The sequence below is a fragment of the Paludisphaera soli genome (genome assembly GCF_011064595.1).
Taxonomy (GTDB): Bacteria; Planctomycetota; Planctomycetia; order Isosphaerales; family Isosphaeraceae; genus Paludisphaera; species Paludisphaera soli.
Window position 1 is genome coordinate 173015 of the sequence record NZ_JAALJI010000011.1, and the last position, 44603, is coordinate 217617.

A 44603-nucleotide genomic window follows, 5' to 3' on the forward strand; every position below is an offset into this window, starting at 1 on the left:
CGAGGGCGATCCAGGAGGCGTCGGGCGAGCGCACCGAGCCGTCGGGCAGCGTGAACCCCGCCGACGAATCGAACACCTTGCCGAGTCCCTTCGCCCGGTTCCAGACGCCCAGTTGGATGATCAGCTCGGCGTTGCGGCCGCTCCCCTCGGACGATGCGGGCGTCATGGCGATGAGGGCTCCGTCGGCGTCGCGCTCCAGTCGCAGGTCGCGGTTCGCGGCGCAGAGGGCGGCGAAGCCGTCGGGGTCGACGAGGAGGCGAGCCCCGGCCGGGACCGTCAGCGTGGTCGCGGCCGGGGCGTCGGCTTCGGCGTCGGCCCCGGGGGGGCGACGCTCCAGGGTCGTGCTGGCCATCGGTCGCCCCTCCGGCTCGGTTCGGCTCAGGCCAGGATGGCCTGGACGGGGTTCTGCTCCAGGACGCCGGTCAGGCGCTGGTCGAGGCCCTGGGACTTGAAGGTGAGGCGGCGGTGGTCGATCCCCATGCAGTGGAGGATCGTGGCGTTCATGTCGTGGATGTGGACCGGGTTCTCGACGACATTGTAGCTGAAGTCGTCGGTCTCGCCGTGGACCACGCCCTTCTTGATGCCGCCGCCGGCCATCCAGATGGGGAAGCACTTGGGGTGGTGGTCGCGGCCGTAGTTGTCGCGGGTGAGCGGGCCCTGGCAGTAGATCGTCCGGCCGAACTCGCCGCCCCAGATGACCAGGGTGTCCTCGAGCAGCCCGCGCTGCTTGAGGTCGGTGATGAGGGCGTAGCAGGCCTGGTCGACGTCCTTGCACTGGGCGGGGAGGTCGCCGGCCATGTTGCCGTGCTGGTCCCATCCCCGGTGGAAAATCTGCACGAACCGGACGTCGCGCTCGGCCAGGCGGCGGGCCAGCAGGGCGGAGCGGGCGAAGCTGCCGGGCTTGTGGACGTCGGGCCCGTACATGTCCAGGACGTGCTGGGGCTCGGACGAGACGTCGGCCATGTCGGGGACGCTGGTCTGCATCCGGAAGGCCATCTCGTACTGGGCGATCCGCGCCTGGGTCTCGGGGTCGGCGAACGACGCGTATTCCTTCTGGTTCAGGCGGTTGATGGCGTCGAGCGAGCGGCGGCGGACGCCCGCGTCCACGCCGCCGGGGTTCGACAGGAACAGCACCGGGTCTCCCGAGGAGCGCAGGGCCACCCCCTGGTACTTGCTGGGGAGGAACCCCGCGCTCCAGAGGCGGTTGTAGATCGCCTGGGCCGAGGTTTTGCTCGACCACGACGGCGTCATCACGACGAACGACGGCAGGTCCTGGTTGAGCGAGCCCAGCCCGTAGCTCAGCCAGGAGCCCAGGCTGGCCCGGCCGGGGAGCTGGTTGCCGGTGCAGATGTAGGTGACGGCCGGGTCGTGGTTGATGGCCTCGGTCCAGGTCGTCTTGATCAGGGCGATCTCGTCGACGATCTTGGCCGTCCACGGCAGCAGCTCGCTGACCCACATGCCGGACTTGCCGTGCTGGGCGAACTTGTACTTGGACGGCGCGACCGGGAACCGGGCCTGGCCGCTGGTCATGGTGGTCAGGCGCTGGCCCTTGCGGATCGATTCGGGCAGGTCCTTGTCGAACTGCTCGTCCATCTTCGGCTTGTAGTCGAAGAGGTCGATCTGCGAGGGGCCGCCGTTCATGTGCAGGTAGATCGCCCGCTTGGCCTTGGGAGCGAAGTGGGGGAGGCCGGGGAGGCCGCCGCCGACGTTCGGCAGGGCGGGCGCGGCCGGGCCGGCGCCCGGCGGGGCGGCGATCCCCTCGCGGGCGAGGAGGTCGGCCAGGGCGGCCGCGCCGAAGCTCATTACGCCGGCTCGGCCGAAGAAGCTGCGGCGGGTCTCGACGGCGGAGTGTTCGCGGATCGGGTCCATCGGGGGCTCCTCGGGGCCGGGCGGTCGGTCGGATCGGGTCGGGTCGGGGCGAGTCGATGCGAGCCGACGTCAGCCCCGGGTGATGACTTCGTCCAGGTTCAGGATGATGTTGCCGATCATGGTCCAGGGGGCCAGGTCGCCGGGGGCGAGCGCCGGGTCGGGCTTGGTCGCGCCGGACTCGATCAGGGCACGGGCCGCCTCGGGCTTGTCGGCGTAGTGGGCCGAGAAGTCCCGGAGCGCGGCGGACAGCTCGGCCAGGTCGTCGGCGTCGGGCGTGCGGGCGGTCGCCAGGCGGAACATGAACGCCAGCCGCTCGTCGGTCGTCGAGCCGCCTTCGCGGAGCGCCCGCTCGGCCAGGGCGCGCGAGGCCTCGACGTACTGGGGCTCGTTCAGGAGCAGCAGGGCCTGGAGCGGGGTGTTGGTGCGCTCGCGGCGGACCTGGCACGACTCGCGCGAGGGGGCGTCGAACGTGGACATCTGCGGCGGCGGCGCGGTCCGCTTCCAGAAGGTGTAGAGGCTCCGGCGCTGGACCTTGTCGGGCCCCTCGTCGGCCTTAAAGATGCCGGTGTCGCTGCCGACGTAGGCGACGGCCTCCCACAGGCCCGACGGCTGGGGCGGCTTGACGCTCGGCCCGCCCATCTTCTCGACGAGCACGCCGGCGGCGAAGAAGGCCTGGTCCCGCAGCGTCTCGGCGTCGAGCCGGAACCGGGGGCCGCGGGCCAGCAGCCGGTTCGCGGGGTCCTTGGCCAGCCCCTCGGGCGTGGACCTCGTGGTCTGGCGGTACGCGGCCGAGGTCACCAGCCGCTTCATCAGCCGCTTGACGTCCCAGCCGTCCTCGCGGAAGTCCACCGCCAGCCAGTCCAGCAGCTCGGGGTGGCTGGGGGGCTCGCCCTGGGCGCCGAAGTCTTCCGAGGTCTTCACCAACCCCGTGCCGAAGACCTGCTGCCAGAACCGGTTGACGGCCACGCGGGCGGTCAGCGGGTGCTCGGGCGCGACCAGCCAGCGGGCCAGGCCCAGGCGGTCGGCCGGCGCGTCGGAGGGGAGGGGGGGGAGGAACGCGGGGACGACCCGCCCGACCTGGTCCTTGGGCTGGTCGTACTCGCCCCGGTTGAGGACGAACGCCGGCTTGGGGTCGCCCTGGCGCTCGCGGAAGATCAGCGTCGTGGAGACGGCCTCCTCCAGCTTCATCTTCTCGGCCTCGACCCTGGCGATGTCGTCGCGGATCGGCCGGGCGGCCTCGCGCGCCTTCGACCAGCCGTCGGCCAGGAAGCGGTCGAGGATCTGCTTGCGCTCGTCCTCGGTGCGCTTCGCGCGGGGCTTCTTCACGATGGCCTTGAGCGGGTCGGGCAGGCCCGCGCCGTCGTCGGCGAGCCGGGCGCGGACCCAGGCGGTGAGGCTGTCGTACTCCTGGCCCGCCTGGGGCGTCCAGGTGCGCAGGCCGCTCTCGTCGAAGTAGGCGACGCCGTCGAAGAGGGTGAAGGCCCAGCCCTCGATCTCGGTCCCGGGGGCGATCTCCAGCTTCGACGCGGGGACTTCCAGGCGGGCCCACTCGCCGTCGACCGGCAGGTCGCCGACGCGGAGCCGCTCGACGGAGCCGTCCTTGCCCCAGTCGATCTGGTTCTCGCCCCAGAAGGCCCGCCGCGACCACTGGCCGCCGACCTTCCACTGGAGCATCACCTCGCGCGGGGGCCGCTTGGGGTCGAGGAAGACGTGGGCGAAGAGCGAGTCCCCCTCGCCGACCTTGAGCTTCGGGCCGGCCGTCTCGATCACCTTCTGCGTCAGGCCCGTGGCCCTGATCCGGAGCGACGCGCCGCCGACCTTGACCGGGCTCTCGCCCGGGTCGACGAAGTCGCCGTCGCCGGTGGCGGTCGCGCCGGCGGGCGGCCCGTCGTCGATCCAGGTGAAGTCGCCCCGGGTGACGACCTCGGGGAGCCCCTCGTCGATCTTGAAGTCGTACGAGGCCGCGAACTTGGCGGACTCGACCTGGGCCTTCTCCTTGAGGGCGGCGATCTGGTCGCCGAGCTTGGCGATCTCCGCCGCCTGCTCGGCCGTCGGCGTCTTCAGGAACGGCTCCCAGCGCGACTTGTTGCCGTCCATCGCCGGGCCGTCGATGTTGTTGAAGAAGGCGAAGAACTGGTAGTACTCTTTCTGCGTGATCGGGTCGTACTTGTGGTCGTGGCAGCGGGCGCAGCCGACGGTCAGGCCGAGGAAGACCTGGCCGTTGGTGTCGACCTGGTCGGTCACGTTGCGGGTGTAGACCTCCTGCTCGATCGAGCCCCCCTCGGCCGTCGAGACGTGGCAGCGGTTGAACCCGGTGGCGACGAGCTGGTCGGGCGTCGGGTTCGGCAGCAGGTCGCCGGCGAGCTGCTCGACGACGAACCGGTCGAACGGCTTGTCGTCGTTGAACGCCCTGACGACCCAGTCGCGATAGGCCCACATCTCGCGGAAGTTGTCCAGGTGGAGGCCGTGGGTGTCGCCATAGCGGGCGGCGTCCAGCCAGTAGCGGGCCATGTGCTCGCCATACCGGGGCGATTCCAGCAGGCGGTCGACGGCCTTCTCGTAGGCGGCGTCGAGCCCCTCGGCGGCGACCGCGGCCAGGAACGCGTCGGCCTCGGCGGGGGTGGGGGGGAGGCCGGTCAGGTCGAGCGTCGCCCGCCGCAGCAGGGTCGCGGGGTCGGCTGGCTCGGAGGGCTTCAGCCCCTCGGCCTCGATCCGCGCCAGCAGGAAGGCGTCGACCGGGCCCCGGGGCCAGGCGGCGTCGGCGGTCTTGGGCGGCTCGGCCTTCTTCGGCGTCTCGAAGGCCCAGTGGCCGCTCCAGGGCGCCCCCTCGGCGATCCAGCGCTTGAGGACGTCCACCTGCTCGGGCGTGAGCGACTTGCCCGACTCCTTCGGCGGCATCAGCAGCCCCTCGTCGTCGGTCTCGATGCGGAAGGCCAGGCCGCTCGCCTCGACGTCCCCGGCCACCACGGCGGCGTCGCCCGATTCGAGCTTGCCGAAGGCGCCCTCGCGGGTGTCCAGCCGCAGGCCCGCCTTGCGCTCCTTCTCGTCGAAGCCGTGGCAGGCGAAGCAGGCGTCGGAGAGGATCGGCCGCACGTCGCGGGCGAAGTCGACCTTGCCCTTCGAAGGCGAAGGGTCGGCCGGACCTTCGGCCCGTGCGAGCGGGGCCGAGACGAGCGTCGCCGCGATCAGCAGCGCCGCCGCGGAGGGGCGGGAACCAAGAGCCATCGAGGGAACCTCCCGAGGGGGGGCGGGATCATTCTTCGGCGGGGCGTCGCATTGTTGAACGACCCTTCAACTTTACCAGGACGGCAAGGCCGCCGGGAAGCGCATTCCGGCCGGGGCGGCCCTCGTCGGCGTCTGTCGCGACGGATACGATGGATACGTCGCCGACGGCGCGGGCGGTCGTCCGGCCCGCGTACGCTTCACCTCGGATCTCGGGGGATCTTCATGCGCAAGATCGGCCCCTTCGTCGTCCTCGGCCTCCTCGCCCTGGCGATCCTGAGCAGCTTCCCGATCATCCGCCGGTCGGGCTCCACCTGCGTCGTCTGCCGCCTCTGGAGGCGTGACGTCAGCCTGGGGCTCACCTGGACCGCGTATCAAGAGACCGAGTGCAGCCGTTACTACGCGGAGCACGTCGAGCCGGTTCACCAACACGTCTGGGGGCGGACGAGCTGCGCGACCCTGGTCAACGTCTTCGGGAGGCCGGTCGGGGTCGCCTGCGGCGATCGCCATCCGATCCTGAGCCTGGACTCGGAGGATCAGATGGCAATCTATCGGCACTTCGAGGACCCGGCCGAGGCGAGGCGGATGTTCCTCGAAACCGGCGGGGAAGGGCCCCGGGACTGGGAGCGTGGCCGGCTGATCGTTTCCGCGATCGCGGACTGGTATGTGGCCGGTCTCCCCGGCGAATGGGAGTCCTGGCGTGACCGATGCCTCGCCCAACACCCCGGCGGAGACGACGAGGCCCTCCACGGCCCGCCCGACCTCCGACGGGCCGACCCGGACCGCCCGCCGGTTCGATAAGGGGGCGGTCGCGTGATCCTCGTTCCAGTCGACCCTTTGCGGAAACCACCACGATGCTCGACGGCCCGCCGGATCTCATCGCGATCGACCACGACGAGTCCACGGCCAGGCACGTCGGCCGCACGGCGGACGGCCGTCAGTTCTTCCTGACCAACCCCTTCGTGCCGACGAACGAGCCAGGCGCGGACGGCGGCGGCGAGTTCGTCGCCCTCTACCTGTTCGACCCGGCGGGGAAGCTCCTCGAAGCCCGGATCGACGCTTTCGGCCCGAGTGCGACCGTGGACGAGGCCGAGTGGCGCCGGGTGTACGAGGAGCGTCTCCGCGAGTTGGGCGACGTCGCCTTGGGGCGGATCGAGGTCGCCCCTTTCGCGATCGAGCGGTTCGGCGTGGAGTTCGGCCTCGTCCCCCGCGAGCCGGAGGAGGACGAGGACGACGTGTGGGCCGTCGAGGCCCAGCCGGGCAACTACATGGCGTTCTTCGAGCCCTGGGATTCGGGCGACTACGACACCTGAGCCGGGCCCTCAGGCGGCCTTCCGCCGCCGTCGGTAGCGACGGGCGACGACGAGCAGCGACGACCAGACGCCGATCGACGACAGCACCAGCGCCGACGGCTCGGGCACGGCCCCGGTCGAGGCGACGACCGAGCCCGAGGCCACCGTGCGGACGCCCGCGGCGGCCTGCCACTCGTACGAGCCGGACGACAGCGCCGTGGTGCCGGTCGTCGCGATCGGCGTCGCGAAGATCAGGCGGAGTTCGGCAGCCCCCTGGGTGAGCTGGAAATAGCTGGCGAGATTGTTCGTGTAGAAGGTCGAGTTCGCCAGCGTGTAGGTCGTCGGCGCGTAGCTGAACCCGTTGACCATCGCGGCCGAGGCCGTCAGGTCGGCCCCCAGCAGGGTCGTCAGGTCGTCGCTCAGGGTGAACGTGCCCGAGAGCGTCCCCGCCGGCAAGCTCCCCAACGCCAGGTTCACGTCCGTCAGGGTGTACACCACGTTTGCCGAAGACCGAGAAGCCGACGCCCCGACGATCAGGCAGGCCAGGGCCGTCATCCGCAAGATGCCTCGCATTCGCTCTCCTCGAAGGAATTCAGGCCGCATGGACGGGCGGGCGACGACCTCGTCCCGTCCCACCCTCTTTCTACGTTCATGCAGGCGTGCGGGGACGCGCGATGGGTCGGGAATCGCCCCGGGCTGACCGTCCGGCCGCGGCGCGTCGCCCTGATGAGACGCGGCGTGGCCGATTCGCCACGGGGCCGCTCGCGATCGCGGTCGGGTCGGCCGGCCCCCGCCCGGAGTGGGCCTTGAACGGCGACGCGCGATCGTGCCACAATGAGCCGAGACGGTGGCGGCCGCCGAGCACCCTCTGCGAACCGCCGCGCCCGCCCGCCTGGACCCTTGGTCGGCCGCCCTCCCTCGACGAGATATCGGCCTGAGACGGGAGTCGCATTCCGATGCACCGATACGCGGCATGGTTCGGCACGGCGGCGACGGCGATGAGCCTCGCGGCGAGGGCCGACGATCGGGTCGACTACAACCGGGACGTCCGGCCGATCTTCTCCAAGAACTGCTTCGCCTGCCACGGGCCCGACGAGGGGGACCGCAAGGCGGATCTCCGGCTCGACCTCCGCGACGAGGCCGTTAAGGCTTCCGAGGAGCGTGACGCCGCCCTCGTCCCCGGCGACCCCGAGTCGAGCACGGCCCTGGAGCGCATCCTCGAAGCGGACGACACCCTCCGCATGCCCCCGCGCAAGGCGGGGCCGAGGCTCGCCGAGGCCGAGGTCGAGACCCTCCGCAAGTGGGTGGAGCAGGGGGCCGAATACGCCGAGCACTGGGCGCTGGTCGCCCCCCAGGCCCGCCTCGCGCCGGCCGTCTCCGACCCGTCGTGGCCGCGATCGCCGCTCGACGCCTTCATCCTGGCCCGGCTGGATCGCGAGGGGATGAAGCCCTCGCCCGAGGCCGACCGCCCCACGCTCCTGCGACGCCTCAGCCTGGACCTGCGCGGCCTGCCGCCGACGATTGACGAGGTCCGCGCGTTCGCCGCCGACGCCGCGCCCGACGCCTACGAGCGGGCCGTCGAGCGCTACCTGGCCGACCCCGCCTTCGGCGAGCGCTGGGCGCGGCCGTGGCTCGACCTGGCCCGCTACGCCGACTCCGCCGGCTACGGCTCGGACCCGCTCCGTACGATCTGGGGCTATCGCGACTGGCTGATCGACGCCCTCAATCGCAACCTGCCCTACGACCGGTTCACGATCGAGCAGATCGCCGGCGACCTCCTCCCGAACGCGACCGACCGCCAGAGGGCCGCGACCGCGTTCCACCGCAACACGATGACCAACACCGAGGGGGGGACCGACGACGAGGAGTTCCGCGTCGCCGCGATCAAGGACCGCGTGGACGTCACGTTCCAGGCCTGGATGGGCCTGACGATGGGCTGCGCCAAGTGCCACTCGCACAAGTACGACCCGATCTCGCACGAGGAGTACTACAGCGCCTTCGCCGTCTTCAACCAGACGGCCGACGCGGACCTCCCGGACGAGTCCCCCGTCATGCCCTGGATCACCCCGGAGGAGGCCGAACGGCTGAAGAAGGTCGACGCCCGCCTCGCCGAGCTGAAGGCCGGGCTCGACGCGATCGTCGGCCCCCCCGCCCCGGCGCTCCGCGACGCGATCGCCGGGGCCGAGAAGGAGAAGGCCGCCGTCCCGACGCTGCCGATCATGGCCGAGCTTCCCCCCGAGAAGCACCGCGTCACGAAGATCCTGCTGAAGGGCAATTTCCTGGACCCGGGCCCCGAGGTGAAGCCGGGCCTCCTCAAGGCGCTCCACGCGCCGCCCGAGGGCCGGCCCGTCGATCGGCTGGCTCTGGCGCAATGGCTCGTGGATCGGAAGAACCCGCTCACGGCCCGCGTGGCGGCGAACCGGACCTGGGCGGTCCTCTTCGGCTCGGGGATCGTCGAGACCGAGGAGGACTTCGGCACCCAGGGCGAGCTTCCCAGCCACCCCGAGCTGCTCGACCGCCTGGCCGTCGACTTCATGGATTCGGGATGGGACGTGAAGGCGATGATCCGCCGGATGGTGACCTCGGCGACCTATCGCCAGTCCTCGAAGGCCGCGCCCGAGATGATCGAGAAGGACCCCAAGAACCGGCTGCTGGCGCGGGCGCCCCGCGTGCGGCTGGACGCCGAATCCGTGCGCGACCAGGCGCTGGCGTTCGCCGGGCTGCTCGGCCGCAAGGTCGGCGGGCCGAGCGTCTTCCCGGTCCAGCCGGACGGGCTCTGGCAGGCCGCGTTCAACGGCCAGCGGACCTGGACGACGAGCCCGGGCGTCGAACGCCACCGCCGGGGACTCTACACCTTCTGGCGCCGCACCGTGCCGTATCCGTCGATGTCCGCCTTCGACGCCCCCAGCCGCGAGATCTGCGCCGTCAAGCGCGTCCGCACCAACACGCCGCTCCAGGCGCTCGTCACCCTGAACGACCCGGTCTACGTCGAGGCGGCGCAGGCGCTGGCCCGGCGGATCGTCCGCGAGGGGGGGAGTTCGCCCGAGGAGCGCGCCCGGTACGGCCTGGAAGTCTGCCTGGGGCGCCCGCCCCGGGACGAGCAGGTGGCGCAGCTCGTCGCCCTGCATGCGGCCCAGCGCGACCGCTACCGGGCCGACCCGTCCGCCGCCTCGGCCATCGCGACCGAACCCCTCGGCCCCTTGCCGGAAGGGATGGACCCGGCCGATCTCGCCGCGTGGACGGCCGTGGCCAACGTGCTCCTGAACCTCGACGCCGTGCTGACCAGGGGGTGACGCCGTGGGCCTCGACGCGAACCTCGACCTGAACCAGATCTTCCGCATGCGGCTCGCCCGCGCGGAGACCCGGCGCCAGTTCCTCAGGCGGTCCCAGACCGGCCTGGGGGCGATCGCGCTGGCGTCCTTGATGGGCCGCGGCGCCCTCGCCGACCCGTCGGCCGCCGCCGACTCCGCCGCGCCGACGATCCCCCGGCGGCCGGCCAGGGCCAAGAGCGTCATCTATCTGCACATGTCGGGCGGCCCGCCGCAGCAGGACCTGTTCGACTACAAGCCGCTCCTGAACAAGCACCACATGGAGCCCTGCCCGGAGGAGCTGCTGAAGGGCCAGCGGTTCGCCTTCATCAAGGGGCGGCCGAAGATGCTGGGCTCCCCCCACAAGTTCGCCAGGCGGGGCCAGAGCGGCCAGTGGATGAGCGACCTGCTGCCGCACACCGCCGGCGTGATCGACGAGGCGGCCGTCGTCCGCTCGATGTTCACCTCCGAGTTCAACCACGCCCCGGCCGAGCTGTTCATGTTCACCGGCTCCCCGCGCAACGGCGGCGCGGCGATGGGCTCGTGGATCACCTACGGGCTGGGCTCGGAGAACCAGGACCTCCCCGGCTTCGTGGTGATGATCAGCGGCGGGACCGACCCCACCGGCGGCAAGGCCCTGTGGAGCACCGGCTTCCTCCCCAGCGTCTTCCAGGGCGTGCAGTGCCGGACCGTGGGCGACCCGGTCCTCTACGTCGGCGACCCCAAGGGGATGACCCGCGAGGACCGCCGCCGCACCCTCGACGCCATCAACAGCCTGAACGAGATGGAGGCCCGGGAGCACGGCGACCCGGAGACCCTGACGCGCATCGCCCAGTACGAGCTGGCCTTCCGCATGCAGGCCAGCGTCCCGGACGTGATGGACGTCTCCCGCGAGCCCGAGGCGATCCGCGAGGAGTACGGCGCCACGCCCGGCGCGGCCTCGTTCGCCAACAACTGCCTGCTCGCCCGCCGCCTGGTCGAGCGCGGGGTGCGCTACGTCCAGCTCTTCGACTGGGGATGGGACTGCCACGGCACCGGCGCCGGCGACGACATCGTGAATCAACTTCCCAAGAAATGCAAGGACGTCGATAAGCCGATCGCCGCCCTGGTGCGCGACCTCAAGCGCCGGGGGATGCTCGACGAGACCATCGTCGTCTGGGGGGGCGAGTTCGGCCGGACCTCGATGAACGAGGCCCGGGGCGGCTCCACGTTCCTGGGCCGCGACCACCACCCCCACTGCTTCACCCTGTGGGCGGCCGGCGGCGGGATCAAGCCCGGCGCGACCGTCGGCGCGACCGACGAGCTGGGCTCCTCGATCGTCGAGGACCCGATGCCCGTGCACGACCTCCAGGCCACGATCCTCCACCTCCTCGGCCTGGACCCGTTCACGTTCCGCTATCCCTACCAGGGCCTCCAGCAGCGCCTGATCGGCGTGGAGGACGGCGTCCGCGTCCGCAAGGAACTGCTGGCCTAGCGCCGACGCCCCACGCGGCGACGCATGCCGACGTCGGGATGATTCGATCGGGCCGGAAACGCCGACGCGGCGCCGGGGGATGGATCCCGCCCGGCGCCGCGTCTTTTTGGTGAAGGACTCGAAGGTGGGAACGATCCCGGAGCGGGCAAGTCTCGGAAGTCTCCTGGGAAGGGATGCGGACTCGTCGTTACTTCTGACCCCACAGGACCGTGCGCAGTCGGATGCCGCCCGCCGCGTCGGCGTCGAACATGCCTTCCTGGAACCACCGCGTCCAGCCCCGAGTCCTGCGAGATTCCCGGCGGACCCCGTAGATCTTGCGACGCTTCTTCGGGCTCATAGTCGCCTCCGTGTGGGGAGATCGGACTTGGCAAAGAGAAGACGAGAAGACAGGAACGATCGACTCCAATCGCAATCCTCGTACCACGCCGCGGCCTGACGCCGGAAATCTCGACGACGCGCCGGGCGGGACCGCCGAGGATGAGGGTCGGCCCCGCCCGGACGGGCGAAAAGGCCGCAAATCGGCGACCGACCGATGTCGCGACGCCACGGCCGGGGCCCTGATGGCGACGGCGCATCGCGCGTGCTACGCTCGATTCCTTGGCAGGATCGCATCCAGCCTGGGCAAAAATTCGCCAGCGGCACCCCATTTCTACAAACGCGGAAGGCGGCCGAGATCATGACTCCGAAGCCTGGCCGGATCCGACCGCGCGTCGTCGCTCGCTCGGCTCGTCCCATTCAAGCGTTCGCGTGGCTGTTGATCCTCCTGGCGGAGCATGCGTGGGCCCAGGCTCCCGACCCGGCCCCGCCCCGGCTCTGGTACGACCGGCCCGCCGCCGAATGGCTGGAGGCCCTGCCGCTGGGCGACGGCTCGCTCGGCGCGATGGCGTACGGCGGCGTGCCGTCCGAGCGCATCCAGCTCAACGACGCCACCCTCTGGTCGGGCGGCCCGAAGGATTGCGACAATCCCGAGGCCCTGAAGGCCCTCCCCGAGCTCCGCCGCCTGATCCGAGACGGCCGCCACGCCGAGGCCGACCGGCTCGCGAAGAAGATGATGGGCCCGTACACGCAGACGTACCTGCCGATGGGCGACCTGACGCTCGACTTCGGCGGGCACGCGGGCGCGCCGACCGATTACCGACGGTCGCTCGACCTGGATTCGGCCGTCGCGTCGACGTCCTACACCGCGGGGGGCGTCGCCTTCACGCGCGAGGCCTTCGTGTCGCATTCCGACCGGGTCCTGGTCGTGCGGCTGACCGCGAGCCGCCCCGGCGCGCTGGCGTTCGGGGCGAGGCTCGGCAGCCGGCTCCGGTTCCGCACCCGGGCCGACGACGGCGCCCTCGTCCTGCGGGGCAGGGCCCCCGCGCACGTCGACCCGATCTACTACGACCGGCCGGACCCCGTCGTCTACTCCGACGACGAAGGCATGGAGTTCGAGGTTCGCCTCCGGGCCGCGTCGGACGGCGACGTCGCCGTCGAGGCCGACGCGCTGAGGGTCTCCGGGGCGACGACCGCGACCCTGGTCCTCGCGGCGGCGACGAGCTACAACGGCTTCGACAGGTCCCCCGCGAAGGCGGGCGTCGACCCGGCGCCGATCGCCGCCGGCCGGGTCGCCCGGGCCGTCGCCAAGCCCTACGACGATCTCCTGCGCGATCATATCCAGGATCATCGGAGTCTTTTCCGACGCGTGGCGATCGATCTCGGCCCGCCCCCGCCCGGCGCGGCGGACGTCCCGACCGACGAACGGGTGCGGCGGTTCGGCGCGAAGGATCCCGGCCTGGTCGCCCTGCACTTCCAGTACGGCCGCTACCTGCTGATCGCGAGCGCCCGCCCCGGCGGCCAGCCGCCCAACCTGCAGGGGCTCTGGAACGACGAGGTCCGCGCCCCCTGGAGCAGCAACTACACCGTCAACATCAACGCCCAGATGAACCACTGGCCGGCCGAGACGACGAACCTGGCCGAGTGCCACGAGCCGCTGTTCGGCCTGATCCGCGAACTGGCCGTCAACGGCGCCAGGACGGCCCGCGTGAACTACGGCTGCGGCGGCTGGGTCTCGCACCACAACGTGGACCTCTGGCGGCAGTCGGCCCCGGTGGGGGACTACGGCCACGGCGACGCGAGCTGGGCCCTCTGGCCGATGTCCGGCCCCTGGCTCTGCCGACATCTCTGGGACCATTACGCGTTCGGCGGCGACGAGGCGTACCTGCGCGAGACGGCCTATCCGTTGATGAAAGGGGCGGCGGAATTCTGCCTGGACTTCCTGACCGACGACGGCCGAGGCCGGCTGGTCACGTCGCCTTCAACGTCGCCGGAGAACCTGTTCGTCTCGCCCGACGGCCGGCCCGCCTCGGTGGGCGAGGCGAGCACGATGGACCTGATGCTGATCCACGACCTGTTCACGCACTGCATCGCCGCGACCAAGGTCCTGGGCGTCGACGCGCCGTTCCGCGAGCGGCTGGAGACGGCCCTGGCGAAGTTGCTCCCGCTCCAGGTCGGCCCCGACGGCCGGCTCCAGGAGTGGTCGAAACCGTTCGCCGAGACGGAGCCGCACCACCGCCACCTGTCGCACCTGTGGGGCCTGTACCCCGGCGACCAGATCACGCGCGCGACGCCCGAACTGCTCGACGCCGCGCGGAAGTCGCTGATCGCCCGCAGCGACGAGGGGACCGGCTGGTCGACCGGCTGGAAGATCAGCCTCTGGGCCCGCCTGGGCGACGGCGACCACGCCTTCCGGCTCATCGAGCGGACCTTGCGGCTCGGCCCCGGCGGCGTCTACACCAACCTGTTCGGCAGCCACCCGCCGTTCCAGATGGACGGCAACTTCGCCTTCCCCGCCGGCGTGGCCGAGATGCTCGTCCAAAGTCACGAGGCCGAGGGCGAGATCCACCTGCTTCCGGCCTTGCCCCCCGCCTGGCCGACCGGCTCCGTCCAGGGCCTCCGGGCGCGGGGCGGCTTCGACGTCGACCTCACCTGGAAGGACGGCCGTCTCGCGTCGGCGACGATCCGCTCCCGCCTCGGCCGCAAGGCCGTCGTCCGCTGCGCCGGCAAGGCGGTCGCGATCGAGACGGAGCCGGGGGGAGCGTATACAATCGAGGCGAGTTTGGGCGTACGGCCCGTCCCCGAAGGATGAGCCGATGTGGAGCCGTTCCCATGACCACGCCCGTCGTCTGGCATGACGTCAGCCCCCACCTCAACTCGCGGCTATCGAGGCTGAGCGTGGAGCAGTACGATCGCCTCATCGAGGCCGGCGCCCTCTTCGATCCCGAGGAGGTCGAGCTGATCGAAGGGTTGCTGGTGACCAAAATGGGCCGGAACCGTCCCCAGGTCCTGGCCGGCAAGCTCGGCCTCGCGGCGCTCCAGAGGATCGTCCCCGAGGGCTGGCACGTCGCGAAGGAGGACCCGATCACGGCGTCCGACTGGAGCAAGCCGGAGCCGGACCTGGCCGTGATCCGGGGCGGCATCGGCGATTACGCCGAGCGGGACGTGACCGCCGCCGACGTCGGCCTGGTCGTCGAGATCGCCGAGTCGAGCCTGGCCGTCGATCGCGAAGTCATGGGCCGGCTGCTGTATGCGGCGGGCGGCATCCCGTGCTACTGGATCGTCAACCTCGTCGACGACCCAATCGAAGTCTACGCCGACCCGGACGCACAAGCGAGCTATCGCATGGGCCTCGAATGCCGGCGTGGCGGGTCGATCGATGTCGTGCTCGACAGCCGCCCGGCGGGACGGGTCGCCGTGGACGTCGCGTTGCCGCCGACGGCCGGTCCCGTGCGATAGGCGTCGGTCGTCAGCCCCATGAACGGCAAGGATGACGGGCGACACGTCCGAGCAAGGGCATGGCCGGTCGGCTCCGGCGATCGAGTTGGTACCCAACGTCGTCGGCCCGGACCCTCGCGTCCGAGGGGCAGGGCTGTTTGGGAAACAAATTTGGGTATGAAGGTGTCTATCAAGTTGAGCGATTGAAATGGTGGCCCCACGGCTTCGCAGGAGACCCGCCATGAAGCAGCCAGCTCGATTTGCAAACTTGCCAGCCGCGTTGCGCCTGTCGGCGATTTCAGCTCTGGCGGCGGTGATCGCGGCAATCGGCTGGAGCCAGCCGGAGGAACGGCTGGGGCGCGGCGATCGATTTGCGATCATGGCGAGGTTCTTCGCCGGCGATGCTGCTATGACAGGCGAAACGTCCTACAGGCTGAACATCGAGGCTGATCAACCGGCTGTCCAGACGATCTTCCCATGGGCGAAGGAGCCTTCGTCGACGATCGTGAGACTCAAGACCGAGGACCTCGACGAGATCCTCGATGCGGTTCGCGAGGCTGAATTCTTCAAGCTCAAGAAAGTGTACGGTAAAGCCTTCGGCTTCGGGTTCGTCCTCAGGGTGCACCTCGCCGGTAAGACTCATGCCGTCGATTTCGATCCCATCAACATGAGACCCGAAGACAAGGCGGATCTCGAACGGTTCATGCGTGTCTGGAAGGTGATCGAGGCCAAGGTCCCGCCGCCCCGTCGCGACGGTGAAAGGCTTCAGGCCGAATAGAAGAAACTCGCCAGGTGGCTTCGAGGGCCCGCCTGTCGCTGGCTGACGAGGACCAGAAACAGGCGAGAGGCCGGTCATCGAAGTGTTCACGGCTTCCGGTCGGCCTGCTCACGGTCGAAGACTTGGAGCGTGTGCCGATCGCCCGCGTCGGCCTTGAACTGCGTAGGACGCGGCTCGTCGGGGTCGGCGGTGCAGAGGGTGAGCGTGTCGCCTTCGAGCTTGTAGAGGCCGCGGACGACCTTGTCGCGGCCGGGGCCGCCGTCGGCGCGGACGTCGATCGTCTTCGGTTCGGCGGCGGGGTCGAGGACGATGGTGGAGCCGGAGAAGCTCTTGCCGTCGCGACGCCAGACGACGCGGTCGCCGTCGACGGTGCGGGTGATGGAGCGGACGATCGCCTCGGGCGTCTCCTTGCCGTCGCGGCGGAAGGAGACGGCCCGCCAGACGCCCTGGTGCCTCGCCAGCTCGGTCTTGAGCTCGGGCGAGGCCTCGGGCGCCTGGGCGATCAGCAGGGCGAGGGCCGGCAGGAGGATGCGGGTCATCATGGCGACGCGCGGATGCCTCAGCCGAAGAGCCGGGTGACGGCCTCGGCCTTGACCAGCTCGCGGGGCTGGTTCAGGTGGTTCATGACCATGGTGGCCGGGTCGATCCCGAAGGCGTGGTAGATGGTCGCCAGCAGCTCGCCGGGGTGGACGGGGTCGGTCAGCGGGGCCGAGCCGGTCTTGTCGGACGAGCCGTGGACGTGGCCGCGGCGGATCCCGGCGCCGGCGAGGACCGCGGTGTAGCAGTACGGCCAGTGGTCGCGGCCGTCGGCGCTGTTGCCGTTGCCGGACGTGCTGACGCCCTTGCGCGGGCTGCGGCCGAACTCGCCGACGGCGACGACGAGGGTCTCGTCGAGCATGCCGCGGCGGTCGAGGTCGGTCAGGAGGCCGGCGAGGCCCTGGTCGAGCATCGGGCCGGACTGGTTCTTCATCCGCTCGGTCAGGCCGGTGTGGTGGTCCCACGAGTGGTTGTCGGAGTTGGCGACCTTGGGCCAGATCACCTCGACGACCTTCGCGCCGGCCTCGACCACGCGGCGGGCCAGCAGGCAGCTCTGGCCGAACGTGGTGCGGCCGTAGAGGTCGCGGGTGGCGTCGTCCTCGGAGGCGAGGTCGAACGCCTCGCGGGCCCGGCCCGAGACGACCAGGCTGAGGGCGCGGTCGTAATACTCGTCGAGCTTGTAGTCGGCCGTGGCCTCGTCGACGGCCTTCATGCCGGCGGAGAGGGCGTCGCGGAGCTTGGCCCGGCGCTGGAGGCGGAGGGCGAAGACCTCGGGGCGGAGCTGGAGGTCGTCGACCTTGATGCGGGACATCTTCTCCATGTCCATGTCGTCGCCGTCGGGGAACAGCGTGTAGGGGTCGAACGCCTTGCCGAGGAAGCCGGCGGTCCCCCCCTTGCCGACGACGTTGCTCTCCTGGAGCGGGCGGGGGAGCATGACGAACGGCAGCATGGGGATCGTCTGCGGCTGCAGGCGGACGATCTGCGAGCCGAAGTTGGGGAAGTCCTTCGGGCTGGGGGGCTCCAGCTGGCCCGACGGGCTGACCTTGTCGGTCGTGTAGCCGGTCATCATCTGGTAGATGGCCGCGGTGTGGTTGAACAGGCCGTTGGGGGTGTAGCTCATCGACCGGACGAACGTGAACTTGTCGGTGATCGCGGCCAGCTTGGGGAGGATCTCGGTGACGTCGATCCCCGGGACCTTGGTGGGGATCCGCTTGAACTCGCTGCGGACGTTGTCCGGCACGCCGTCCTTCGGGTCCCAGAGGTCCAGGTGGCTGGGCCCCCCCTGGAGATAGACCATGATGATGCTCTTGGCGCGGCCCCAGCCGGGGGCCGACTTGGCCCCCACGGCGTCGCCGGCGCGGGCCGTGGCCGCCTGGAGCTGCAGCATGGTGCCGAGGCCGACGCCCAGCAGCCCCGACCCCCCCACGCGCAGGATGTCGCGCCGGGTCGTCCCGAGCTGCGGGTCGCACAAGTCCTTGCCGGGCTGTCCGGGGACGATGATCATCGCGGGGGCTCCTAGATTGGGGATCACGCCGTGACGCTGTCTGCTGACTGGGGATCGGAGCCCCGGCGCCGTCGGCTCGAACGAAAACTCGAAATCGACCTCGCCGGGGGATCGACGCCGACTCAGTGGTTGAACAAGAACTCCGGGCTGTTGATGAGGGCCCAGGCGACGTCCTGCGCCGCGGTGAGGCGGCGGGCGGCGGCCTGCTGGACGCTCATGTCGAGGTCCTTGCGGAGCTGGACGAGCGCGGCCGGCGGGTTCGCGGGCTTGCGGGCGGCCTCGACCTTGGCGACGATCGCGGCCCGCGCCGGGTCGGCGGCCAGGGGGGCCTTCGCGGCGGCCAGGGCGGCCTGGCGGTCGAGCCAGCCCTGGTCCATCGCCCTGTGGTAGCCCATCAGCAGCGCCGTCTGGGCCGGCGTGCGGACGTCGGGGGCCGTGGCCAGCACGGCGCGGAGCGGCTCGGGGAGGCCCAGGCCGACGTCGGCCCGCCGGGCGACCGAGATCCGGAACCGGCCGAGGGTCCAGACGTCCTGGAACCGATGGTGCAGCTTGAAGGTCAGGACGGTCCCGCCGGGGCCGCCGACGGGCTCCTTGGTCTGGAAGGTGGCCCAGTGGAGCAGGCCCGTGCGGGGGGAGACGGCCCACCCGCGCTGGTCGTCGAGGTTGCCGTCGACGGCCTTGGCGACGTCGAACTCGCCCTGGCTGAAGTCGGCGAGGGCGGCGTGCAGGCCGATCGGCTTCGCCTGGTCGGGCGTCGCCTTGGGGGCGGCCGAAAGCTGGAACTCGCTCAGGACGAAGTTGCCGTCGGTCGCGCGGCCGGGGCCGTTGTTGGGCTGCTTGGGGTCGGTCAGGGCTTCGAGCCGGACGGCGACCACGCCTTCCAGGTCGGTCTCGGCCGTGATCGTCACCTCGCCGTTCTTGTTCGGGCCGGAGACGACGATCGAGCCGTCGGCCTCCTTCGTCAAGGTCGCGCCGTTGGAGGCGGCCGTCGCCTTGGCGTCGATGGCGACCCAGGGGTCGACGACCGACGCGGCGTTGGCCTTCTCCCACTCGGCGACCTTGGCGGCGAGCTGCCCCTCGTAGGCCTTCAGGTCGGCCTCGATCGCGGCGGCCTTCTCGGCCCGTTCCTTATCCTTCTGGGCGATCTTGGGAGCCTGGTCGGCGTCGAAGGCGGCCAGCTCGGCCTCGGCGGCGGCCAGGGCCGCGAGCCGCTCGCGCTCGATCCGGGGCCGGTCGGCGGCGAACTCCGCCTCCTTCTTCCCGAGCGTCTCGGCGAGCCGCTTGTGGTCCTCGTCGACCTCCTGGAACGCGGCGCGGGCGGCGGCGACCTCGTCGGGCGTCGCCGGCCGGTTCAGGATGCGGACGAACAGGTCGTCGACGAGCTTCGCGTCGTCGTTCTGGGCGGCCGTGAGCTTCGTCAGGGCGTTCTCCGGGTCGGCCAGGGCGTCGGCCAGGGTCGGCCCGCTGACCAGCGCCATGACGGGGCCGAGCTGCAGGCCGCTGGACCGCTCGCACTCGCAGGCGCTCTCGCGGACGGGGCGGCCGAACGCCGAGAGGAAGCCGCTGGGCAGCTCCACGCCCGAGTCCGGCAGGGCCGAGGCCCGCGTGCCCGGCGGCACCCCCGGGATCCTCGAGATCGAGCCGGTCGCCAGGTTCACCGCGTCGTACAGCACCTCGGCCGGCAGCCGACGCGCGACGGCGTGCGAGAAGTTGGTCTTGTCGTCGGCGTTGAACGGGTTGGCCTCGACCGACAGCTGATACGTCCGCGAGGTGCAGATCTTCCGCAGGATGTTGCGGACCCGGAAGCCCCCCGCCACGAACTCGGCCGTCAGGTGGTCGAGCAGCTCGGGGTTGGTGGGCGGGTTGCCGGCGCGGACGTCGTCGAGCGGCTCGACCAGGCCGACGCCGAACAGGTAGCCCCAGAGCCGGTTGACGTAGCCCCGGGCGAAGTACGGGTTGTCGGCCGAGGTGATCCACGAGGCCAGCTCCGCCCGCCGCGTCGCGCCGTCGCCGGCCGACGGGTGCTCGCACTCGAACGGGAACTTCGGCGGCGTCGGCTGCTTGGTCCGGTCGTGGACGACCTCGGTCTTCGCGGAGTCGGACACCACCTCGTACAGCGGCCGGGGGGTCTCCACGGCGCTGCCGCCGACGGTCTTGCCGCCGGCCGCCGGGTCGGGCTGGAGGTCTACCTGAGCGAAGAAGGCGGCCGTCTGGTAGTACTGGTCCTGGGTCCACTTCTCGAACGGGTGGTCGTGGCACTTGTTGCAGTTGAACCGGACCCCCAGGAAGAGCTGGGTGGTGTTCTCCATCGTCGCCTCGGGATCGCGGAGGATCTTGTAGTACGAGGCGGCGGGGTTGTCCTTGTTCGAGCCGGCCGCGGTCAGGATCTGGCGGGCGAACTCGTCGTACGGGGCGTCGGCGGCCACCTGGGCGCGGATCCAGTCGCGGAAGGCGGCGGCGCCCTCCACACCCAGGAACTTGCGGTTCACCTGGAGCAGGTCGGCCCACTTGTTCGTCCAGTAGTCCACGAACGCCGGCGAGCCGATCAGGCGGTCGACGAGCGCCTCGCGCTTGGCCTTCGACTCGGTCGGGTCGGCGAGGAACGCGCGGACCTCCTCGGCGGTCGGCGGCAGTCCGGTCAGGTCGAGCGAGACCCGGCGCAGGAACTCGGCGTCGGTGCAGAGGTCCGAGGGCTGGATCTTGAGCCGCTCCCACTTGGCGGCGACCAGCTCGTCGATCGGGCCGTAGCTGGGGGGCTGGGCCCAGGCGAAGCCGGTGCGGTCGCCCATGACGGTCAGCGTGGTGGAGGCGTAGGCCCCCTCGTAGCGGACGAGGATCGGGGCCTCGCCGCGGCGGATGGCCGAGACCAGGCCGTGGGCCTTGGTCGCGGCGACCTCGGTGTCGCCGCTCTCCAGGAAGGCCTCGCGGGTGACGTCCCGCGTGACGCCGTCGTGGAAGGTGGCGACGACCCGGATCTGCTGGAGGGCGCCGGGGAGCTGGACGATCGGGTTGGCGGGGAAGACCTCGATCTTCGCGACCTTGGCCGCGTCGCGGTCGAGCTTCGCCCCCCGGGCGATCCAGGAGCGGACGACCTCATAGTAGGCGTCGCCGGGCTTCATCAGCAGCCCGCCCGCGTGGGGGACCACGCCCGTCGGCTTGTCGAGCATCAGGCTGTCCTCGGGCGAGGCCAGGTTGACGCGGCGGCCGGCGTTGTCGTCGGTGAAGGCGGTCACGTCGAACAGCGGGTCATACCCCCGCAGCGACAGCTTGAAGCCGTTCTTGCCCTGGGCCGAGCCGTGGCAGGTCCCCTGGTTGCAGCCCAGGCGGGAGAGGACCGGGTTGACGTCGCGGATGAAGTCCGGGTGCATCGGCGCGCCGAAGCCCTCGACCTTCGCCGCGACCTCGACCGACTTGCCGCCGAGCGTCAGGACGACCTTCGCGGCGCCGTCGGCCCGGGGCTTCGCCAGCCCGCCTCGCGAGATCTCGACGGCGTCGCCCTCGATCTTCACGTCGACCATCCGGGTGGCGTCGACGGTCTCGCCCGAGGCGAGGGTCGCGGTGGCGACGAGCTGGGCGTAGGCGGCGGGGGAGCCGAGGACGACCTCGCGGGGCTCGACCTCCAGGCTCGCGACGACCGCGCCGGCGGCGAGGGTCTCGGTCGCCGCGGGCTCCTCGGGGAGGGCCAGGCCGGCGGTCGCGGCCGCGGCGGCGAGGTTCCCCTCGGCCGAGCCGGCGATCGGGACCGGGGTGAACTCCTTGACGAGCGAGCCGGTCTCCGGGTCGATCAGCCGTACCAGGCCGTCGCCGCCGGCCGCCGCCAGGACCTGGCGGTCGGGGCGGAAATCGACCGCGTAGACGCCGCCGGTCGGGATCTTGAACCGGGAGATCTCCTTCACGCCTTCCTTGTGGTAGGCCGCCACGGCCGCGTTCTCCTCGGCGGAGCGCGAGGTGGCCACCTTGGCCTGGATCTTCTTCAGCTCCTCGGGGTACTCGTCGCCGAACTCGTAGGAATAGACGGCGACCTCGCCGGTCGCGCCGTCGAGGCTGCCGCCGGCGGCGATCCGCAGGCCGTCGGGGCTCACGGCCACCCCCATCACGCGGCCGGCCAGCGAGGGCATCTCGCGCATCAGGTTCGAGTCGTCGCCGATGACGCGGACGGTCTGGCGGAAGATCCGGTAGACCTTGGGCTGGCCGTCGGACCCGCCGACGACGATCTCGTCCCGCTTGGGGTGCCTCGCCAGCGCGCCCAGGCCCCCCTTGAGGGCGCCGGGCGTGATCGAGGTCACGTTGTCCACGAACCGCTGCTCGGCGACCTCGGTCAGCTTGGCCGACATGTCGCGGCCGACCGAGACCAGGTGCGAGCCGTCGGCCGAGAAGACCGTGTCCAGCGCCCAGTCGCTGTGCGAGCCCATGAACAGCACCTGCTCGCCGGTCTTCGCGTCGATCGCGCGGACCGAGTTGTCGGTGCAGCCGAAGGCGATCTTGGTCCCGTCGGGCGACCAGCTCGCGCCGAAGACGACGTCGAACGAGACCGAGGCCGACAGGGTCAGCTTGCGCTTGGCGACGTCCCAGACCTGGATCTCGCCGCGGCGGGCCGGGTCGCCGCCGGCGGCGGCCAGCTTCGCGCCGTCGGGCGAGAAGGCGAGGGAGTCGACGCGCTCGGAGAGGCCGACGAGGCGGGCGACCAGCTCGGAGCCGTCGGCCTTCCACAGCAGGATCTCGTGGAACCCGGCGACGGCCAGGAGCGAGCCGTCGGGGGAGAACGCCAGCGAGGGGACGACCGGCGGGCGGGTGTACTCGGGCGGGTGCTCGGCGTCGATCTTCGAGCCGGCGCCGACCGGCGTGTCGTCGACGGCGCCCTGGGCGATCCAGGCGGTGATGGTCTCGATCTCGGCCGGGGCCAGCGGCGCCGCGTCGCGCGGCATCGCGGCCTTGCCGTCATGGATCGTGATTTGCTCGACGAGCGGGCTCTCCTCGGGCTTGCCGGGCTCGACGGCGGCCCCTTCGGCCTCGCCCCCCTTGAGCAGGCGGTCGAACGAGGTCATCACGTAGGCGCCGCCGGCCTTCGCCGGCTGGTGGCAGCCCTGGCAGCGGGCCTGCAGGATCGGCCGCACCTGCTTGTCGTAGCTGACCTTCGCCGGCGCCGCCGGCTCCTCGCCGGCCGCCGTCCCCGCGATCAACGCGAGGCCCGCCGCCGAACTCCCCAGCCAGAACCAACCGCGTCGCGGCCGACCGTCATCGCACGTCGTTCGACCCATCAGCGCATGCTCCCCGATGTCGGGACTCGATCAGATGCATTCGGCAAATGTTAAACGGTCCGGGGGGCGGACGCAATGAGTGGACGTCGGCGGTGGAATGAGAATTGGATGGATGGGCGAATTGTCGCGCCGGGCGTCCGCGGAAATGGGAGCGGCACCGCCCGTGGCCGGTGCGGCGCCGCGAAGGGGATCCGGGGGGAGTCGGGTCGGGGCGGACGCTTAGAAGGCGTCGGTGCTGAGGATCTCTCCGCCGGCGACGGAGCCGAGCCCGCGCCAGACGGGGAGGCTGATGGAGTCCTTGACGAACTGGACGTGGCCGTCGGCGAAGACGCCGTTGACGCCCCCCGGGTGTCGGCTGCGCGATCCCAGCACGGTGTTCCGCGCCAGGGGCTGGATGATGCAGGGCGGGGCCCCGCCGAGGTTGCTGGGGTTGCAGTAGGTGGACCAGAGGACGTCCGGGAGGCGGCTGTTCGGGGCGAGGTTGGTCTCGAACGCGGCGGCGTAGCCCCAGTGGACGAAGCCCCGGAGGTCGCCCGGCCGCTTGCCCTGGACGATCTCCGAGACGAGCAGCGTGTTGCTGGTGCCGTCGGTGATCGCCGAGAGGTTCACCGTGCCGTGCTGCTCCAGCGTGTAGCCCTTCGGGCCGCCGTTGACCGCCGTCGGGGGCCACATGTCGGAGAACGGCGCCTTCTGGAACCGGACCTCGTCCACGCCCGAGCCGATGGTCGGCACCTGGTAGAAGGTCGTGTTGCCGAAGTTCGCGGCGTAGTTGAACGACGGGATCTCCTGGAGCGGCTTGGCCGCCTCGTCGCTGGGGCAGAGGTAGACGCTGAACAGTGTCCGCGAGATCGTCGTGTTGGCCGCCCCGCCGTAGCGGAGGGCCGTCGACCCCGCGCCGGTCGCCGCGCCGTTGGCGGAGTTGTCGCCGTTGAAGTTCCATCCGTTGAAGGCGGACGTCTGCTCCATCGCCGGCAGGACGAAGACGATCCAGGTCCCCCAGCAGCATCCCTTGACGCCGGCCGGCAGGCTGCCGTAGGTGCTCTCGTAGTTCGCCATCCCCAGGCCGATCTGCTTGAGGTTGTTGGCGCACTGCATGCGCCGGGCGGCCTCGCGGGCCGACTGCACGGCCGGCAGTAGGAGCGCGATCAGCACGGCGATGATCGCGATCACTACCAGCAGCTCGATCAGGGTGAATCCGCGTCGCTTCGATCGGGGCATCGGAGGGTCGTCCTCGGGGGTCGGTGGGAGGGATCGGGGGAGGGGGCCGGCGGCGCTCAGGAGCGTCGGCCCTTGCGGGGGGCGGGCCTGCGGGTCAGCTCGAAGTCGAAGGCGTTGGGCTTGCCCGGCTCGACGTTGGCCTTGAGGGTGGTCCTGACGTTGTAGTCCTCGGGGACGACGTCCGCCCCGACCTCGGCGGAGTCGTCGCCGGGGAGGGCCCCGGACGCCTCGCCTTCCCCGGGCGCCGAGGTGATCGAGACCGCATACTCGCCGGCGATCGGGCCGTCGGCGGCGGCGATGGAATACGCCCCGTCGACCACCGGGGCCCAGGCCCCCCCCTCCTGGCCGGCCTGCCTGGGCAGGAACTGGATCGCGCCGCGGTCCAGGGGCTTGCCCCCGAACGTCACCTTGCCCGACACCGCCTCGCGCGGCAGGCCGTCCCCGCCGCCGCAACCGCCGCCCGCCAGCAGGGCGACGGCCAGCCAGGCGGCCGCTCGCCGCGTCTCGCATCTCGGATATCGCAAAGCATCAGGCCCTCGCCCCCTCCGGGACGCCCGGCCCGACCCGCGGGCGCAACGGCCCCCGACGGCCCGGGGGCTCGGCCGGCGGGGCCTCCGGGATCGCTCCGGGGGCGTCGACCCCGAAGAGATTAGGGGTAGAGCGTGAAGGGGGCGTGAAGGCGGACGGAAGATCGGGGGAGGATCGGCAGGCCCGACGATCCGATCGCCCCGGCCGGAGGGACGCTCAGCCCTGGGCCCAGCGCAGCCAGGCGGCGGCGTCGGCGTCGCTGGGCATCCGCCAGTCGCCCCGGGGGGAGAGGCTGACGGTGCCGACCTTCGGGCCGTCGGGGACGCACGACCGCTTGTACTGCTGGGCGAAGAACCGGCTCAGGAACGTCTTGAGGGTCTTCGCGACCAGCTCGGGCGGGTAGGGCTTCGAGAATTCGGCGAACCGGGCCAGGAAGAGGACCTTCTCGGGCGGGTAGCCGAGTCGGACGACGTGGTACAGGAAGAAGTCGTGCAACTCGTACGGGCCCAGGGCGTCCTCGGTCGACTGGAGGATCTCCCCGCGCTTTGAGGGGGGGAGCAGCTCGGGCGAGATGGTGGTCTCGGCGATCGAGTTCAGGGTGTCGCGCGTGGGCCCCTCGGGGAACTCGTGCATCGCGGCGTAGCTGACCAGGAACCGGACGAGCGTCTTGGGGATCGAGCAGTTCGGGTTGTACATGCTCATGTGATCGGCGTTGTACGTCGACCAGCCGAGCGCCATCTCCGAGAGGTCGCCGGTGCCGATCACGAACCCCCGCGACATCAGGAGGAACGTCCGCAGCCGCGCCTGGACGTTCTCGAAGACGAGGTCCTTGCGCCTGTCCTCGGGCACGTCGAGCAGGGCCGCGCGGAGGGTTTCCACGTCCATCCCCTTGGCGTCGATCCCGAATGGCGCGTGGCCCAGCTCCTGGAAGGTCTGCAGGGCGAGGGGGGCGATGTCGATGGTCTCGGACGAGACGCCCAGGTGGTCCATCAGGTCGATCGCGTTGGTGCGGGTCCGGCTGGTGGTGCCGAAGCCGGGCATGGTCAGCCCGCGCAGGAGCTTGCGGTCCCGGCCCAGCAGGTCGAGCGTCTTGACCGCGACCAAAAGCGCGAGGGTGGAGTCCAGCCCGCCCGAGACGCCCAGGTGGAACGTCGAGGCCTCGGGCATCCGCTCCATCCGCTTGGCCAGGCCGGCGACCTGGATCTCGAAGATCTCGGCGCAGCGGCGGTTCAGCTCGGGGCCGGCGGTGGGGACGAACGGCGCGGCGGCGACGTACCGCTTCAGGTCGTCGCGCTCGGACGAGGCGAGGCCGACGGGCACGCGGCGGAACGGCCGGATCGGGCCGACGGGGGATTCGAACGTCGCCTCGGAGCGGCGCAAAAACGTCAGCCGGGCGACGTCCACGTCGCGCTCGATCCAGTACGACCCGCGCTCGACGGGCTTACCGTCCCCCACGCGTCGGGACTCCGCCATCAGCCCGCCGTTCTCGGCGATCAGGCAGTGGCCGCCGAACACCAGGTCGGTCGTCGACTCGGTCGGCCCGGCCCCGGCGTAGGCGTAGGCGGCCACGCAGCGCCCGGACTGGCCGACGACCAGGTCGGTGCGGTACGCGCTCTTGCCGATCGTCTCGTTGCCGGCCGAGGGATTCAGCAGGAGCGTCGCCCCCGCCAGCGCCTGCGAGGCGCTCGGGGGGATGGGGATCCAGAGGTCCTCGCAGATCTCGACGCCGATCACCGCGTCGCGGCCCGCCGCCCCGGCGCCCTCGACGGGGAAGAGCAGGTCGATCCCGAACGGCGTCGAGCGGCCCAGGATGTCCACCTCGGCCGGCTCCTCCCCCTTCGCGGGGCGGAACCAGCGGCGCTCGTAGAACTCCTTGTAGTTCGGCAGGTGCTGCTTGGGGACGACCCCGCGCACGCCCCGGCCGTCGATGACCGCCGCGCAATTATAAAGATGCGGCCCCACGCCCAGCGGCAGCCCGACCACCACCACGCGCGGCTTGCCCGCGTTGGCCTCGACGACCGTCTTCAGCGCGTCGAGCGCGGCGTCCAGCAGGGTCGGCTGGTAGAAGAGGTCGGCGCAGGTGTAGCCGGTGAGGCAAAGCTCGGGGAAGAGGACGACGTCGCACGCCTCCGTCTTCGCCAGCACGCCGACGACCTCGCGGGCGTTGGCCGCCGGGTCCCCCACCGAGGTCTTGAGCGACGCGCAGGCGACGCGGAGCAGGCCGAAAGCGTTCATGTCATCCCCATCGCAGCGCTCGAGCAGCCGATTGACCAATCCGTCCCACCGAGAGTAAAACAGGACGACCCCGGCATCAATGCAACCGGGGCGCCGAACCCGATCCCGGGCCTCCCGCCGCGCCTCCCCGCCGGCCCCGGGCGTCCACCCTCACCGACGACCCGGAGTCCAGGCCATGCAGCCCGAGCCGTCGACTTCGATCGCGGGGACCGCCGCGCCGGGGCCCGTCGCGGCCCGACCCCGAGGCCCCTCGATCCTCCACCTGACCTTCCTGGTCGCGGCGGCGGCCGTGACGGTCGCCGCCTGGCCCCTGGTTCCCTATCTCGACAACGCCGTGCCGCGATCGACGATCCGGCCCGTGGCGTGCCTGGTCCTCACCGCCTATTTCTGGTCGCCCGTGATCGCGGCGCTCCTCCTGGCCGGCCCCGCGGACCGTCGCCGGGACGCCGCGCGATCGTACGGGACGGCGGCGGTCGTCGCCATCGCCCTGTCCGCCGCCTGGCTGACGGTCCGTTGCCTGGGGGCCGAGGCCGTCCGGCAGCAGCTTTACGCGTCGGCTGGGCTCTATCCGCCGACGTCCCGCGTCGGCCTCGCCCGCCTGATCTTCCCGGCGGCCGGCTCCTATTACAGCCCGGTCGCCCAGCAGCTGATCCAGGGGGCGTCGAACGCCGGCTGCGCCATCCTCGCCGTCTGGGCGATCCTGGCCCTCACCGGGGCCGGGCGCAGGCCCAAGGGGTGGCTGGAGTGGTCCTCCTTCGCCTTCGGGCTGGCCTGGGTCGCGTTCCACGCCCTGAACGGCTTCCTGGCGGTCGCGATGGGATCCCGCCACTACTTCCACTCGTTTGAGATCCAGTTCTGACGCGGCGCCGACGGCCTCGGCCGTATTCCTGAAGTTTCCGTTCGGAAGGATTGATGCGTCACTTCAAGCGATCTCGTCACGGGCATCAACACGAGCGAAGTGCCGGAACCTCGCTTCATCGATCGCGTGGAGGGACGACCATGCCGCCAGAATCCGAGGCTGCCCCCTCCCCGCCCGTCGCCGGCTCGAAGGCCCGGCGACGACCGCGGGGGGGGTGGTCGTTCGGCCTCGGCCATCTGATGTCCCTGGTCGTGGCGGTCGCGCTGGCGTACGCCCTGGTGCCGGTGCTCAAGAACTTGATCAAGGACCCGAACTTCGCGTGGGGAGAAGATCCGGCGGATGCTCTCTACCTGATCGCCGCCGAGCTGACATTCTGGACGTTCTTGCTCGCCGTGTCGCTTGCGGCCGGAGGTCGGCGAGGCCTGAGGCGCGCGACACGGACTTACGGCGGCGCCGCGACTCTGGCGGCCGTCGCGGCGCTCGGCTTCCAGACGTTCAGCATCCTCGCGGAGTCGATCGTGACGCAATACGGACGCGGCCAATGGTCCGGGCGCTCGCCTTGGGAGATCGCCGTCGGCCTGATCATCGAGCCTTACGCGGCGTGGCCCCGTCCGCTCCCCTGGCTCGTCCTCTTCACGACCTCGCAGAAGATCGCGGTCGTGGTCGTCGCCGCATGGGCGGTCCTGGCCCTGTCCGGACGGGGGCGACGGCCCTCCGGGTGGCTGGATCTGACGGGCCTCCTGCTCGGAGCGGGTTGGGTGGCCTGGGCCTTCGCCCATGACTACACGCTCACCGCATCTTTTTATTGAAGCCTCGGCCGTACTCCTGAAGCTCTCATTCGGAAGGATTCATGCTGCACATCAAGAGACTCTCGATCCTGACGGCCTTCCTCATCACCCTCGCCGGCGCGGCGTTCGCCCAGGCGCCGGTGGGGCAGGCCCGCAAGCCGTTCGCCAAGCCGGGGGTGCCCCGGAAGACCGAGCGGATCCGCTCCTACGACGTCAAGCACATCAAGGCCGACTTGAAGCTCGACCTGGAGAAGGGGACCGTGGCCGGGACGGTCGCGCACACCGTCGCCCCGCTGCATGCGCCGCTGGCGAAGCTGGAGTTCGACTGCGGGCCCAAGCTCAAGGTCGAGCGCGTCACGCTCGGCGCGGCGGCCGTCGAATTGCCTTTCGAGCACAAGGGCGAGACGCTGGCGATCACGCTCGACCCGCCGAAGCCGGCCGGCGAGGACCTCCTCGTGACCATCGCGTACTTGGGCCAGCCCGACCAGGGCCTGCACTTCATCCCCCCCGACGCCGCCAACCCCGACCGCCCCCGCGCCGTCTGGACCCAGGGCGAGGCCGAGGAGACCCGCTACTGGCTCCCCTGCTACGACTCGCCGAACGACCAGGCGACGACCGAGATGGTGATCACGGTCGCCAAGCCCTACTCGGTCGTCTCCAACGGCGCGCTCGCCGAGACGAAGGAGAACCCCGACGGCACCCGCACGTTCCACTGGAAGATGGAGCAGCCCCACTCCAGCTACCTGATCACCGTGGCGGCCTCGGAGTTCAACGCCTTCCGCGACTTGGTCGGCGACCTGCCGGTCGAGTACTACGTCCTCAAGAACGTGGACGAGGAGACGGCCCGGCGGTTCATGGGCAAGACCCCGAAGATGATCGCCTTCTTCAACGAGGTCACCGGCCAGCCCTACCCGTACCCCAAATACGCGCAGGTCTGCCTCCCCGAGTTCAACGGCGGGATGGAGAACACCTCGGCCACGTCGATGACCGACGACGCCCTGCTGGACCGGATCGAGGCCCAGGAGCGCGACATGGACGGCCTCGTCGCGCACGAGCTGGCCCACCAGTGGTTCGGCGACCTGATGACCTGCAAGGACTGGTCGCACCTCTGGCTCAACGAGGGCTTCGCCTCCTACTTCGACCCCCTCTTCGCCGAGCACGAGCTGGGCGAGGACGAGTTCCTCCTCCAGATGCGTTCCGAGCAGCGCGGCTACTACGGCGCCGACTCCATGTACCGCCGGCCGATCGTCGAGCCCCGATATGAGAACCCGACGCAGATGTTCGACGGGATGTCCTACGCCAAGGGGGCCTGCGTCCTGCACGCCCTGCGCGGGACGGTGGGCGACGAGGCCTGGTGGAAGGGCATCAAGCAGTACGTGGCCGCGAATAAGTTCCGCAACGTGGAGTCCGACGACCTCCGCAAGGCGTTCGAGTCCGCGACGGGCAAGGACCTGGGCTGGTTCTTCGACCAGTGGGTCTACAAGGCCGGCCACCCCGAGCTGAAGGCCTCGTGGCGGTACGAGCCCGAGGACGCGAGCGTCCGGCTCAAGGTGGAGCAGCTCCAGAAGCTCGACGAGCAGACGCCGATGTTCCGCCTGCCGACGACCGTCGAGATCGTCGCGGCCCCCGGGAAGTCGAAGACCGTCCCCGTCGTGATCGACGGCCCGACCCACGAGTTCGTCATCCCCGTCGACGCCGAGCCGAAGGCCGTGCTACTGGACCCGAAGGGCTGGCTCCCGAAGCAGATGCAGTTCGAGCGGCCCGTGGCCGAGGATCTGTTCCTGCTGGAGCACGGCCCCAACGTCCTGGCCCGGCTCGACGCCGCCGAGGCGCTTTCCAAGAAGGTCGCCGACCATCCCGAGATCAAGCCGGCGCTCGCCGCCGCGTGGGCGAGGGAGAAGCGCCCGACGGCGGCGGTGAGGATGCTGGAGGCTCTGCCGAAGGGGGACGAGGCGTCCCGCGCGACGCTGGTCGCGGCCGCCGCTTCGCCCGAGGCCCGCGTCCGCACGGCGGCCGTCGCCGGCCTGGCCGCGCTGCCGCGCGACGACAACTCGGAGGCCCTGCTGCGCAAGGTCTGGGAGGACCCCGAGGCCTCCTACGGGGCCCGTCGCGCGGCCCTTCGGGGGCTGGTGGCGTGGAAGGTCGCCGACGCCGACAAGCTGGTGGACGCGGCCCTGGGGCAGGACGTCGGCAAGCACGTCCTGGCCGCGACGGCCCTCGGCCTGGTGCTCGACCAGCCCGGCGCCCGGGCCCGCGAGGTGGCCGCCGCCTACGTCGCGTCGGGTCGCCCGGCGCGGCTCCGCTACGCCGCTCTCCAGGCGTTGGAGTCGCTCGCCAAGGACGACGCCTCGCTCCAGGACCTCATCGTCCCGCTCGCGGAAGACGCCGATCGCGGCATTCGCACCCGCGCCTGGGGCCTGATCCGCACGCATCGCATCCAGAAGGCCCTGCCGATCCTGGAGGAGCGGTTGAAGACCGAGGACTTCGGCTTCAACGCGGGCGCCCGCAACATGCTGGAAGCGGCCGTGAAGGCGCTCAAGGAGCCCGCCCCGGCGGCCGCCCCCGCGAAGCCCGCGGCCGAGCCCGCCAAGGCCCAGGCCCCGACGGCCGAGCCCTGGGCCGAGATCCAGAAGCAGGTGGACGAGTTGGAGCGTCAGCTCCGCGAGCTTCGCAAGAAGGTCGAGGAGCGCAAGGCCGGCTGAGCCCGGGCGGGGGGCCTCCGTCGACGCTCCCCGCTCAACACCACCGAGACGGGACGGTGGTTTCCTGGGTGCCACGGGTTCCTCGAACCCGTGGACCGGCTCGGGATCTCGGCGCCGGCTCGGGACCCGTCCGACGCCGATCCACGGGTTCGAGGAACCCGTGGCACCCCGATCCGAACATGCCGACGGTCACAAGCCAGCGGCGTTCCGTGCGGAGTCCCTCTCCGTCGCGCTCAGGCTCACTCGCCGAACGGCGAGAGCGTGGGCGTGGCGGGGAAATCCCGGCGCTCCGGCGCGGGGGCCGGCGAGCCGACGGTGCCGGCCTTGTCCGGGTCGACGACGGCCGGGCTGGGCTCGAGGACGGGGGCCGACGGCAGCCGGACGTCGCCCGTCCGGGGCTGGAAGCGCCTCGAGCCCGTGCAGCCCGAGGCCAGGGCGAGCGCGATCACCAACGCGGCCGTGCGGTACAGGGGCGTCATCCCGATCTCCTCCTTGGGGGAAAGGGCGGACTTCCCGCCGCCCCGGCCGGCTAGAATAGCGGGATCGCGATTCTCGCCAAGTCGAAATTCCCTCAAGTCCGCGACAGGCCCGGCCGACGCGGGAGAGGAGACGCCCCGATGAGCACGCCGCCCGAAGGACAAGACTCCGCCGCCGCCTGGCCCTTCGCCGAGCCTCCCGACGACGAGGCCGTGACGCTCGACCGGATCGTCCGCGGCGAGTCGCCCATCCTGCTCGTCGCCCGCGACGACGACGGCTGGCAGTTCCTCGACGGCGAGCACGTCTTCGAGGAGGACGGCGAGGTCGTGCTCCTGGGCGAGGCCCTGCAGCTCGACCCGACGCTCGCCGACCTGGCCGACCTCCCCGTCGGCTGGCACGCCCGCCGCCCGGACGTGGGCCGGCCCTGGACCCGCGCCGAGGGCGAGCCGGAGCCCTGAGGCGTCGCGCGGGCCGATCCCGGAGGCGGCCTTCGGGCACGCTCGGCGACGACCCGGCTCTCGCTCGGACCATGGGCTCGTCGTCCGGGAACGGCCTTCACCCGACAGGGGGAAGGCCGGACGTCGACGGCCTCGGACGCATCCGTTCGCGGCCGTCGCCAGGCCCGGCCTGTAGATCGACCGGCGGCCAGCGGCTAGACTCGGGGCCCTTGGAATCCTCCGTCCCACAGGCCCCCGGGGATCGCCCGCCGATGACGAGACGCCCGTTCGTCGCCCGCCTCGCCCTCGCAATCGCCCTCCCGCTCGCCTCCGCCTGCCTCCCCGCCCCCGCCCGCGCCGAATCGTTCGAAGAGAAGGTCGTGGCCCTGGTCGCGCCCCACGGCCCCGAGGCCGTCGTCGAGGTCGCGCTGCACGACCTGGCGACCGGCGAGACCGTGCTCATCCGCGCCGACGAGCCGATCCACCCGGCCAGCACGATGAAGGTGCCGGTCATGATGGAGGTCTACCGCCGGGCCGAGGCCGGCGGACTCGGCCTGGACGACGAGATCGAGGTCAAGAACACGTTCGCCAGCATCGTCGACGGCAGCCACTACGCGCTCGACGTCGCCGACGACTCCGAGACCACGCTCTACAAGCGGGTCGGCGGCAAGGCCACGATCCGCGAGCTGGTCTTCCTGATGATCACCGAGAGCAGCAACCTCGCCACCAACATCCTCGTCGAGAAGCTCACGGGCGAGGCCGTCACCGCCTTCATGAAGGAGCTGGGCGCCGGGGACCTGAAGGTCCTCCGCGGCGTCGAGGACGACAAGGCCGTCGCCCTGGGCCGGAACAACGTCGGCACGGCGCGCGGGACCATGACCATCCTGACGCGGCTGGCCGAGGGCACGGCCGTCTCCAGATCGGCGTCGGACGCCATGCTCGAAGTCCTCCGCGCCCAGAAGTTCAACGACGGCATCCCCGCCGGCCTGCCGGAAGGGACCGTCGTGGCCCACAAGACGGGCTCGTTCGCGAAGGTCTACCACGACGCCGGGATCGTCGAGCCGGAGGGCCGCAAGCCGTTCGTCCTCGTCGTCATGACCCGGGGGATCGAGGCCGAGGACGCCTCGCGGAAGCTCGTCGCCGACGTCGCCCGCGCCGCCTACGAACACGTCGTCCGCTGAACGACGCACTCCCCGCCACCTCAGGAGATCCACCGATGTTCAAGACTCGCTTCGTTACGCTCTGCGCCCCGGCGATCCTGGCGGCCCTGACGGGCCCGGCGACGGCCGAGGAGCCGAACGTCGCCCCCGCGCCCCCGGCCGGCCAACTGGTCGTCGGCGACGGCCCCGGCTGGCGGCCGCTCAAGGAGGCCGACTTCACGCACGTCAACGACGAGCCCGACACCTGGAAGTTCCTGGACGACCAGGCCGAGATCCACGGCACCGGCATGCCCGTCGGCGTGATCCGCACCAAGGACAAGGTCAAGAACTTCGAACTGGTGGTCGAGTGGCGGCACCTGAAGTCGGGCGGCAACTCGGGCGTCTTCGTCTGGGCGCCCGAGAAGGTCCTGACCGGCCTGAAGCCCGGCCACCTGCCGCCGGGGGGCATCGAGGTCCAGATCCTCGACCACGGCTACGCCGAGCAGTACCAGCTCAGCACCGGCAAGAAGCCCGACTGGTTCACCACCCACGGCGACGTCTTCCCCGTCGGCTCGTCGAAGATGAAGCCGTTCCCCCCGATCTCCCCCGACGGCTCGCGCAGCTTCCCCACCAAGAACCGCTCGCGCGGGCTCAACGAGTGGAACCACTACTACATCCGCGGCGTCAACGGCGAGGTCCGCCTCTGGGTCAACGGCGAGGAAGTCTCCGGCGGCGCCGAGTGCAACCCGTCCGAAGGCTTCCTCTGCCTCGAAGCTGAAGGCGCGCCGATCGAGTTCCGCAACCTCCGCATCCGCAACCTGCCGTGAGCCGCGAGACGACCCGATGAAGGCCCTCGTCATCGGCGGCGGTATCGGCGGGCTGGCCTCGGCGATCGGCCTGCGGCGCGTCGGCTGGGACGTGGAGGTCTTCGAACGCGCGACGAGGCTCGACGAGGTCGGCGCGGGGATCTCGCTCTGGCGGAACGCCCTGGCGGCCCTCGACCGCCTGGGCGTCTCGGCCGCGCTGAAAGGCCTGGGCGTCGAGGGGCAGACGGGAGCTTTCCGCGCGCCCGACGGCTCGATCCTGCTGGACATGAAGGCCGGGCCGATCGACACCTCGCGCGAGGGGGTCATCCTCCTGCTCCACCGCGCCGAGCTGCTCGGCGTGCTGATCGACGCCCTCGGCCGCGACTCGGTCCGCACCGACGCGCGGCTCGTCGGCTTCGAGCAGGACGCGGACGGCGTGACGGCCCGGTTCGCCGACGGCCGCGAGGCGCGCGGGGACGTCCTCCTCGGCGCCGACGGCCTCCGTTCCACGGTTCGCGCCGCGCTCTTCGGCGCGGAGCCGCCGCGCTACGGCGGCTACACCGCCTGGCGCGCCGTCGTCGAGTTCGACCCGTCGCGCCTCGTCCCCGGCGAGACCTGGGGCCGGGGCCGCCGGTTCGGCCAGTGGGGGATGACCGGCGGCCGGGCCTACTGGTACGCCACGCAGACCGTCCCCGAAGGCGGCGGAGACCCGCCCCGGGGCCGCAAGCGGGGGCTCCTGGACCTGTTCGACGGCTGGCACGAACCGATCGCCGACCTGATCCGAGCGACCGACGAGTCCGCCATCCTCCGCAACGACGTGTACGACCGCCCGCCCCTCCGGCGTTGGTCCGACGGCCGCGTCGCGCTCCTGGGCGACGCGGCCCACCCCATGACCCCGGACATGGGGCAGGGCGCCTGCCAGGCGATCGAGGACGCCGTCGCCCTGGCCGACGCGCTCGCCCAGGTCGGCCCCGCCGAGGTCCCCGCCGCCCTCCGCTCCTACGAATCCCGGCGTATCCCCCGCGCCTCGCGGATCGTCCGCGCGTCCCACCAGGCCGGGACGATCGCCCAGTGGTCCAACCCCCTCGCCTGCAAGCTCCGCGAGGCCCTCCTCCGCTCCCGCTTCGTCGCCCGCAAGCAGGCCGAGCAGCTCGCCTGGATGATCGAGCCCACCTGAATGGACCGACCCGGCCCGCGGCGCGTTCCGATCGGCCATCTTCGGATCACCTGGGGAGGGCGGCGCTCGCCGGGCTTCCCGAGCGGAGCCAATTCCGCCAGGAAAGTCCGTCGCGGATCATGAAGTCTCGCCAATGCTTGCGGCCCGAAGCGACCACGCTCGCCTCGCTGGGTTGATGCGGATACGGCGATCTTGCTGTAGAGTCGCTCGCCCGACGCCGGGCCTCCCGGCGACTCGCCGCGACCGCGCGACGCCCCCGGTGCGAAGGGGGATCGCCGGCGCGCCCGGCCGCGGGCGACGAGGAAACGACGGGGACGGACGGCCGCGAGACGCGATCCGCCCTTCTCACTCGCGCCGGTGCGGTCGGTCTGAGGATTTGTTCGCAGGATGTTCCAAGGAGATGGATTGCATGATGCGTCTAGGATTGAGCCTTTTCGTCGGAATCGTCGGCCTCGCGCTCGCGCCGGGGGCCGCCCTGGCGGGCTATACGACCACGGTGGTGATGAGCGGCCTGGATAATCCGCGAGGCCTCGCCTGGGGCCCTGACGGCAGCCTCTACGTCGCTGAGGCCGGCCGCGGGGGCGACGGCCCCAGCATCCCCTCGGGCGACGGCCAGACGGTCTCCTACGGCGCCACCGGCGCGATCAGCCGGCTGCGTAACGGGGTGCAGGAGCGGATCACGACCGGCCTCCCCTCGCTCGCGCCCGCCGGCGGCGGCGGGGCGACCGGGCTGCAGGACCTGTCCTTCAACAGCAAGGGCGAACTGTACGGCGTCATCGGCCTCGGCGCCGACCCGACCCTTCGCTCCCAGCTGGGATCGGCCGGCGACGGCTTCGGCCTGCTCGTCCGGATCCCCCTCGACGGCGGCCCCCTGACGACGATCGCGAACCTCGCCGATTACGAGGAGTCGCAGAACCCGGACGGGGGGCTCCTCGACACCAACCCGTTCGGCGTGGTGGCGCTCCCCGACGGCAGCTTCGTGGTCACGGACGCCGGCGCGAACGCCGTCGTCCGCGTGACCGACCAGGGGGTCGTCTCCACGCTGGCGGTCCTGCCGCCGCGCGACAACCCGCTGCCGTTCGGCCCGCCGGTCTACCAGGCGGTCCCCACCGGGGCGGTCCTGGGCCCCGACGGGGGGATCTACTTCGGCGAGCTGACGGGCGGCCCGTTCCCCCCGGGCGCCGCGAACATCTATCGCCTCGACCCGGTGACCGGCCTGCTGACCCTCGCCCACGACGGCTTCACGAACCTGATGGACCTGGCCTTCGGCCCGGACGGAGCCCTGTACGCGCTGCAGCTCTCGGCCAACGGCCTGGCCTCGCCCGACGGCCCCGTGCCGGGGCTGCTGACCCGGATCGACCCGGCGACCGGCGAGCGGACCGTGATCGCCCGCGACGGCCTGGTCTTCCCGACGTCGGTCGCCTTCGGCCCGGACGGCGCGATCTACGTCACCAACATGGGCACCGCTCCGGGCCAGGGGCAGGTCCTGCGGATCGCCGCCGTCCCCGAGCCCTCGACCGTCGTCCTGCTCGGCCTCGGCCTCGCCGGCCTGGTCGGCTACACCCGCCGCGGTCGCTGATCGCGTGAGGGGAAGGGCCCCCGGCGCGACCACGCGCCGGGGGCTTTCTCCGTCTCGCACGCCGACGCCCTCAGTCGCCCGAGTCCTCGAACGGCCGCATCTCCGGGAGCGGATCGGCGACGGTCTTCTGGATCGCGCGGACGCGTTCCCAGACGACGTCCGACATGCCGTGCTGCCAGACGCCGCTGACGACCCGGCGGAACTTCGGGTCACGCGCCGCCTCGGCCTCCACGCGGTCGATCACCTCCCCGTCGAACCGCCCGAGGAGGCCTTCCAGCGGCCCGGCGGCGACGGCCTGGAGGACCCCCGCGTCGTCGGGCGCGGCGGCGATCAGCTCGCGGAGGAAACCCCACTGCTCGTCGGCGTCCGCCATGAACGTCAGCATCGTCACGGCCCCGAGGGCGCCCGTGGGGTCCGCGACCTCGTCGCCCTCCTCGTCTTCATCCGTGGGGGCGAGGGCGTCCAGGTAAGCGCGGATCAAATCTCCCCGGCGCTCGTCGGCCCAGGGGGTGGACAGAGGCCCGAACAGCGTCGGCTCCTCGCGGCCGAGCCGCCGACTCCGGCGAGGGCGACCGGCGTGGAACTCGGCCGCCTTGCGCACCGTTTCCACGCGTTCCTCGGCCCCGGCGACGGCCGGGTCGTCGGGGCCGAGGCGAGCGACGAGGATCGCCCGCGCGCGATCGGCCGCCTCGAAGGCCTCGTCGCCTTTCCCCGCGTCGGCCAGGCTGTTCGCCAGCTCCCCGAGGGCCGTCGCGTACTCGACCGATCCCGTCCCGTACTGAGCCTCCGCGTCGTCGAGCCCCTCGCGGTGGATCGCCACCATCACGTCGTAGTCGGCGGCCCGGCGCTCCAACTCCTCCAGCTCTTCAAGGCGCCCTGCGTCGCGGAGATACTGGCCGCATCCCCCCAGATACCAGCGATGCGCACACCAGTCGACCTCGGCCGCGTCGTCGAGCAAGGTTGCGACGAGACGGTCGAAGTGGAAGGCCGACTCCTCGCCGCGGCCGGTCTTCCCCAGATACTTCGCCAGCCGGGCGCGGGCGTCGAGGACGTCGGGATGGGCGTCGTGGAGCCGCTCCTCGCAGCCGGCCAGGGCCTTGCGATAGCAAGGGGCGGCGTCGACTTCGAGCCTCCCGTGCTCGTAGGCCATGCCGAGCCTCTGCGCGGCCCGGGCCGTCCTCGGGTCGGCCGCGCCGGCGAGCCGCTCGAAGAGGTCGAGGGCGCGGGCCAGGAGGGGCTCGGCGTCGTCGTATCGGCCGATGAAGTAGCGACGCCAGCCCGCCTCGTCGAGGCATTGCGCCAGCTCCAGGTCCTCGCGACCCGCCGCGTCGAAGGCCGCGACCGCCCGCAGGGCCAGCTCGTCCGCCTCCTGGTCCCCCGCCGGTTCGAGCGCCCGATCGGCCGACCTCCCCAGGGAGAACAGGGCCTCCGCCAGCTGGATCCACGTGGAGACGACGTCGGGATGCTCGGGCCCGGACGTCGCCTCGTAGATCGCCAGGGCGCGGCGGTATTCGGCCACCGAGTCGGCGTGGCATCCCGTCGTCGTCGCCAGCCAGGCGGTGTGGCGGAGCACCCAGGCCGTCAAAGGCGAGTCCGGCCCGGCCTCCGCCTCGGCCAGCCGCAGGGCCTCGGCGAGCGGCCCCGCCGAGTCGCCCCAGGCCCGGCGTTCCCAGCAGGCCCTGGCCTCTTGCACCAGCCGGACGATCGCCTCGGCGGCCGGATTCATCCCCTCGACGGCGTCCGATTCCTCATTCATGCGCGTCCCCCCGGGCCCGGCTTCTCGGGGCCGCCCGCGCGGCCCCGCCTCCAGCCTACCTGTGGAGGCGAAATCCGTGAAAGGGTTCGCGCCGGCCTGTGTAGAGTAGGTCGGGAGGACCGAGCATGGACGAGTCGCCCGAGACGCGGCGGTCGCTGATCGTCAGGCTGAGGGAGCCGGAGGATTCGCGGGCGTGGCACGAATTCGTGACGCTCTACGAGCCGCTGGTGCTGCGACTGGCGCGTCGCAAGGGGCTGCAGGACGCCGACGCGCGGGACGTCTGCCAGGAGGTCTTCCGCGCCGTCGCCGGCGCGGTGGACCGCTGGGACCCGGACCGCGGCAGCTTCCGGGGCTGGCTCTCGCGGATCGCCCGCAACCTGCTGGTCAACTTCCTGACGCGGGGCCGCCACCAGCCGCGCGGGACGGGGACGACCGGCATGATCGAGCTGCTGGAGGCCCGGCCGTCCGACGACCCGTCGGCCACCGCCCTCTTCGAGCGTGAGTACCAACGTCGCCTGTTCCGATGGGCGGCCGACGAGGTCCGGCGCGAGTCCACCCCCTCGGCCTGGCGGGCCTTCGAACAGACCGCGATCGAGGGCCGGAGCCCCGCCGACGTCGCCGCCGAGCTGGGGACCACCGTGGGCGCCGTCTACATCGCGAGGAGCCGGACGCTGGCGAAGGTCCGTCGCAAGATCGAGGAGCTGCGTGATGAACACGACCCCGAACGCGTGTGACCCGGCCCGGCTCCGGTCGATCGACTGGGACCGCCTGGCCCCCGCCGAGATCGCCGCCCTGGAGCGGCACCTGGACGCCTGTGCGTCGTGCCGCGACGAACTCGACCGGATCGTCCGAGTCGACGACTGCCTGGCCGCCGCCAAGCTCGGGCCGGCGGGCGACGAGGACTTCGACGACCCCGAGACCGAACTCGCCGGCCCCGAGCCGCTCGACTTCCTCGCGCCGACCGACTGGCCCGACTCGCTCGGCCGGCTGGGGACGTACGAGGTGAAGGGGGTGCTCGGCCGGGGCGGGATGGGCGTGGTCCTGAAGGCGCACGACCCGGCCCTGGGGCGGAACGTGGCGATCAAGGTCCTCTCGGCCCCGCTGGCGACGTGCGGGGCCTCGCGGCGCCGGTTCCTCCGCGAGGCCCGCGCCGCGGCGGCGGTGGTGCATGAACATGTGGTCTCGGTCTTCGCCGTCGTCGAGTCCGCCGGGCTGCCGTTCCTGGTGATGGAGTACGTCCCCGGCCGCTCGCTCCAGGAGCGGATCGACCGCTTCGGCCCGCTCGGCTTGGCGGAGATCCTCCGCATCGGCCGCCAGACCGCCGCCGGGCTGGCCGCGGCCCACGCCCAGGGGATCGTCCACCGCGACGTCAAGCCGGCGAACATCCTGCTGGAAGACGGCGTGGAGCGGGTCCGGCTGACCGACTTCGGCCTGGCCCGCGTGGTGGCCGACGCCGCGCTCACCCGCAGCGGGGTCATCGCCGGCACGCCGCACTACATGGCGCCCGAGCAGGCGTCGGGCTCGGCCGTGGACCACCGGGCCGACCTGTTCAGCCTGGGGAGCACCCTCTACGCCGCCGCCGCCGGCCACCCGCCGTTCCGCGCCGAGACCCCGCTGGGCGTGCTCCGCCGCGTCTGCGACGACCGCCAGCGCCCGCTCCGCGCCATCAACCCCGAGGTCCCCGCCTGGCTCGAAACCCTGATCGACCGCCTGCTCGCCAAGGACCCCGACGACCGCTTCGCCACCGCCGACGAGGTGGCCGACCTCCTCGAACGCTGCCTGGCCCACGTCCAGCAGCCGCTGGCCGCGCCTCTCCCCCCCGAGCTGGCCGACCCGCCGGACGCCCGCGCCCGCCGTCGGCTCCTCCGCGAGCTGGCCGCCCTGGCGGGGCTGACGGTGATCGCGGCCGGCGTGTACGTCGGGACGCGTCCCGCGCCGCCCGTCCCCCCGATGACGTTCGACGGGCCCTCCGTCGAGGTCTCCGAGATGGCGACCGCCCCGCCCGCGCCGGTCCCCTGGCCCGAGATCGACGCCCTCCCGGCTCGCTTCCGCGAGGCGTCCGACGAGGCCGACCGCCTCGAAGCCGCCCAACGCGAGCGGCCGGCCTCGGAAGACCCCGACGAGCTCTCCGCCCAGATCGCCGACCTGAATCGCGACCTCGACGCCTTCGAGCATTCGATCGCCCCGCCCCGCTGACCCGCGTCCCTGATCCTCGCATGTTGGAGCCGCCGCCATGAAACGGAGATACCTCGCCGCATCCGCCGCCGCACTCGGGGCGATGGGCCTGCTCGGCGTGACCCAGGTCCGGTTCGCGAACGCCTCGAAGGCGGCCGCCGCCTACGTCGACTTCGACGACGCTCCCCACCCCCTGCTCGCCCAGGCGGCGCCCGAAGCGGCTCCCGCGTCCCCGACCCTCCCCGCTCCGGCGGCCTCCCCCTTGCCGGCCGACGCGCCGGCTCCGCAGCCGGTACCCCTGCCGCCCACGACCGAGGAGCCCCCGACCCCTCTGGACCCGCTGCCCGGGCCCACGACGCTGCCGGCCCCGATGATCGACGCCCAGCCGGCGTCCCCGCAGCCCGCGGCGGTTCCGGCCGACGCCCCGGACTCCCTCGAGCCCTTGCCGCAGCCGGGCGAGGCCCCGACGACCGGCACGCCGGCCCGCGGGTCGCTCGCGCCTGTCGAAGGCGGAGACCCCGAATCGCCAAGCCGACCCACAGTGCGACGAAGGTCGGCCACGACCCCGTCGGTCAGACGTCCGGAGAGGTGGGCGCCCCGACCGGCCGAGGCGCCGATCCCCGCCGACGTCCCGCCGCTAGCCGAGGAGGCGAGGGACCCGTTCTTCCGCCGCCAGCCCGCCCCCGCCCGAGTCGCTCGCCCCTCCGAGCCGACGCGAGCCGTCGGCCTGCCCGGCGAACGCAGCCCGTTCGAACTCGACGACAGCCCTTCGACCGACCTTGACCCCGTCTTCCCCACGCCCGGCGATCGCGTCCCCGGGGCCCCGGCCGAGGATGGCGAGGCCCTCACGCGCCGCTACATCCGAAAGCTGGCCGAGGTCCGCAGCGCCGCCGCCTCGCCCGAATCCGACTCGGCGATCCGGCAGATGGAAGCATCGATCCGAGGCCAACTCGGCCAGCAGTTCGACGCCCGCCAGCGCCGCTACGTCGACGAGATCGAGGCCCTCGAAGCCAAGGTCGCCCGGCTCCGGGCCCTGGTCGACAAGCGCCAGGAGAACCGCGACGACATCGTCCAGAAGCGGCTGAACCAGCTCCTCAGCGAGTCCGAGGGGCTCGGCTGGTGAAGCCGGCGGGGCGGTTGCGGAGGTCGACGCGCCGGCGAGGGGCCACCCTCGCCGGCGTCGCGATCAAGGCTCCGCCTCGTCGTGCCAGTCGTTCCCGCAATGGAAGCACTGCCGGGCCTTCGGCGTCTTCAGGATGCGTCGGCAGCGCCCGCAGAGCCGGATCGTCACCGGCCCGACGCGGGCGACGGCGTCGCGGCAGGTCTTCGCCTCCAACTCGTCCAGCTCCCGATCCGTGAGCCGATCGAGGCCCGGATCCGCCACCCGCCACCAGTGGATCGCCCGGAACTCCCGACCGTGCTACGGTTCCGAGGCTCGGATCCCGCGAATCATCTCGATGTCCGCGAACCGCCGCCTCTCGGCCTCGTCGAAGATCTCGGCGAGGTAGCGGCGGACGTAGCGGAGGAACTCGCGATCCACGTCGTACGTCTGGTCCACGCTCCGCTTCTCCCAGTCCAAGGCACCCTCGCCCGAACGATGATCGGACCCGGCCGATGTCCCGCCGGCCCCGAAGGCCCGGCAATGTGGCCGGCGCGGCGTGAATCGTCAAGCCCGCCGGCTCGACGACGGGACTGGAGTTCGTGGGTTCGTCACGGAGTCTTCGACCGATCGAACCTCCGGCATCGGCCGCGACCTGCCCCCCCGCCGCGACTCGCGATACACTGGGACGACGGGGGCGATCGGAGCCGCGCCCCCAGGCCCGGCCATCGAGGGATCCCATGCCCAGCGCGGCGATCGCGACCTGCGACCAGTTTCCCAGCCTCTACGAGGACGACCGCCTGTTCGCCGACGCCCTGGTCCGCCGGGGCTGGGAGGTCGCGCCCCGCGTCTGGGACGACCCGGCCGTCGACTGGGGGCGGTTCGATCGGGTCGTGATCCGCTCGACCTGGTGGTACTACGAGAATCCCGAGGCCTACCGCGCCTGGCTCGAAACATTCCGCGCCGCCCCGGGACGGCTCTGGAACCCGCCCGAGGCCGTGCTCGCGAACGTCCACAAGGGCTACCTGCTGGACCTGGAGCGCGACGGGATCCCCATCGTGCCGACCGTCCTGGCGAGGGCCGGGGAGAAGGTCGCGCTCGGCGAAATCCTCGCCCGCCGGGGCTGGACGCGGGCCGTCGTGAAGCCGGCGATCTCCGCCGGCGCGGCGAACACCTGGAAGGTCTCGGACGACCCGGTCGACGCCGGCCCCGCGTGCTTCAACGTCGAGCGGTCGGGCCGGATGCTGGCCGACGCGCTCGCGGATCGGGACATGCTCATTCAGCCCTATCTGCCCGAGATCGCCGAGGGGGGCGAATGGTCGCTGGTCTTCCTCGGCGGCGCGTTCAGCCACGCCCTGACCAAGGCCCCGGCCGAGGGGGACTTCCGCGTCCAGTTCCGCTACGGCGGCATGGTCCGCCCGGCCGAGCCCCCCGCCGGGCTCGTCGAGCAGGCGGCCAGGGTGCTGGCGTGCGTCGCCTCCCCGCTCCTCTTCGCGCGGGTCGACGGTGTGCTCCGCGACGGCCGCTTCCTCCTGATGGAGCTGGAGATCAACGAGCCCTACCTCGGCCTCGCCCACGCCCCCGGCGCCGCCGACCGGCTGGCCGACGCCCTCGTCGCCCTCGGGGGTTGAGCGGCGATCGGTCGCGAGGAGCATCCGCTCAGGCGTCGCTCGATCAACCAAGCCGGTCCATGATCGCCCGAGCCTCGGCCGACCGGGCGGCGTCGGCCGGGGCGAAGGTCAGGATGCAGCGATCGCCGTCATTCATCGGATAGAAGGCCGTCGCGACCTCGATCGACCAATCGGGCGTCCCCAGGCGGAACGTCCCCGAGCTCGGCGCCGGCGGCCGGCCGTCGATCCGATCCGCCGCCGCGCGATAGAACCGCGCCGCGACCTCGACCGACCAATCGGGCGTCCCGACGCGGGCCCCCACCGAACTCGGTCCCGGCGGCCGGCCGCCGATCAGATCGGCGGCCGCGCGGAGACGATCGGCGAGGCGTGCGTTCCAGGATCGCAGGCCCGCCAGGCGTTTCAGCTCCTTGGTCCACAAAGGGGCGAGATGGACCGGGAGCGAGGCGTAGTAATGCTCGCCGTCGATCACGGACCAGAGCCGGTATTCCCTCTCGCCGGCCTCCCCCTCGGCTGGGTGGAGGTCGATCTCGCTCGCCCGGTCCCGCAAGGCCGCGAGGAAGAGCAAGAGCAGGACCTTCGCGTGCGAGGCCAGCGAGTTCGACGCCGCTACGTCCGCCACGTCCACGAACCAGGCCCCGTCGACCTTCCGCCCAAGGCGGCCTCGCCCCTCGAGCCGGTGAACTCCCTTGGGCTTTTGCGGGACGCCGCCATCGGGAACTTCCACACCTATCCCCCCGTCGGAGTCGGGATCGCGTCGCCGCGTCAACGGCGGCGTCGGCGACGCGGGGGCTCCCGCCCCGCCGCCTTCATCAGCATGGCATAGACGACCCACCCGTCAAAGCGATTGCGTTCCGCAGCCCGATCCACCGCGCTGAAGTGCCAACGATTCCGGATCGTGGGGTCGGCCCTCGCCTCAGCCTGGATCCGGGGCCTCTCAGCGAGCACGAGCCGACGACGCCCTCCGGGGGCGTGGGCGATGACGGTCTTCCCCCCTCGCGGGGG

The 44603-nt window shown here is 71.7% G+C and carries 36 protein-coding genes (1 of these 36 cut by a window edge); 19 read left to right on the forward strand and 17 right to left on the reverse strand.

The genetic code is table 11. From position 1 onward, the window contains the following. The 3 genes from G6O68_RS15920 to G6O68_RS15930 all read right to left on the reverse strand — a co-directional run. Positions 1-352, reverse strand: partial view of a Uma2 family endonuclease gene (locus G6O68_RS15920; protein WP_165249526.1) — the 5' portion only. It extends 293 nt beyond the left edge of the window; 352 of the gene's 645 nt are visible here — the first part of the coding sequence; the start codon lies at positions 350-352; the stop codon falls past the left edge of the window. A gap of 26 nt (positions 353-378) precedes the next feature. Further along, positions 379-1869 carry a DUF1501 domain-containing protein gene (locus G6O68_RS15925; protein ID WP_165249528.1) on the reverse strand — a complete coding sequence of 497 codons (1491 nt, stop codon included), beginning with the start codon at positions 1867-1869 and terminating at the stop codon, positions 379-381. A gap of 69 nt (positions 1870-1938) precedes the next feature. Then, positions 1939-5094: a PSD1 and planctomycete cytochrome C domain-containing protein gene (locus G6O68_RS15930; RefSeq protein WP_165249530.1), complete on the reverse strand. Its 3156-nt coding sequence runs from the start codon at positions 5092-5094 to the stop codon at positions 1939-1941. Positions 5095-5316: 222 nt separating this feature from the next. Here G6O68_RS15930 and G6O68_RS15935 point away from each other — a divergent pair, with 222 nt between their 5' ends. Both G6O68_RS15935 and G6O68_RS15940 read left to right on the forward strand, forming a co-directional pair. Next, positions 5317-5892: a hypothetical protein gene (locus G6O68_RS15935; protein WP_165249532.1), complete on the forward strand. Its 576-nt coding sequence runs from the start codon at positions 5317-5319 to the stop codon at positions 5890-5892. 53 nt (positions 5893-5945) lie between these two features. Continuing rightward, positions 5946-6404 carry a hypothetical protein gene (locus G6O68_RS15940; protein WP_165249534.1) on the forward strand — a complete coding sequence of 153 codons (459 nt, stop codon included), beginning with the start codon at positions 5946-5948 and terminating at the stop codon, positions 6402-6404. Positions 6405-6413: 9 nt separating this feature from the next. Here the strand turns inward: G6O68_RS15940 and G6O68_RS15945 are convergent, their stop codons facing one another. Further along, positions 6414-6956, reverse strand: a complete 543-nt coding sequence (locus G6O68_RS15945) for a hypothetical protein (protein ID WP_165249536.1) — start codon at positions 6954-6956, stop codon at positions 6414-6416. Positions 6957-7339: 383 nt separating this feature from the next. On the opposite strand from G6O68_RS15945, the gene G6O68_RS15950 reads away from it, so the two are divergent. Further along, positions 7340-9676 carry a PSD1 and planctomycete cytochrome C domain-containing protein gene (locus G6O68_RS15950; protein WP_165249538.1) on the forward strand — a complete coding sequence of 779 codons (2337 nt, stop codon included), beginning with the start codon at positions 7340-7342 and terminating at the stop codon, positions 9674-9676. Positions 9677-9722: 46 nt separating this feature from the next. After that, a complete protein-coding gene (locus G6O68_RS15955) occupies positions 9723-11165 on the forward strand; it encodes a DUF1501 domain-containing protein (protein WP_165249610.1) in 1443 nt (480 codons plus the stop codon). Positions 11166-11352: 187 nt separating this feature from the next. On the opposite strand, the gene G6O68_RS15960 is transcribed toward G6O68_RS15955, so the two are convergent. Continuing rightward, positions 11353-11502: a hypothetical protein gene (locus G6O68_RS15960; protein ID WP_165249540.1), complete on the reverse strand. Its 150-nt coding sequence runs from the start codon at positions 11500-11502 to the stop codon at positions 11353-11355. 339 nt (positions 11503-11841) lie between these two features. On the opposite strand from G6O68_RS15960, the gene G6O68_RS15965 reads away from it, so the two are divergent. The 3 genes from G6O68_RS15965 to G6O68_RS15975 all read left to right on the forward strand — a co-directional run bounded on the left by G6O68_RS15965 (position 11842) and on the right by G6O68_RS15975 (position 15696). Beyond that, complete coding sequence (locus G6O68_RS15965; protein ID WP_165249542.1) at positions 11842-14292, forward strand: glycoside hydrolase family 95 protein; 2451 nt, start codon at positions 11842-11844, stop codon at positions 14290-14292. A gap of 20 nt (positions 14293-14312) precedes the next feature. Beyond that, on the forward strand, positions 14313-14939 hold the full coding sequence (locus G6O68_RS15970) for a Uma2 family endonuclease (protein ID WP_165249544.1): 627 nt from the start codon (positions 14313-14315) through the stop codon (positions 14937-14939). A 220-nt stretch (positions 14940-15159) separates the two neighbouring features. Further along, positions 15160-15696, forward strand: coding sequence for a hypothetical protein (locus G6O68_RS15975; protein WP_165249546.1), 537 nt, complete (start codon positions 15160-15162; stop codon positions 15694-15696). Between the two features lie 86 nt (positions 15697-15782). Here the strand turns inward: G6O68_RS15975 and G6O68_RS15980 are convergent, their stop codons facing one another. The 6 genes from G6O68_RS15980 to G6O68_RS16005 all read right to left on the reverse strand — a co-directional run bounded on the left by G6O68_RS15980 (position 15783) and on the right by G6O68_RS16005 (position 26976). Further along, a complete protein-coding gene (locus G6O68_RS15980) occupies positions 15783-16238 on the reverse strand; it encodes a TIGR03067 domain-containing protein (protein WP_165249548.1) in 456 nt (151 codons plus the stop codon). 17 nt (positions 16239-16255) lie between these two features. Continuing rightward, positions 16256-17737 carry a DUF1501 domain-containing protein gene (locus G6O68_RS15985; protein WP_165249550.1) on the reverse strand — a complete coding sequence of 494 codons (1482 nt, stop codon included), beginning with the start codon at positions 17735-17737 and terminating at the stop codon, positions 16256-16258. A 122-nt stretch (positions 17738-17859) separates the two neighbouring features. Beyond that, positions 17860-22995 carry a DUF1549 domain-containing protein gene (locus G6O68_RS33285; protein ID WP_165249552.1) on the reverse strand — a complete coding sequence of 1712 codons (5136 nt, stop codon included), beginning with the start codon at positions 22993-22995 and terminating at the stop codon, positions 17860-17862. A gap of 219 nt (positions 22996-23214) precedes the next feature. After that, entirely contained in the window at positions 23215-24213 is a 999-nt protein-coding gene (locus G6O68_RS15995; RefSeq protein ID WP_165249554.1) for a DUF1559 domain-containing protein, read from the reverse strand. A 56-nt stretch (positions 24214-24269) separates the two neighbouring features. Further along, positions 24270-24737: a hypothetical protein gene (locus G6O68_RS16000; protein WP_165249556.1), complete on the reverse strand. Its 468-nt coding sequence runs from the start codon at positions 24735-24737 to the stop codon at positions 24270-24272. A 220-nt stretch (positions 24738-24957) separates the two neighbouring features. Further along, complete coding sequence (locus G6O68_RS16005) at positions 24958-26976, reverse strand: NAD(+) synthase (RefSeq protein ID WP_165249558.1); 2019 nt, start codon at positions 26974-26976, stop codon at positions 24958-24960. Between the two features lie 175 nt (positions 26977-27151). Between G6O68_RS16005 and G6O68_RS16010 the strand changes: the two genes are divergently transcribed. The 3 genes from G6O68_RS16010 to G6O68_RS16020 all read left to right on the forward strand — a co-directional run bounded on the left by G6O68_RS16010 (position 27152) and on the right by G6O68_RS16020 (position 31325). After that, complete coding sequence (locus G6O68_RS16010; protein WP_165249560.1) at positions 27152-27835, forward strand: hypothetical protein; 684 nt, start codon at positions 27152-27154, stop codon at positions 27833-27835. 140 nt (positions 27836-27975) lie between these two features. After that, positions 27976-28644 carry a hypothetical protein gene (locus tag G6O68_RS16015; RefSeq protein WP_165249562.1) on the forward strand — a complete coding sequence of 223 codons (669 nt, stop codon included), beginning with the start codon at positions 27976-27978 and terminating at the stop codon, positions 28642-28644. A gap of 41 nt (positions 28645-28685) precedes the next feature. Then, positions 28686-31325 (forward strand): M1 family aminopeptidase, encoded by a 2640-nt coding sequence (locus G6O68_RS16020; RefSeq protein WP_165249564.1) that lies wholly within the window; start codon positions 28686-28688, stop codon positions 31323-31325. A gap of 239 nt (positions 31326-31564) precedes the next feature. Here G6O68_RS16020 and G6O68_RS16025 read toward each other — a convergent pair whose 3' ends face one another. Beyond that, positions 31565-31804 (reverse strand): hypothetical protein, encoded by a 240-nt coding sequence (locus G6O68_RS16025; RefSeq protein WP_165249566.1) that lies wholly within the window; start codon positions 31802-31804, stop codon positions 31565-31567. Positions 31805-31942: 138 nt separating this feature from the next. On the opposite strand from G6O68_RS16025, the gene G6O68_RS16030 reads away from it, so the two are divergent. The 5 genes from G6O68_RS16030 to G6O68_RS16050 all read left to right on the forward strand — a co-directional run bounded on the left by G6O68_RS16030 (position 31943) and on the right by G6O68_RS16050 (position 36940). Beyond that, positions 31943-32260: a hypothetical protein gene (locus tag G6O68_RS16030; RefSeq protein WP_240911295.1), complete on the forward strand. Its 318-nt coding sequence runs from the start codon at positions 31943-31945 to the stop codon at positions 32258-32260. A 251-nt stretch (positions 32261-32511) separates the two neighbouring features. Beyond that, positions 32512-33420: a serine hydrolase gene (locus G6O68_RS16035; protein WP_165249568.1), complete on the forward strand. Its 909-nt coding sequence runs from the start codon at positions 32512-32514 to the stop codon at positions 33418-33420. Between the two features lie 35 nt (positions 33421-33455). After that, positions 33456-34205 (forward strand): 3-keto-disaccharide hydrolase, encoded by a 750-nt coding sequence (locus G6O68_RS16040; RefSeq protein WP_165249570.1) that lies wholly within the window; start codon positions 33456-33458, stop codon positions 34203-34205. A gap of 16 nt (positions 34206-34221) precedes the next feature. Further along, positions 34222-35361 (forward strand): FAD-dependent monooxygenase, encoded by a 1140-nt coding sequence (locus tag G6O68_RS16045; RefSeq protein WP_165249572.1) that lies wholly within the window; start codon positions 34222-34224, stop codon positions 35359-35361. Between the two features lie 409 nt (positions 35362-35770). Then, on the forward strand, positions 35771-36940 hold the full coding sequence (locus tag G6O68_RS16050; RefSeq protein WP_165249574.1) for a ScyD/ScyE family protein: 1170 nt from the start codon (positions 35771-35773) through the stop codon (positions 36938-36940). A 70-nt stretch (positions 36941-37010) separates the two neighbouring features. Here G6O68_RS16050 and G6O68_RS16055 read toward each other — a convergent pair whose 3' ends face one another. Further along, on the reverse strand, positions 37011-38696 hold the full coding sequence (locus G6O68_RS16055; RefSeq protein ID WP_165249576.1) for a tetratricopeptide repeat protein: 1686 nt from the start codon (positions 38694-38696) through the stop codon (positions 37011-37013). A gap of 125 nt (positions 38697-38821) precedes the next feature. Here G6O68_RS16055 and G6O68_RS16060 point away from each other — a divergent pair, with 125 nt between their 5' ends. The 3 genes from G6O68_RS16060 to G6O68_RS16070 are packed head-to-tail and all read left to right on the forward strand — an operon-like array spanning position 38822 to position 41994. Further along, the gene (locus G6O68_RS16060; protein WP_165249578.1) at positions 38822-39430 is read left to right on the forward strand and encodes an RNA polymerase sigma factor; all 609 of its coding nucleotides are present in this window, start codon (positions 38822-38824) and stop codon (positions 39428-39430) included. Continuing rightward, positions 39405-40892: a serine/threonine-protein kinase gene (locus G6O68_RS16065; protein WP_165249580.1), complete on the forward strand. Its 1488-nt coding sequence runs from the start codon at positions 39405-39407 to the stop codon at positions 40890-40892. The genes G6O68_RS16060 and G6O68_RS16065 overlap by 26 nt, the downstream gene beginning before the upstream one ends. A 37-nt stretch (positions 40893-40929) precedes the next feature. Then, complete coding sequence (locus tag G6O68_RS16070) at positions 40930-41994, forward strand: hypothetical protein (RefSeq protein WP_165249582.1); 1065 nt, start codon at positions 40930-40932, stop codon at positions 41992-41994. 63 nt (positions 41995-42057) lie between these two features. Here the strand turns inward: G6O68_RS16070 and G6O68_RS16075 are convergent, their stop codons facing one another. Further along, positions 42058-42255 (reverse strand): hypothetical protein, encoded by a 198-nt coding sequence (locus G6O68_RS16075; RefSeq protein ID WP_165249584.1) that lies wholly within the window; start codon positions 42253-42255, stop codon positions 42058-42060. A 36-nt stretch (positions 42256-42291) separates the two neighbouring features. Then, on the reverse strand, positions 42292-42429 hold the full coding sequence (locus G6O68_RS16080) for a hypothetical protein (protein WP_165249586.1): 138 nt from the start codon (positions 42427-42429) through the stop codon (positions 42292-42294). Between the two features lie 281 nt (positions 42430-42710). On the opposite strand from G6O68_RS16080, the gene G6O68_RS16085 reads away from it, so the two are divergent. Then, a complete protein-coding gene (locus G6O68_RS16085; RefSeq protein WP_165249588.1) occupies positions 42711-43601 on the forward strand; it encodes an ATP-grasp domain-containing protein in 891 nt (296 codons plus the stop codon). 43 nt (positions 43602-43644) lie between these two features. Here the strand turns inward: G6O68_RS16085 and G6O68_RS16090 are convergent, their stop codons facing one another. Next, positions 43645-44325: a hypothetical protein gene (locus tag G6O68_RS16090; protein ID WP_165249590.1), complete on the reverse strand. Its 681-nt coding sequence runs from the start codon at positions 44323-44325 to the stop codon at positions 43645-43647. 38 nt (positions 44326-44363) lie between these two features. Beyond that, positions 44364-44603: hypothetical protein (locus G6O68_RS32405; RefSeq protein ID WP_206108112.1), on the reverse strand; the 240-nt coding region annotated here is incomplete at its 5' end.

Excerpts from the sequence above, each read along its gene's own strand:
- G6O68_RS16015 (WP_165249562.1), top strand. The coding sequence starts at position 27,976 with ATGCCGCCAGAATCCGAGGCTGCCCCCTCCCCGCCCGTCGCCGGCTCG.
- G6O68_RS16045 (WP_165249572.1), top strand. The coding sequence starts at position 34,222 with ATGAAGGCCCTCGTCATCGGCGGCGGTATCGGCGGGCTGGCCTCGGCG.
- G6O68_RS15955 (WP_165249610.1), top strand. The coding sequence starts at position 9,723 with ATGCGGCTCGCCCGCGCGGAGACCCGGCGCCAGTTCCTCAGGCGGTCC.
- G6O68_RS16030 (WP_240911295.1), top strand. The coding sequence starts at position 31,943 with ATGAGCACGCCGCCCGAAGGACAAGACTCCGCCGCCGCCTGGCCCTTC.
- G6O68_RS16055 (WP_165249576.1), bottom strand. The coding sequence starts at position 38,696 with ATGAATGAGGAATCGGACGCCGTCGAGGGGATGAATCCGGCCGCCGAG.
- G6O68_RS16085 (WP_165249588.1), top strand. The coding sequence starts at position 42,711 with ATGCCCAGCGCGGCGATCGCGACCTGCGACCAGTTTCCCAGCCTCTAC.
- G6O68_RS16020 (WP_165249564.1), top strand. The coding sequence starts at position 28,686 with ATGCTGCACATCAAGAGACTCTCGATCCTGACGGCCTTCCTCATCACC.
- G6O68_RS16010 (WP_165249560.1), top strand. The coding sequence starts at position 27,152 with ATGCAGCCCGAGCCGTCGACTTCGATCGCGGGGACCGCCGCGCCGGGG.
- G6O68_RS15995 (WP_165249554.1), bottom strand. The coding sequence starts at position 24,213 with ATGCCCCGATCGAAGCGACGCGGATTCACCCTGATCGAGCTGCTGGTA.
- G6O68_RS33285 (WP_165249552.1), bottom strand. The coding sequence starts at position 22,995 with ATGGGTCGAACGACGTGCGATGACGGTCGGCCGCGACGCGGTTGGTTC.
- G6O68_RS16065 (WP_165249580.1), top strand. The coding sequence starts at position 39,405 with ATGAACACGACCCCGAACGCGTGTGACCCGGCCCGGCTCCGGTCGATC.
- G6O68_RS15925 (WP_165249528.1), bottom strand. The coding sequence starts at position 1,869 with ATGGACCCGATCCGCGAACACTCCGCCGTCGAGACCCGCCGCAGCTTC.
- G6O68_RS16035 (WP_165249568.1), top strand. The coding sequence starts at position 32,512 with ATGACGAGACGCCCGTTCGTCGCCCGCCTCGCCCTCGCAATCGCCCTC.
- G6O68_RS15940 (WP_165249534.1), top strand. The coding sequence starts at position 5,946 with ATGCTCGACGGCCCGCCGGATCTCATCGCGATCGACCACGACGAGTCC.
- G6O68_RS16040 (WP_165249570.1), top strand. The coding sequence starts at position 33,456 with ATGTTCAAGACTCGCTTCGTTACGCTCTGCGCCCCGGCGATCCTGGCG.
- G6O68_RS15985 (WP_165249550.1), bottom strand. The coding sequence starts at position 17,737 with ATGATCATCGTCCCCGGACAGCCCGGCAAGGACTTGTGCGACCCGCAG.
- G6O68_RS15950 (WP_165249538.1), top strand. The coding sequence starts at position 7,340 with ATGCACCGATACGCGGCATGGTTCGGCACGGCGGCGACGGCGATGAGC.
- G6O68_RS16060 (WP_165249578.1), top strand. The coding sequence starts at position 38,822 with ATGGACGAGTCGCCCGAGACGCGGCGGTCGCTGATCGTCAGGCTGAGG.
- G6O68_RS15975 (WP_165249546.1), top strand. The coding sequence starts at position 15,160 with ATGAAGCAGCCAGCTCGATTTGCAAACTTGCCAGCCGCGTTGCGCCTG.
- G6O68_RS15960 (WP_165249540.1), bottom strand. The coding sequence starts at position 11,502 with ATGAGCCCGAAGAAGCGTCGCAAGATCTACGGGGTCCGCCGGGAATCT.
- G6O68_RS16025 (WP_165249566.1), bottom strand. The coding sequence starts at position 31,804 with ATGACGCCCCTGTACCGCACGGCCGCGTTGGTGATCGCGCTCGCCCTG.
- G6O68_RS15980 (WP_165249548.1), bottom strand. The coding sequence starts at position 16,238 with ATGATGACCCGCATCCTCCTGCCGGCCCTCGCCCTGCTGATCGCCCAG.
- G6O68_RS16050 (WP_165249574.1), top strand. The coding sequence starts at position 35,771 with ATGATGCGTCTAGGATTGAGCCTTTTCGTCGGAATCGTCGGCCTCGCG.
- G6O68_RS15965 (WP_165249542.1), top strand. The coding sequence starts at position 11,842 with ATGACTCCGAAGCCTGGCCGGATCCGACCGCGCGTCGTCGCTCGCTCG.
- G6O68_RS15930 (WP_165249530.1), bottom strand. The coding sequence starts at position 5,094 with ATGGCTCTTGGTTCCCGCCCCTCCGCGGCGGCGCTGCTGATCGCGGCG.
- G6O68_RS16070 (WP_165249582.1), top strand. The coding sequence starts at position 40,930 with ATGAAACGGAGATACCTCGCCGCATCCGCCGCCGCACTCGGGGCGATG.
- G6O68_RS15935 (WP_165249532.1), top strand. The coding sequence starts at position 5,317 with ATGCGCAAGATCGGCCCCTTCGTCGTCCTCGGCCTCCTCGCCCTGGCG.
- G6O68_RS16005 (WP_165249558.1), bottom strand. The coding sequence starts at position 26,976 with ATGAACGCTTTCGGCCTGCTCCGCGTCGCCTGCGCGTCGCTCAAGACC.
- G6O68_RS15945 (WP_165249536.1), bottom strand. The coding sequence starts at position 6,956 with ATGCGAGGCATCTTGCGGATGACGGCCCTGGCCTGCCTGATCGTCGGG.
- G6O68_RS15970 (WP_165249544.1), top strand. The coding sequence starts at position 14,313 with ATGACCACGCCCGTCGTCTGGCATGACGTCAGCCCCCACCTCAACTCG.